This is a genomic window from Ruegeria sp. G5, assembly GCF_056533365.1.
Genome location: NZ_JBQFOK010000001.1, coordinates 1 through 56,884, shown reverse-complemented (window position 1 = coordinate 56,884; position 56,884 = coordinate 1). Strand labels below are relative to the sequence as shown.

Genomic DNA, 56,884 nt, shown 5'->3' with positions numbered 1-56,884 from the left:
CGACCAAAAGGGCGGGGGACAGAGCAATAAAACGTTGTGCGCTGGGGTTCAGACCGGTATCCGCCGTGTCCATCTGCGCGACAAGCCCGGACGCGGATAGCAAGGCCTGAGCTTCGGGGGACAGAAGGAAATCCAGAAACCCGGTTGCTGCTGTTTTGTTCTCGGCTTGCCGGGGGATCATCAGCGCGCGCGACAAAACCAGCGTATAGTCTTCGGGCAGGATAACTCCGACGCCGGGGGCATTGGCATTGGCCACGTAAGATCCCAACACATTATAGGCGATCAGAAACCGCCCTTCTGCGACGTCGCGGATAATTTCCGAAGAACAGCAGGTGGCGACGGCATCAATACGTGCGAAACCTTCGATAAGCGAGCCAAAGGTCGTCGCTTCGAGGCTGTCGCCATAGGCAAACAGATAGCCTAACCCCGACGCGGCAATATCATAAGTTGCCACGCGGCCTCTTAACAAATCGGGTTGGGTGCGCATTGCATCAAGCAATGCAAACCTGCTGCGCGGAACGTCCTGATCCTGCAGCAACGTTTTGTTATAAGCGATGACGGCAGGTTCCGTTGTAATACCCCACAATTCGTCCCTCCACCGGCGCGCATTTGGCAGCGTGTCGGTCAGGTCGGACTTGTACCGATAGCCACAGGCCGAATTGACCAGCCAGACCATCTGCTGGATGGCCGAGGAAAACACCACATCGGCCGGGTTGGCACCCGTTTTGCAGACCGTGCGACTATGCTGGAACAAAGCGTTCGAGCCCCATTGTTCATAGGTGATCGAAAGTCGCGGGTTCAGGTCGGCAAAACGCTCCATAACTGGGGCGATAATCGCGATATCGGTCGTGGACCGGATCAGCATGGGCTGGCTGCCGCTGCCGAAACTGGCTGTGGCTTCCTGCGCGCGCAAGGGGAAGGCGGTGACAATCAGACTGATCAGAAACAGGACCCGGATCATGGATATTCCTTTTCCGTTGCGGCGGGGAAACTCAATGCGGCGCGAAATCCGGTTTCGGTACGTGCCATGTTGACGTGACCGTCGAATGCCTCGGCCGTGGATTTCACGATCGACAAGCCCAGTCCCGTGCTGTCTTCGCCAGATGCCGAAGTACGGTTGAAGCGATCGCCAAGCTGGTCAGCGATTTGCGTCGCCGGACCGCAGCCTTGATCCTGCACCCACAAGATCGCGCGATCCCCTTCCAAACATGCGCCAATGCTGACAGGTGGTTTGCCGTGACGCAGCGCATTGCCCAGAAGGTTTTTGGCTGCTTCGCCGATTGAAAACGCGTCGGCGCTGACCAGTACGGGGTCTTCTCCGATCTCAAGCCGCGTTTCAACGCCGGGCGCAATGACCTCGTGATCACCGTGCTCCAGAACGTCCAGCGCAACTTCGCGCAGGTCGACCGGAAGACGGGGGGCGCTGTCAATGCGGTGAATAACCATTGCGCGCGACAAAAGCTGATCCAGCAGTGTACCCAAAGAGCGCGTGCGCCCCAGTAACCTGTCCACAGCACGTTTTCGCGCGGGTTCATTCGGGTCATCCTGCGCTATTTCGGCCTGTACCCGAATTGCTGCGACTGGGGTCCGCAGTTGATGCGCGGTGTCGGCGATCAGGTTACGCATCGTTTCAACCTGGCGATCCAATCGCCCCATGAAACGGTTCATGGCGTTCAGCATCACTTGCAATTCACGCGGAAGACCATCGCTTGCCATTGGCGTCAGATCATGCGGGTCCCGGCGGGTGAGGTCTTCGGACAACGCCTCAAGCGGGCGCAAGGCGGACCGGGTGACAAACCAAGACATAATCAGCAGCAAGGCGCCAGCAGCGGCCATTGGAAGCAACGCATCTCGCATCAGACCAGCGGTCATGGATTGACGCGCGCGCAGGGTTTGGCCGACCAGAACCTCGACCTCGCCCGAGAAATCCCGTTCGGCAAACAAACGTGCCACGCGCACAAAGCGCGCGGGCTCGCCGTTCAGGTCAGCCGCGAAATACAGCGGCGTGCCTGTCTGATCCGGGACATCGATAACCGTGTCGCGATCCAGCCCGGTGATAAAGGGCCCATCAGGGACCTGAACCGCATAGTAGATCCGATCATCCGGTGCCTGGGCCAGCAATTGAAAAGCAGAGACGGGCAAATCCACCACCGGTTCACCATCCTGAATGCGGACCGACTCTGCGATATCGCTGGCGGCACCCAGCAACAGCCGGTCATAGGCCTGCCGTGCTGCAAGGCGTCCGTTTGCCCAGATTGAAAGACCCACAAGAAAGCCGCCCAACAGTAAGATCAGCACAACCGCACTTAGGACGCGGGCAGTCAGGCTGTGGGGCAGGTGAAGTTTAGCCATTCAGACCGATCCGGTATCCGACACCGCGCTGTGTCGTGATACTGATGGGGCTGCCTGCAAATTTTTTGCGAAGCCGCGCGATGTAAAGCTCGATCGCGTTTTCGCCCACATCCGCGTCGTCGAACCCATAGAGCGAGTCATAAAGGCGCGCCTTGGACAGGTATTGCCCTTCATGCCGGATAAGCGCATCCAGCACGGCGGCCTCGCGCGCTGTGAGGTTCAGTCGTTTTCCATCCAGCGTCGCACTGCGATCCTTGGGTGCATAGACAAGCGGCCCGAGGTTGATTTGCTCGCTTTTTCGATCCGCGTCGCGACGGACCAAAGCGCGCAAGCGCGCCTCAAGTTCGCGCTGATCAAAGGGTTTGCCCAGATAGTCATCCGCGCCTTTATCCAACGCCGCCACGCGATCTTCGACCGAGGTGAGTGCTGTCAGCATCAGAACCGGCGTTCGATCACCTGATGCGCGCATCCGTCCAAGAAAGTTCAGGCCCGAGCCGTCGGGTAGGTTGATGTCCAACAGCATTGCGTCATAGCTTTGCACCGCGCGGAAATCCTGAGCGGATTCTACCGTGGCGGCCAGATCGCACACGACACCGGACCGGGCCAGATGGGCGACTACGCCTTCGGCCAGATCTTCGGCATCTTCAACCATCAAAACGCGCATGCCCTCTCCCCAAAGCGTGACGCAGAACCGCTATGCGCTCATTATTCGGGAAACAGGTTCAACCTGCAAGGACACGCAGCTGCGCATCAGGGCGACATGGGTCGGCACCGGGGTTTAAAGGGCGCCGTTTTGGCCAATTGTCCCAGTCAATTCCGTTTGCTAACGTCTGCGCACGCCGGGGGAGGGCGTGCGACGCCAATGCTAGACTATTCGCATAACGCCTGGTTGGTGGCGGCCTCATTGGCCGTGGCGCTGATGGCTGGTTTCACCGGTCTGTACCTGACGCATGGCGCGTCCAAGATGGATAACCAACGGCGCAAATTCACGGTTGCTTTGGCCGCTGTGGTCTTGGGTGGCGGTATCTGGTCGATGCATTTCGTCGCCATGCTGGGCCTTCAACTGCCGATCCTGTTTTACTACGACGCGCTGATTACCTTGATTTCGGCGCTTGTGGCGATCCTGATGGTGGGGCTGGCGTTGCTGCTTTTGCATTTCCGCCCCCGAACCGTGCCAACTATCGTTGGGGCAGGCGTCATCGTAGGTCTGGGTATCGTCGTCATGCACTATGTTGGCATGGCCGGGATGCAGTTGTGCCGCCCGGTCTACAGCGCCTTTGACGTGGTGCTTTCAACCCTCGCGTCGGTGGTACTATCCGTGCTTGCGATTTGGGTTGCGTATGACAGCCGTACCCACAGGAATATCCTGCTGGGGACTGCTTGTTTCGGCGTGGCTGTGTTTACCATGCATTTCGTGGCCACCGGGCTGACGGATTTTGTTGCGACCGACACGGCCGGTGCGGCGGGGCCTGCGCTGGACAATCAGGTCTTGGCCATGGGAGTGACGGTATCGGTATTTCTGATCTGTGGCGCGTTTCTTCTGACGGGTATCACCTTTATCGAACCCAAGCCCGAGGTCGCGGTTGCGCCTGAACCTGCCCCTCAGCCTGACCCGACCCCGACCTTGCGCGCCGGCGTGCCGTTTGAACGCGAAGGTCAGACCTTTTTCGCGGAGCCCACGCAAATTGCTGCCATCCGGGCCGAGGGGCATTATACCGTTCTCTATATGGATAAAGAGAAACTGTTTTGTCCCTGGTCCATTACCGAGGCCGAGACGCGGCTGAAACCAGACGGTTTCCTGCGTGCCCATCGCAGTTATCTGGTGAACCCCAAACACGTCTCAAGTTTTGAACGGCACAAGGACAACGGCACCTGCTATTTCGACGGCGTGGATGCGTTGATCAAAGTGCCGGTTAGCCGGTCGCGCCTTACTGACATTCGCGACGCGCTGGGCCTTTGATCGCAGTTCGTGCAGCCCATTCGCATTTCGTGAAACAAGCTGCGCGCCCCGTTTCCGGTAGCTGGAACCGCTGATCCTATCCCCCTTTTCTGGATGCAGGTCCCCCAAGGCATTGTGTCGGACCCAGGGAGGAAAAATATGATACCAGCCGGATTCGAGTATCACCGGCCGGGCGACATCGCCTCGGCCATTGGCATTTTGCAGGAACATGGAGATGAGGCGCGCGTGATCGCGGGCGGGCACAGCCTGATCCCGATGATGAAACTGCGCATGGCCGAGATGGGCCACTTGGTCGATCTTCAAGCCATCGATGAGCTTAAGGGCATCGACGTCGGGGCGGATACCGTCACTCTGGGCGCGATGGTCACGCAGCACGAGCTGATTACCCACGAAGGGCTGGCTACTGCCGTGCCGCTTATCCGCGAGGCGGCGCTTCAAATTGCTGATCCTCAGGTTCGGTATGTTGGCACCGTTGGCGGCAACGTGGCGAATGGAGATCCGGGCAATGATATGCCGGGGCTGATGCAGTGTCTGAACGCGACGTTCCATTTGTCCGGCCCTGATGGCAACCGCAGTGTCCCCGCGCGTGAGTTTTACGAGGCGGCCTATTTCACTGCTCGTGAAGACGAAGAGATCCTGACCCGGATTTCGATTCCTGTTCCGGATGCAGGCGTTGGTCAGGCCTACGAAAAGCAAAAGCGCAAGATCGGCGATTATGCCACTGCTGCTGCTGCGGTGATGGTGGGCAACGGAACGGCCTCGGTCGCGATGACCAATCTGGCCGACACGCCGATCTGGTCCGAAGGTGCAAGCGCTGCGTTGGCCGATGGCGACGTGAACGGCTGCGTTGCCGCGATGCTGGATGCGATCGAGCCTGTGGCCGACAACCGCGGCCCCGTCGAATTCAAGAAACATGTGGCGGGCGTCATGCTGCGCCGCGCCATCGACCGCGCACAAAGCCGCGCGGGTTGAGGGGAGGATACAATGTCAAAAATGCACGTCAAACTCACCGTGAACGGCAAAGAGGTCGAAGGTCTGGCCGAACCGCGCACGCTGCTGATCCACTTCCTGCGGGAAGATCTGAAAATCACCGGCCCCCATATCGGGTGCGAAACCAGCCATTGCGGGGCTTGCACCGTGGATATCGATGGCAAGTCCGTGAAATCCTGCACCACCTTTGTGGCGCAGGTGAACGGGGCGGATATCACCACTGTCGAAGGGCTGACCAACGACGATGGCAGCCTTGGCGTACTGCAGGAGATGTTCCGCGAACATCACGGGCTGCAATGCGGTTTCTGCACGCCGGGCATGATTACCCGCGCGCATCGCCTGCTACAGGAAAACCCGAACCCGACCGAGGAAGAGATTCGTTTCGGCATGGCCGGGAACCTCTGCCGTTGCACCGGCTACCAGAACATCGTCAAGGCGATCTCGGCCTCGGCTGACATGCTGAACGCTCAGAAGGAGGCCGCGGAATGAACGACCAGACACTGACCCCCGAAGAACGCGCCGCCAATCTCAAAGGTATGGGCAGCTCGCGCAAACGCGTCGAGGACGTGCGCTTTACCCAAGGCAAGGGCAACTATGTCGATGACATCAAGCTGGACGGGATGCTGTTCGGCGACTTTGTGCGCTCCCCCTACGCACATGCCCGCGTTGTCAGCGTGAACAAAGAGGCCGCGCTGGCGCTGCCCGGCGTGATCGCTGTTCTCACCGCCGAAGACCTGTCTCCGCTGGGCCTGCATTGGATGCCGACACTGGCAGGCGATAAACAGATGGTGCTGGCCGATGGCAAAGTGCTGTTCCAAGGTCAGGAGGTCGCTTTCGTTGTGGCCGAGGATCGCTATATCGCGGCGGATGCTGTGGAACTGGTCGAGGTTGAGTATGAAGAGCTACCGGTTCTGACCGATCCGTTCGAGGCGTTGAAATCCGATGTGGTCCTGCGCGAAGACCTTGAAGGTCAGACCGAAGGTGCGCATGGCCCTCGCAAGCATCACAACCACATCTTCACTTGGGAACAAGGCGACAAGGACGCGACCGAGGCCATCCTGGCTGAAGCCGATGTGGTTGCCGAAGAGATGGTCTATTACCACCGCACCCATCCTTGCCCGCTGGAAACCTGCGGTTCTGTGGCCAGCATGGACAAGGTGACCGGCAAGCTGACGCTCTACGGTACGTTTCAGGCGCCGCACGCGATCCGAACGGTTGTGTCGCTGATCTCTGGCATCGCCGAGCACAATATCCGCGTCATCAGCCCCGATATCGGTGGCGGTTTTGGCAACAAGGTTGGAGCCTATGCGGGCTATGTCTGCTCGGTTGTGGCCTCGATTGTCACCGGCAAGCCGGTGAAATGGGTCGAGGACCGGATGGAGAACCTGATGTCCACCGCCTTTGCCCGCGACTACTGGATGCAGGGCAAGATCGCGGCCACCAAGGATGGTAAGATTACCGGGCTGTGGTGTCACACAACGGCGGACCATGGCGGCTTTGACGCCTGTGCGGACCCGACCAAATTCCCGGCGGGGTTCATGAACATCTGCACCGGGTCCTATGACATCCCGACCGCTTATCTGGCCGTGGATGGGGTTTATACCAACAAGGCTCCGGGTGGGGTGGCCTATCGCTGTTCCTTCCGCGTGACTGAGGCCGCCTATTTCATCGAACGGATGATCGAGGTTCTGGCCATCAAGCTGAACATGGACGCGGCCGAGCTGCGCAGGATCAACTTCATCAAGGCCGATCAGTTCCCGTATCAGTCTGCGCTGGGCTGGGAGTATGACTCGGGCGACTACCACACTGCGTGGGATAAAGCTCTGAAGGCCGTGGACTACGAAGGTCTGCGCGCCGAACAGGCGCAGCGGGTTGAGGACTTCAAGGCTGGCAAAACCCGCAAACTGCTGGGCATTGGTCTGACGCATTTCACCGAGATCGTCGGCGCCGGGCCGGTTAAGAACTGTGATATCCTCGGGCTTGGGATGTTCGACAGCTGCGAAATCCGCATTCACCCGACCGGGTCCGCTATCGCGCGGCTGGGGACGATCTCGCAGGGTCAGGGCCATGCCACGACCTTTGCGCAGATCATCGCCAGTGAGATTGGCCTGCCAGCCGATGACATCACGCTGGAGGAAGGGGACACCGATACTGCGCCGTATGGTCTTGGGACCTATGGCTCTCGATCCACGCCCGTGGCCGGTGCGGCAACAGCAATGGCTGCGCGCAAAATCCGCGCCAAGGCCCAGATGATCGCGGCCTATCTGCTTGAGGTCCACGACGACGATGTCGAATGGGACGTGGATCGGTTCTCAGTCAAAGGTGCGCCCGAGCGGTTCAAGACCATGAAGGAAATCGCCTTTGCCGCCTATAATCAGGCAATTCCGGGACTGGAACCCGGTCTGGAGGCGGTCAGCTATTATGACCCGCCGAACATGACCTACCCGTTCGGGGCCTATATCTGCGTCATGGAGATCGACGTCGACACCGGCGAGTGGGATGTTCGGAAGTTCTATGCGCTGGATGATTGCGGCACCCGGATCAACCCGATGATCATCGACGGGCAGGTTCATGGCGGTGTGACCGAGGCGTTGGCCATCGCGATGGGGCAAGAGATTGCCTATGATGAGATGGGCAATGTTAAGACCGGCACGCTGATGGATTTTTTCCTGCCGACCGCTTGGGAGACGCCGAACTACATTACCGATTATACGGTGACGCCTTCGCCGCATCATCCCATTGGGGCCAAAGGTGTGGGTGAAAGTCCGAATGTGGGAGGCGTGCCTTGTTTCTCGAACGCAGTGCATGATGCGTTCCGGCCCTTCGGGTTGGTGCAGAGCCATATGCCGCATGATCATTGGCGGATCTGGAAGATCGCAAATGGGTTGGGGATGCATGGGTGATCGGGTTCGGACCGGCTGATGCCGGTCCGACAGAGGCAAGGGGGCATCGTCCATTGTTACTCGAACCAATGGCGTAACAATGAACGATCCCCTTGGACCCCCGGGATATTTTTAGCCAGATGAAGAATGGATCCTGTTTGTGAGCTTGAGTGACGTTCAAAATGGATTGGCCGCACAAGGCTATGTCGCAGATGATCGGTTAGCGATGGCGTTGCATCTGGCGCAGGCTTTGGGGCGGCCTTTGTTGCTGGAAGGCCCCGCTGGCGTTGGCAAGACCGAGGTTGCCAAAGCGATGGCGGCTTGGCGTGCGGCTCGGTTGATCCGGTTGCAATGTTACGAAGGGTTGGATGCCAGCCACGCGATTTATGAGTGGAATTACCAGCGTCAGTTGTTGGCGATCCGGGCATCTGAAGCGCAAGGCGGTTTAACAGAATCGAAGTTGTTTTCGGATGAATTTCTGCTCAAACGCCCATTATTAGAGGCTATAACTGAAGATACACCTCCGGTTCTGCTGATTGATGAGATCGATCGCGCAGATGAAGAGTTCGAGGCTTATTTGTTGGAGATCCTATCCGACTTTCAGATCACGATTCCAGAACTTGGGACCGTTGAAGCCAAGACCCGACCGATCGTGATCCTGACTGCTAATGGCACACGCGATTTGTCTGATGCCCTGCGACGGCGGTGCTTGTACAGCTTTCTGGACTATCCGTCGAAAGATACCGAGATGGCCATTTTGCGAGCGCGCATGCCTGCGATTGAGGGGCTATTGGCACGGCAGATTATCGGGGTCGTTCAGGCGCTGCGCAAGGAAGACCTCGAGAAAACTCCGGGTATTGCCGAGATGCTGGATTGGGCGGCTGCCCTGTCCGGTTTGGGGGTCAACGATCTGGCGCAGTCGAGGGAAGAAGTTCAGGCCACGCTGGTGTGTCTGCTGAAGACGGCCGCAGATTACGACGCTGCGCCGCCCGAGGTTATGGACCGCCTGATCGGGAAGGTTGCGTGATGCAGGTGACGCGTTTTCCATCGCGGGCTGCGGGCCTTGCCGACCGGATGTCTGGCTTTATGGCCCATCTGCGCATGAACGGGTTGCGTGTGGGCCCGAAGGAAACCGGAGAAGCGCTTGCTGCCTTGTCAGAGGTTGAGGCAACGGATGTTGATCAGGCCAGACAGGCGCTGTGCGCGCTACTGGCCGGAGACGCCGAGGAGTGGCGTCGGTTTGACGAGTTGTTCGATGCCTATTGGTTCAATACGGGCAAACAACGGTCAGGTCAGGCCCAAAGCGCACATGTGCGGGTGCAATCCGCAAAGCCAATGATCTGGCAAAGCCAGGGCAAAGCAGAGGAAGAACAATCAAAGAATTCAGATCAGGCAGCCACCACTCCTGATCCGGGCGACGGGGAGGCCGAGGGGATGGACGGGAAGCTGATCGCGACCCGCACGGCGAACCTGTCGCGCCGGGACCTTCGGGAGGTGATGGATGAACAGGCTCTAATACAGGCGGAAAAAGCGGCTTTGACGCTTGCCCGTGCGATCCGCGACCGTCGATCACGCCGTCGGAAACGCGCATCGCGAGGCCCCGCCCTGGATATGCGGCGGATTCAACGTGCCAGCCTTGCACGAGGCGGAGAGCCGATTGACCTGTTCCGTCGCGCGCGGCCACCGCGCCCCATGCGGATTGTTGCCTTGTGCGATGTCAGCGGGTCGATGACCGTGTACTCTCGTGTCTTTCTGGCATTTCTGAAAGGTCTTATCGGCAGCGGTACCCAAGCGGATGCCTACCTGTTCCACACGCGCCTGATGCGTGTCACCGACGCGCTGCGTGATCATGACTCGATCCGGGCTGCAGGCCGCTTATCCTTGATGGCCGAAGGGTTTGGCGGCGGTACTGATATCTCAGGCAGTCTTGAGAGCTTTCTGAACGGCTATGGCGCGCGTGCCCTGAATGGCCGTACTATCGTACTAATCCTGTCGGACGGCTATTGCAGTTCGGACCCGCAGGCGCTGGGCGCGGTTCTGGCACGTATTCGCCGAAAAGCGCGGCGGATTGTCTGGCTGAACCCCTTGAAAGGGTGGCAGAATTATCAGCCGATCGCAGCCGCAATGCAAGCGGCCGAACCTCATCTGGACGCGCATCTGCCAGCGAACACCCTTGACGCTTTGGCTGCGCTTGAACCGCAGTTCCGCAAGTTGTGAAAGGAGCCGAGAATGGTAAATTTCGATATCTTTGACACGATTGAGACCCTGCGTCAGACCGGTGATCCCTTTTGCGTCGCCACGGTACTGCGAACGGCAGATGCCACCTCGGCCAAGGCCGGGGGCAAGGCGGCGATCACGCGGGACGGGCGGATACTGGGTCATCTGGGTGGCGCGTGCGTTCAGCGTGCGGTGCGCAGTTCGGCGCAAGAGGCCCTGACCAGTGGCGAGCCACAAATGATCCGTGTCAAACCCTCGGATAAGGTGGTCAGCATGACGGACACGGACGGTTTTCAAACGTTCAAAAGCGGCTGCCCCTCGGGCGGTACGGTGGATCTGCTGGTCGAGCCCTATCAACACGCGCCGCGACTGGTCATTTTTGGGGATTCCCTGATCGCCAAAGCCTTGTCCGAGCATGCCACTCTGGCTGGTTTTCGCGTGCACGCAGGCGATCCGGCAACAGTGCACGAGCTGGGTATCGAGCCACGCGATTTCGTTGTCGTCGCATCGCAGGGCCAAGGCGATGGAATTGCGTTGGAGGCCGCGCTGAAAACACCCGCAGCGCGGGTTTCTATGGTGGCCAGCCGTCGCAAAGCCGACACTTTGACGGAAAAGCTGATCGCCAAGGGGCTCGACGCCGCCAGCGCGGCACGCCTCAAATCGCCGGCGGGCCTGAATATCCATGCAATAGACCCACATGAGATCGCGCTGTCCATATTGGCCGAGATCGTGATGTGGCGGAACACGGACAAATCAAAAGAGGTGCCTCAGGATGAAAAACTTGCTTAAACGGCTCAAATCCCTTTGGCCCAAGCGCCCCGAACAAACACCCCAAGAGGCGGCTGAGACCGCGCTGCGGGTCTTTCCCAAGTGTTGTTGAACAAAGGAAACACCAATGGAACTGAGTGACGAAATCCGCATCGCAGCACCGCGCGACGTGGTATACAAAGCACTGAACAACCCCGAGATTTTGCAGGAGTGCATTCCCGGCTGCGAAGAGTTGATACAAAACTCGCCCGAAGACTTGGAGGCAAAAGTTGTTCTCAAGATCGGCCCGGTCAAAGCCAAGTTTGCAGGGCAGGTCACATTGGACAACACAAACGCGCCAAATGGCTTCTCTCTGACGGGCGAGGGCAAAGGCGGTGCTGCCGGGTTCGCCAAGGGCGGCGCTGATGTCACCCTGACCGAAGACGGGGGGGAAACGGTTCTTACCTATACGGCAAAGGTGGATGTGGGCGGCAAGATCGCCCAGCTTGGCAGTCGTTTGATTGCGGGAACAGCCAAAAAACTGTCTGGCAAGTTCTTCACACGGTTCGGAGAGATCGTGGCGGAACAGGCTGTGTCCTGATCTTTAGGCTCGGGCCGGTTCTTGCGCTGGCCCGAGCGGTTGTTTTGTCGATTGAAGTCCCATTTTGAACATTAATTATTGCAGGCCGAATGCGGGTCGTTACATCATCATATTTCGGTGCATAGTTCTTTGTTCTGGTGGTGAAGATGATTGATGAAAATGGCTCGTCGGTACGGGATTCTCATGTCTGGATTTCGACTACGTGGAACAACAAGTCCGGTGTAACTCCCATGACGCGGAGGGAATATGAACGGCATTGGCTGTCTGCTCAACCTATTGATGTAAAAGAAAAGTACCGCGCATTGCTCGATGGTTCTTTCAAAAAAATTCGAAAAGGAGAGCGGTTGACCGACGCCGAGGTTGGCGACGTCTGGTACTATGGCTCACAGGACGGCAATCCGGCACCGAGTTTCATGAACGGGGGCGGTCTGCCGGTGCTGTCAGACTCGGCCAAAACGGTTTTGGAACAGTTCGATCTGGGTGAGATCTATTTCCATTCGATCAGATTGCAGACCCCGGCGGGTCATGCGAGCACGGACGAGCCCTATTACATCCTGAACGTGTGCAACAAACGGTCGATGGGGAATTACGAAGCCTTGGGGCCCGAGGGCGATTTTGCAGCGCCATTGAACAATCTTGCCGGCAAGATTTTCAGTCCAAGGTCGGGGTGGGAGCATAAACTGGTCGTTGTCCCCGAGGCACTAGGCGGCCCTGACCTCTGGATTGATCAAAAAACGCCCCGAATCCTATTCCTCTCCGAACGTCTTGTCTCAGCCATGAAAACTGCCGGAGTTGATGACGGTTGGGGTTTAGTCCGCTGCCCCGTTGGGGTTCTTTAATCCGCAGCCAAACCCGCCTCCGCCGCTGATCAAAGCCGGTCCGCATGGACGTGACACAGTCAAAACGCGACAGCAAACAGCCGCACGAACTGGCGGCTTAAGATATTATGATGTGGTCGGGTATTTGGTGCCCAGGAGAGGACACGGGCATCATTTAATATCAATGTCTTAATCGGAAAAGATAGTAATAAAATAGTAATCCAAAATGAAAACGCCCCGTCCGCGGCAACGGACAAGGGCGCTTGTCGAGACGAAACTACAAATACTCTCTGCGTTGAATCTACCACGCTCTACCCCATCCTGCAACGACATTGGGGAGAGTTGGTATGAGTGTTTCCCACCAAATCCCCGACCACATCAAACGCGTTGCCCGTTCAGTTGGATACGCTCTTTGGCTGGACAGCTCAGATAGCTGGTTTGGCCTTCCTGTGATCCTGCGTGCTCGTCTTGAGCCGCACCAACGTGCCGCTTTGGTGTTCATGGCAATCAAGTCTCTGGACACTGAAGACGCGATCATGACTGTCGAAAGCGCGATTGGCAAAGGGGCAGGAATGCCCCAAACGCCGTTTGAACTGGACTTTCTGGATCAGGCGGCGTTCTGGGCAGAGCGCGCCGATCCGAAAGAGATCGAGGCGTATTGCCTCGCATGCTTCAGCGCCATGCCACGCACCCGTCAGGCTGCTTTCCTCGAATTTGTGCAGGGGAGGCAGGTAGCGTGATGCGTGATTTTGCTGAAATGGCAGATCGACTGGGTTCCTATAAGGCAGAGCAGACAAAGCCGGGCATTCGTGCCGCGACCCCCTTTGCTTGGCGTGACCCTGCTAAAATACCACCTCGTCCATGGATCTACGGCCACCACCTGATCCGCAAACAGGTTTCGGTGACCGTGGCTCCTGGGGGCGTCGGCAAGTCGTCTCTCACTATCTGTGAGGGCTTAGCCATGGCGACCGGCCGCAAGCTACTGGGTGATTGGGTCGCGCCCGATCTCAAGGTTTGGATATTCAATCTGGAAGATCCGCGCGATGAATTGGATCGGCGCATCATCGCAGCGATGCAGCACTATCAGATCCCGCCTGACGAACTCTTCAAGGGAACGTCTGACTGGCCAGACTCTCCCAGACTATTTGTTGACACCGGGCGCGAACGCGAACTGTGTACGGCCATTCAAACGCGAGAGGGCGTTAAAATCCTAGAGCCTTGTCTCGAGGAACTGGCAGCGGAAATCCTTGCCCGTGGCATCGACGTTCTTATCGTCGATCCATTCGTGTCATCGCATCAGGTCACTGAAAATGACAACGGTGCCATTGATGTCGTTGCAAAGGAATGGGCCAGGCTGGCGGACTATTGCAATTGCGCAATCGAGTTGGTGCACCACACCCGCAAAACCAATGGTGAGGACGCCACCACAGAGAGCGGGCGTGGCGCAACCGCGCTGTTAGCTGCCGCCCCCTCCGGTCGTGTGCTCAATAAGATGGGTGAGGATCTGAAGGCGGAAGCCGGGGTGCAGGATGATCCCAGCACCTATTTCGCAATCAACCGTGACAAGGCCAATTTGGCCCCTGTTGGCAAGCGGGTATGGCGTCGTATGGCGTCTGTGCGGCTTGCCAATGGTGATGACGTTGGCGTGGTCGAGGTCTGGGAATGGCCCGATGCATTTGACGGCGTATCCACCGATGACCTGCTGTCTGTGCAGCGCGAGATAGACGGCAAGGCCCTACGGTACTCTGACAAGGCTGGGGATGATTGGGCGGGCATCGTGATTGCCGAAGTGCTGGGCTTGGATGCCACCTCAGACCGCAAGCGTATCAAGAAAATGATCGAGGTTTGGCTGAAGTCAGGCGCGCTCAACAAGGTCAAGATCAAGGATGAGAACAGGGTGGAACGCCCCTGTCTGGAGGTGGGTGAATGGGCCAACCAATGATCATTTGCACCAGTTCAAAAACAGCACTGATGCAGACTGATGCACCGATGCAAACAACGGGCTGCACCAGTGCATCGGTAGCTTGCCCCCCTATAGGGGGGCATACGCAATGGCTAACCGCACCGATGCACGGGTGCGGACGAGCCCGTTTCGACCGATTCGCTGCGGTTGTTGATCTGGTGCCAATGCCCGGCGTTTTGGGAGAACCGACCTACGCAGAGCGGGCTGTTTCTTTCTCTCTCCCAAAATTCTGGGGGAAAATCTGATGGCAGAACGGGCATCAAAAGAAGCAATGGCCGCTCTGCGGTTCCTGCCAACTCTGAAAATTGCTCAGGGTCGGTTGGCCGGGAAGCCGTTGCGCCTTGCGCAATTTCAGAAGCAGTTTGTGCGCGGTGCCTTTGCCAAAGAGATTGAGGTCGGGGTCCTGAGTATCGGCAGGGGCAACGCTAAGACCGCGCTTTCCTCTGGGCTGTCTCTGGGGCATCTGGTCGGCGAGATCGCTCCCCAGCCTGAACGCGAAATCATTTTCGCCGCCCGGAATCGGGATCAGGCTAAAATCGCATTCGGGTTTCTGTTGGGGTTCATCGAGGGTCTGCCAGACGAGAAACGGGAAGAATACGATTTCACCATTCGCCGGGGATCTCGGCTTGAGGTGGAAACTGGGTTTAACGGCGGCGGGCTGGCAAGAGTGATTGCAGCCGATGGAAAATCGATCCTTGGCGGTGCCCCGACGCTAGCCGTCATGGACGAGCGCGCGGCATGGGATGGCGAAAAGGGTGACGCGTTGGAAAACGCAATCCTGTCCGGCCTCGGTAAACGCGACGGTCTGGCGCTGATTATCTCAACCTCGGCACCCGACGACACGAACACATTCAGTCGGTGGATGGACGAGCCGCCGCCGGGAACCTACGTGCAGGAACATCGCCCTGAACCGGGCCTGCCGCCCGATGATCTGGATAGCCTGCTGGTAGCAAACCCCGGATCGAAAGAGGGGATCGGCAACACACCGAAATGGCTGGTCGCCCAGGCACGGCGCGCGATGGCGCGGGGTGGTTCGGCACTGTCCAGTTTTCGGAACCTCAACCGCAATGAACGCGTGGCCGCAGATGACCGCTCGGTGCTTGTCACAGTGGATGAATGGCTTGCCGCTGAAGTATCACCGGACAAGCTGCCACCGCGTGAAGGGCCGGTCGTGCTGGGCGTGGATTTAGGCGGCAGCCGCAGTATGTCGGCCTCGGCGCTGTACTGGCCGGAAACCGGGCGCTTGGAAACCACGGGCGCATTCCCCAGCAAACCCAGCCTTGCAGACCGTGGCGCGGCTGACGGGGTGCGGACTCGCTATGTCGACATGTCAGAACGTGGCGAACTGGCAACCATGGGGCAAACAACAGTGCCCGTTGGTCCATGGCTGGCCTCGGTCGTGACGCAGTTGGACGGCCAACCACCAGCCGCAATCGTTGGAGATCGCTTTCGCCATGCTGAATTTGTCGAAGCCCTGAACAAGGCGGGACTCGAGCGCGTGCCGTTTCTCTGGCGCGGGTTCGGTTGGAAAGACGGCGCTGAGGACATCGAGCGCTTCCGACGGGCTCTGTTTGAAGGGCGGGTCAAAACGGTTCCGTCCATGTTGCTGCGCAGCGCCTTCGCAGACGCAATCACGCTGGTTGATCCGGCGGGCAATCACAAATTGGCAAAAGGCAGGAGCCTCGGGCGGATCGACGCCGCGGCGGCAACGGTGCTGGCCGTCGCACAGGGTGCGCGCATGGTCAGTAGTCCGGCCAAACAAGCGAGGGCTCCGGTATGGGTGTGAAACGATACGGCACATGGGTTTACCGCGATGCGCGCTGGCCAGTTCTGAGGCTGGAAGCGAAGCGGCGTGACGGCTGGAAGTGCGTGCAATGCGGATCTCGGCACCGGCTTGAGGTCGACCACATCGAACCTGTCAGGAATGCACCGGAACGCGCTTTCGATCTTGAGAATTTACAGACGCTCTGTGGCCCCTGCCATGGACGCAAGACCCGGCTGGAATGTGGCCACAAGCCCCTTCCGCCGGAGCGCCAGCAATGGCGGAACCTGCTGCAAGACATGCAGCGCAACCTATCGAGCAAAGGAGAAACACATGCTTGATTCAGTGAGAATCCAGCGCCGTCAGTCGGAGATCCGGCAGGAGCTGGCAGAGTTGGTAGGGAAAGAAACCCCGACCGAAGATGAAACCCGGTCCATGGAAACCTTGGACGGGGAATATCGCAACAACGAAACCCGCTATCGCGCGGCGTTGATTGCCGAAGATGAAGAACGCCGGGAGGCCGGTGAGGAACTGGAAACCCGTTCCGACAAAGAATGGAGCGAGCTGGTTGACGCCTTCGAAGTGCGGCAAGTTGCGATGGCCCTGGATACTGGCCACCAGATTGACGGGCGCACTGCCGAAGTGATCGAGGAGTTGAGGGGCCAGAATGGCTATCAGGGCCTTCCAGTTCCGTGGGAAGCTCTTGAAGTGCGGAATACGGTATCCAGCGGGACGCCCGATCCAATCCAGACGCGCCCGATCATCGACCGTCTGTTTCCCGGCTCCGTAGCCGCACAGATGGGTGCGCAGATGATCAGTATCGATCACGGGGATATTGAATGGCCGGTCGCAACAGCGGGTGCAACGGTCGGGTGGCAGTCCGCAGAAGGCAGCGACGTAGCCGCAGCGACACCATTCCAGACCACTGATCGGGCGATGGCCCCAGATAATACGCTGGGCGTTCGTATGACAATCACACGCAAAGCCCTGAAGAAGTCTGGCGCAGCGCTGGAACAGGCCGTGCGCCGCGACATGAACTCGGCAATGGGCGTTGAGATGGATCGTGTCGTATTCCTTGGCTCTGGTTCGTCTGGTGAACCACTGGGCGTTATCGCCGGGGCCAGCACCTACGGCATTACCGAAACCCCGATCGACGCCACAGCGTCTTGGGCAGCGTATCGGGCGGCGGTGACTCGTTTCATCACGCGCAACACTGCAACCGGACCTGGCTCGGTCAACGGTCTAATCCGGCCAGAACTGTGGGATTTCCTTGACGGGGCAATCTGGGATGCAGGCAGCGGGATCACAGAATGGGATCGCTTGGCGGCGCGCATGGGTAGCCTGCCAATGTCGCACAATGCCCTGGCAGCTCCCTCTGGTTCGCCGTCTGCTGTGACGTCTCTGTTGACCACAAGCGCCGGCGGCGTGGCTCCGATCTTTGTCGGCAAGTGGGGCGCAGTGGACATGATCCGTGACCCGTATACCGACGCCGCATCCGGTGGTCTGCGCCTGACTGCTCTTGCGACGATGGACATTGTTGCCGCGCGGCCAGCGCAGTTGGAAGTTCTGACGGGATTGCAACTGGCATGATGTTAACCAGCTTCGCAGAAGGCAGCCTTGAGCTGCGGAAACGAGCTTCTGGTGCGTTGGCGCTGCGAGGCAAGTTTCCATACAACAGCCGCGCCGTCCTGAGTGACGGCGGGCGCACCGGGCGTCCACGCAAAGAACAGTTTGCGCCCGGCGCTTTCCGCTATTCGGTCGAAAACCAGCAAGAGGTTCACCTGCTGATCGGCCATAGCTTTGATCGGCCCCTTGCATCGCGTGGGGCCGGTTCACTGGTGCTGGAAGACAGGGATGACGCACTGAGCTTTGAAGCGACAATCGCGCCCGAAATGCAGGACGTCAGTTGGGTTCAGGACTTCTTTGCAGCCTTCAATGCCGGGCTGATTATCGGCCTCAGCCCAGGCTTTCGCATCCCGCCCCAGCGCACAGTCCCAAATGCTGAGGAAGTGACAGAGGAAGACCCTGCCGAGGGCAACGCCCTAATCCGCACGATCTTCCAAGCGATCCTGTTTGAGTTGTCGCTTGTGACTCGCCCTGCGTACTCGGAAACCGAAGTTGAGGCGCGCAACTGGGATCCGGTCCAAAGGCTTCCGCATGACTACGCCAAGGTCGCACAGCATCCGAACCTGCCGAATTTTTACAACCGTTGGAGGCTCTGATGGCGGAAACGCGAAGTCAAACAGAAGGCGTCCCAATAGCCTATCCGCAGCTATCGGGAGAAGCCAAGAGACACCTGGTCTTGTCCTTAACTGCGCTTGATGAAGCGTGGGTTTGGCAACGAATTGACGGTCATGTTGCCCATCGATGGTCGGATCGAGCCGTGACGTGGGTGGTCGAGGGACCGGGTGAGTGGAGGCCACCGCTGACGCCGGTTACCAGCTCAAGCGCTGAATGCTGGGATGGTAGTGCATGGCAGCCAGTAACGGTCGGCCCGTCGCCGTTCGGCGGCTTCGACCTGCCGGGTGATGGCCCATATAGATTTTCTTGCCAGGTGGGCGCGGAGCCTTTGCCTGAGGTTGTCGCCATGGCATTCGTCCGCCTATCGAACTACTGCCTTCAGACTCTTGTCTCTGAAAGTTCAAGCGGGCAGCCGACAATCGTACCCGGATACATGCGCTCGTTCAGTCGCCAAGATGCAGTTCGAACAACAACTTTCGAGCGCAACGAAAACTGGATGGCGCTTGCACTGCACAACAGCGGCGCGGCCGATCTCCTGCGGCCATATAGGAGGGCGTGATATGGGTGTTTTTGAATGGTTCCGCCGGAAGGAACCCAACGAGACGCGGTCGGCAATGAGTGGTTTCACAGCCGAATTGATGGCTGCGCGGGAAAGCTACATCTCTGGGCGGCGTGGCATCGCTGAATTGACCGGAACCGTGCAAAGCTGCGTGAGCCTCTGGGAAAACGGGCTTAGGGTTGCAGACGTAGAGGGAACGGGTTTTCTGACCAGGCACGTCTTAGGCATGGTTGCGCGCGCTCTGGCGCTGCGGGGCGAAGCCGTGTTCCTCATCCGAGAAACCGGACTTGTCCCGTGCAGTGATTGGGATTTGCGCACTGTGGATGGCGAGCCCCGCGCCTATCGGCTGTCGATCAGCGAAGCGGGCGGCGGCAAAACGCTGACAGCTTTGGCAGGCGAGGTTCTACACGTCAGGATCGGCGTAGACTCCGTGGTGCCGTGGGCAGGTTCTGCACCTCTCAAGCGCGCCCAACTGACCGCAGGCACGTTGCAGGCCATCGAAACGGCTTTGAGTGAGGTGTACGAAAACGCGCCGCTGGGCAGCCAGATTGTGCCATTTCCCGAGTCTCCAGACACGGACATGAATGCCATTGGCCGGGAATTCAAAGGTGCTCGAGGCAAGTTGCTACTGCGGGAATCCACCAATGTCACAGCGGCGGGCGGACCTGCACCACAGACCGACTGGAAGCCACAAGACGTAACGCCTGATCTTTCCAAGGCAATGACCCGAGAAAGTCTCGACGCAATGCGCGCATCGATACTGATGGTGTTCGGTGTTCTGCCCGGAATGGTAAGTCCGGCAACCACGGGCCCCCTGATCAGGGAAGCGCAAAGGCATCTGGCGCAATGGATGCTCCAGCCGATTGCTGAGGCCATCGCCGAGGAATGCACCGTCAAGCTTGGGGAGCCGATCAAACTAGACGTCATGCGGCCCCTGCAGGCGTACGACGCTGGTGGGCGAGCACGCGCCGCCGCGGGCGTTATTCAGGCGCTGGCACAGGCGAAAGAGGCCGGAGTCGATCCTGAAACGGCGCTGAAGTTTGTGAATTTGAACGACGAGTAACCCGCTCAGCGTCCAGGCGGACGAAAATCGTTCAAACCGTGCTGCTTCGCTCGTCTCCTGTCCCGAAGCAGCGCAGCACCGGCACGCCACTCGTGGGGCGGGGCCGGTGCAGCACCGCCCTGTTTTGTTAGTGTAGCAGGGCGGTGCGACTTTCTGGTTCAGGCGCGGCGCGGATATTCAAAGTTACTTTGGCATCTCGCTCACATGCAAAGTGACAACAAAAGGGTTTTCTTCCATGAAGCCGTCTGGCAGATGCCAGGTCCTATCCTGAACGACGTAGGGGCCATTCGTCTTCCACCAAAACGTATCGCCAATAGAAGGTACGGTTTCAGCTTCTATATCGCCTATGAACTTTTCACCATCTAGGACGCGCATAATTGCCATTGTTCTCTCCAAAACAAATTCGAAGCGTTAGCGTGTCTCAAGCGGAGTTAAAGAGCAATAGGCCCCAATGGGGCATTGCGCCGTTGTTCGTTTTTGGGCAATGTGTTCGCGAGTGTCAGAACTCGGACTGTGAAATCGACCACTTTGTCTATTTGCCCAACCGTTGGCGCGGTTTGGCTCGTGGTCTCTGCGGATGTGCTTGGCGGCAATCCGTCCACCGGCAGATTATGCCGGGGTGCGGATGCTATACAAGACCTCGCAACGGGGAAAAACATCCGGCCTGTCTCACAGCAGGTTCTGAACACCCCGGTGCCAGCCCGTCGCTGGTTATGGCTGTCAGAGGCCAAAACTGTGAGAAAACCAATGAACAAAACCAAGACAAGAAATGACCTGCAGCCACACGCTGTAGCGATCGAGAAGCTAATTTCGGCAGCTATGGCGGTGCTACCCCAAACTGATGATTGCAGTGAGACATGGACGATCCTTGAGATCGCGCAGGACCACGCTCAGACCCTGAACACCGCGTTGGACAGCGTCAATCTGGAGTTGGTCAAATGAAGAAATCTCACCGCCACTATAAATTCGGCACCTTTGAGGAACGTCTGGAACACTTCTGCCTGTTGTTCGAGCTGAACCCGCCTGCGATAGAGTATGAGGACGGCGATATTGCCTTGAACTCACCTCTTATGCACTGGCTTGAAGAGAATACGGCAAACATGGACTGGCTGTTCATGGGCTGTCCAAGCGCAATGCTGCAACGTTGGGTCGATAAAGAGCGCAGTGTTCGTGACTTTAACCGAATAAACAAGCAACTCGAACCAGAGGTCCAGGAAGGCATGCGAGCCATGTTGACTGCCGTTGTAAATCACGACCTTCCACTCGAACCAGCTATCGAGATATTTCAAGGGGTGGTGGAAAAGTGGCGGGCTGATAAGGTCGTAGAAGCGTAAGTGTATTGACCGTATAGGGGCGCTTCTATATATAAGTAGCAACCCTATACGGAGATAACCATGTCGTTTGAAGAATACACCATAACACCGGGCGAACTCGCCTCACTTACGGAACCGACGCCCGACTTGCAGCGCAACTATCGTCAGCGCGGCATGATCGACGGATATGGGCAGGTTCAGGAGAATGGCCGCTACAAGTTCAATGTCATTGACCTTGTCGGCTTCTGGATTTGCGACCGCCTTTCACTGAGTGGCCAAGGCATGGACCGCAGAGATGGCTTTGATATTGGAAAACGCATCGCTGCGGGCGTTATTACTTCTGTGCTGAAGAACAACCAAGGTGCTGCGCACCGTCCTTCATACTATTTCTATCTGACTGACGGCTTTTCCAATGAGGGAAAATCCAAAGGGTCAACGATCGGCGTTTTGTCGGAACTAGATGCTGTTACCAACCTTGACTTTGACCGTATCGAAATCATCAACGTTTACCGGTTGAGCCGCACCATGCCGGAAAAAATCAGGGACGTTGTTCTTGCAACGGGCTTGGAGATTGCCCGCAAACACAACGATGACCAAGATTCGTAATGAATCAGGTTGTCGTCATATCCCCTGACGACCTTGAGGCGTTGATTGAGCGTGCAGTTTGCAAGGCTCTTTACGCCACAAAAGGCCCAGAAGCGTGGCTACCTGTGGCAACAGTCTCTGCCCGCCTTGGAAAAACCGAAAAGACAATCCGCAACTGGATCAGGGAAGGGCGCTTTACCCGCGTCTCCGGTGGTGATGGCTCGCCCTACTTGATCTCATCTTTGGAAGTAGATGAGCTGAGCCGTTCGGCCAGTTCTTCGCCTGACGCTTCGTAATACGTCAGCAACTCGTTTAGGTTCTTATGACCCGTGACCCTTGCCAAATCGAGTATCTCAAAGCGTCTAGCAAGACGGGTGATGCCCTCATGTCGGCTGTCCCTGAATTGCAGATCCGTGATCTTGCACGCCTTCACTGCGGCTCTAAACCGGGTGTCTCGGCTATCGGCATCTATCTGGAAGGGACGGTCAGCGGGTTCATCTCTGTCACCCCTTACCTTGTTCAGAATCTCGAGGGCACGCGGTGTCATAGGCACGTCGCGGGCGTGGTCATTCTTTGTTTCGGGAAGGTGGACGACGCTGTCATGAACATGACGGTTCGTGATGCCCAATATCTCACCCGAGCGCATGGCTGTCTCGATCGCAAACAGGAACGCAGCGCCGGTGATCTGCTTTTCGCTTTCCCATGGCTCTTGCTTCAGCTCCAAAGCGGCTGTCAGCTTCTCAATCTCATCGTCGTAAACGCGGCGTTTCCTGCGTTTACTGCTGGGTGGTCGTTTGACGGTGGCCATTGGATTCACGCGGATGAGCTGCCACTCATCGGTGGCTGTGACGAACACGTGCTTAAGCAGGTTCATCTCGCGCTTCACGCTGGCTGGCTTCACCTCTCTCAGACGCATATCGCGCCACGCGACCAGATCGGCTGTTGTGACTTCGCCAATCTGATAGTCACCCAGGCGTTTGCCTTTGACCATTTCACCAGCAAACTTGTTGAGTCGGATAACTTCCCAGCGCTCACCTTTCTTGCCCTTGGAGCGCTCACGGGCGTAGCGCTTGAACACGCTTTGGAGAGTGTCCGCGCTGTCGGTCCCGCTGCTAATTTCGACCTCGAACTCACGCGCCCAGACCTGCGCATCCCGTTTGGCCTTGAAGGTTTTCGCCTTGCGAACGGTCTTTCCGTTCACGCGCCGCGCAACTTGCGCCTGCCAACCGTGGGTCGTTTTCAGAATCGTCGCCATGCTCAGAATAGTAATCACGTAGTAGCTGAGTCGGCAAAGAATGGGTCACGGACTTCCCGTGATCTTCCCAATCGAGCACAAAAGGAGGCCAAAGGGAAAACAATGACCGAACACGTGACAATCATAGGAAGGGATGGTGCCCAGGAGAGGACTCGAACCTCCACGTCCATACGGACACTAGCACCTGAAGCTAGCGCGTCTACCAATTCCGCCACCTGGGCAGGTGTCGTGGAGGGGCGTTTAAGCCCACCGACGAGGAGCGTCAACCGGATTCGGAACGTTTTTTGAAAGTTTTTTGACCCGACTCGGATTACACCTCGAAATGTCCCGCGTTTTCATAAACACGCGGCGTTATTGCGCCTTGTTTGGAGCGGCTTTGGGCGCTAGATCGGATCAGGACCCAAAAGCAGGAGCCCTCTGATGTCCAAAATGGTCACGATTTATGGCGGATCGGGATTTGTCGGTCGATATATCGCGCGACGCATGGCGAATGAGGGGTGGCGCGTTCGGGTGGCCGTCAGGCGTCCGAATGAAGCGATGTTCGTAAAGCCGTACGGCGTCGTGGGTCAGGTAGAGCCCATTCTGTGCAATATTCGGGACGACGCGTCGGTTGCACAGGCCATGCAGGGTGCGGATGCGGTGGTCAATTGCGTGGGTGTCCTGAACGAAATTGGTAAGAATGAATTTGATGCCGTTCAGGCAGATGGCGCTGAGCGGGTCGCTCGTATTGCTGCCGAACAGGGCATAGCCCGGATGGTGCATATCTCGGCCATTGGTGCAGATGCGGACTCGGACAGCGCGTACTCTCGTAGCAAGGCCGAAGGGGAGGCCGGAGTGCGGGCCCATATGCCGGATGCAGTCATCCTGCGCCCGTCTGTCATTTTCGGGACCGAAGACCAGTTCTTTAACCGCTTTGCCGGTATGACCAGAATGGGCCCATTCCTGCCGCTTGTCGGGGCCGAAACTCAGTTCCAGCCGGTCTATGTCGATGATGTGGCCAAGGCAGCGGTTCAGGGTGTCTTGGGGAACGCGGACGCAGGCACCTATGAGCTGGGCGGCCCCGAGGTTAAGACGTTCCGCGCCTTGATGCAGCAGATGCTGGGCGTCATAAACCGTCGCCGCGTTATCATAGGGATGCCCTTTTGGGTGGCCCGGATCATGGCAGGCGTTTTGGACATTGTGAAATTTGTAAGCTTTCAGCTGTTTCCAAACAGCATCCTGACCCGGGATCAGTTGAAAAACCTGCGCCGGGATAATGTTGTGTCCGAAGGAGCCAATGGCTTTGCTGATCTGGGTATCGAACCCGCGACGCTGGAATCTGTCCTGCCAGATTATCTGTGGAAGTTCCGCCCGTCTGGTCAGTATGACGACATTCAGAATTCGGCCAGCAACCTGCGAACCTGATCATTCAGCTGTAGGCGATAACCAGCAGGATCGCGCCAAGGATAACGCGGTAAATCACGTAGGGCGTGAAGCTGACACTGCGCAACAGGCGCATCATTAAAGTCAGGGCCAACAGGGCCGCGAAAAAGGCGAACAGAGCCGCGATCGCGCCCTCATAGGCAAGCTGGGCATCTGCTTCGCGGATTACATCGACAGATAGAAGGGCACCCGATGCAAGTATCGTGGGGATCGACATCAGCATTGCGATCCTGGCACCGTCTTCTCGGGTGTAGCCCAATCGCCGCGCGCCCGTAATTGTGATACCTGACCGAGACGTGCCGGGTATCAGGGCAAGCATTTGCCAAAATCCCAGAATAACTGCATCTTTCAGGTTCCAGTCTCTGGCCTTTTTGGTCTGCGGGCTGTGCTGATCTAACCAATACAAAAGCAATCCAAACACCAGCATTGTCCAACCGATCACCGCCATGGACCGCAAGGATTGCGTCAGGCCTGTCTCATACAGGATTGTGCCCATGATGACGGTCGGTATTGTTGCCAGAATTAGTCCCAGCGCCAGCCGGGCCTCGCGCGTGTCCGAGCGGCCTTTGAGCGCCTGCGGAAGGCCAGCGACTGCGAGTTTTACGTCGGACCAGAAATAAACAACCACCGCACCCAGAGTTCCAACATGAACTGCAACGTCGATTGCAAGCCCTTGGTCATCCAGCCCCGTCAGATTCGGAAGAAGAATCAGGTGCCCGGACGAAGATATGGGCAGAAATTCAGTGATACCCTGAATAATTGCCGCAAGAATCAATTGAAAAAGGTTCATTAAACTGCCCGTGCTGCCGCCACGTGTTGTTTTCGGTCAATGGGTATAAGTGTGCTGGCTAAAAGGAAAGAGAGCAATTAGTTCCGAATCGGACCTAAAAATTGCGTTAATTTGCTCGCTTCCCGTCTGAATTCCCGAATTTTTTGAAAGTAGGTCAGTAAAATTGACTTTTCATCTCTACTATCATCTTTTAAAGAGGCCCGACCAAGCCAATTCATGGAGTCCGACCCGTGGCCAAGCAACCGATGCTGAAATTTGTGCAGATCGACCGTGTCATGCCCGAAAAGCGTGCCGCCGATGACCGTAGGGATGACTTCGATGAAATCTACGCCGAGTATGCTTCGGCCAAGGCGGAAGAGCAGGCAAGCCGGTGCAGCCAGTGCGGTGTGCCATATTGTCAGTCCCATTGCCCGTTGCACAATAATATCCCTGATTGGTTGCGTCTGACGGCAACGGGTCGGCTTGAAGAAGCCTATCAAACCAGCCAGGCTACGAATACATTTCCCGAAATCTGTGGACGCATCTGTCCGCAAGACCGCCTGTGCGAGGGAAATTGCGTGATCGAGCAGTCGGGTCATGGAACCGTTACCATTGGGACAATCGAGAAATACATCACGGACACTGCCTGGGACAAAGGCTGGGTAAAACCTGTTGAGCCCAGCGCTGAACGCGGTGAAAGCGTCGGTATCATTGGTGCTGGGCCCGGTGGTCTGGCCGCAGCGGACATGCTACGCCGCGCTGGTATTCAGGTTACGGTCTATGATCGGTATGATCGCGCGGGTGGTTTGCTGATGTACGGTATCCCCGGTTTCAAACTGGAAAAAGACATCGTGCAGCGCCGGAATGACCTGTTGGCCGATGGCGGTGTCGAGTTCGTACTCAACTGCGACGTAGATGATGCGAAATTTGCGGAAATCCGTGAAAAACACGATGCGGTTATTATCGCGACCGGTGTTTACAAGTCACGTGACCTATCCATGCCCGGCAGTGGTCTGAACGGTATTGAGAAGGCCATCGATTTCCTGACAGCGTCAAATCGCAAAAGCTTTGGTGACGCGGTCGAGGATTTTGACAACGGTCGTCTGAATGCCCATGGCAAAAAAGTCGTTGTCATTGGTGGCGGCGACACGGCCATGGATTGTGTGCGTACCTCGATCCGGCAGGGCGCGACTTCGGTCAAGTGCCTCTATCGCCGCGACCGGGCGAACATGCCGGGCTCGCAACGCGAAACCCAGAATGCCGAAGAAGAAGGTGTTGTGTTCGAGTGGCTCAGCGCGCCCAAAGGGTTTACCGGCGAGGATGCTGTAAAAGGCGTCATGGTTCAGAAGATGCGATTGGGTCAGCCCGACGCAACAGGCCGCCAAGCACCAGAAGTTATCGAGGGCGCGGATTACGTGGAAGAAGCCGATCTGGTTATCAAGGCGCTTGGTTTTGAGCCCGAAGATCTGCCCACGTTGTTTGGCCAGCCCGACCTTCCGGTTACCCGCTGGGGTACCATCAAAGCGGCGTTCCAGACCGGCGCGACCGAGATGGACGGTGTTTATGCCATCGGTGATATCGTTCGCGGAGCCTCTCTGGTCGTTTGGGCAATTCGGGATGGACGGGACTGTGCCGACGCCATCATCGAACGGTTCAGCGCGAAATCTGCCGTCGCCGCGGAATAACCCAAGCCCAGCTTCAGGAGGCACCAGATGCCCGAATTGCAAGGCCAATGCATGTGCGGAGCTGTCACGGTAACAGCTACTCCGGCGCGGGATGCGCTGGGTGCGTGCCATTGCGACCAGTGCCGCCGCTGGACCAGTTCGATGCTGGTGACCTTTCCGGCCGAGCCGGGATATGCGGCGCTGGGACCGGTGAAGACATTTACGTCCTCTGATTGGGCAGAGCGTGCATTCTGCGCTGATTGCGGCTCGGCTCTGTGGTATCGGATTACACTGGCCGGCGAGATGCACGGCCAAACGCAGATGGCGGCAGGTCTGTTTGAAAACGGTGCCGACAGCGCCCTCAAGTTAGAACTTTACATCGACAAAAAGCCCGACGGGTACGCGTTCGCAGGAGAACGCCGGCAAATGACCAAATCAGAGGTCGAAGCCATGTACGCCCAACCGGAACAAGGAGACAGCCAATGACCAAATATGATGCCGATTGGGTGCGCGCCGAAGAAGCCAAACGCAAGTGGATGGCTGAAAATGGTCTTTATTCCGAGGAGGAAGAGCATTCTTCCTGTGGTGTCGGTCTTGTGGTTTCCATTGACGGCAAGCCTTCGCGCAAGGTCGTCGACGCAGGTATTGATGCGCTCAAGGCGATCTGGCACCGCGGTGCTGTCGATGCCGATGGCAAAACCGGTGACGGGGCAGGCATTCATGTCCAGATCCCGGTTCCGTTTTTCTACGATCAAATTCGTCGCACAGGTCATGAGCCCAAGCTGGATGAGCTTATCGCGGTTGGTCAGGTTTTTTTGCCGCGCACAGACTTCGGCGCGCAGGAACAATGCCGGACCATCGTAGAAACCGAAGTTCTGCGTATGGGGTACTATATCTACGGCTGGCGTCACGTGCCGGTCGATGTGACGTGTCTGGGTGAAAAGGCAAATGCGACCCGCCCCGAGATTGAGCAGATCCTGATCTCAAACTCCAAGGGCGTGGACGAAGAAACCTTTGAGCGTGAGCTTTACGTTATCCGTCGCCGGATTGAAAAGGCGGCGATGGCATCGGGTATCTCAGATTTGTATCTGGCATCGTTGTCCTGCCGGTCGATTATCTACAAGGGCATGATGCTGGCTGAACAGGTCGCTGTCTTCTACCCCGATCTGATGGATGAACGATTCGAATCTGCATTCGCCATCTACCACCAGCGCTATTCGACCAATACCTTCCCGCAATGGTGGCTGGCACAACCGTTCCGCATGTTGGCTCATAACGGCGAGATCAACACGCTGAAGGGCAACATCAATTGGATGAAAAGCCACGAAATCCGGATGGCGTCGGCTACTTTTGGGGATCATGCCGAGGATATCAAACCGATTATCGCCGGTGGTTCATCGGATTCGGCTGCATTAGACTCGGTTTTTGAGGTTCTGGTGCGCGCGGGCCGTTCGGCTCCGATGGCCAAAACAATGCTAGTCCCGGAAAGCTGGTCTAAGCAAGCGATCGAACTGCCGCAGGCCTGGCGCGACATGTATTCCTACTGCAACTCGGTGATGGAGCCTTGGGATGGCCCGGCCGCCTTGGCGATGACCGATGGTCGCTGGGTGTGCGCAGGACTGGACCGTAACGGTCTGCGCCCCATGCGGTATGTGGTAACCGGCGATGGCTTGGTTATTGCAGGGTCCGAGGCCGGGATGGTGCCGATTGACGAAGCCAGCGTAACAGAGAAGGGCGCGCTGGGTCCGGGTCAGATGTTGGCCGTGGACATGAAGAAAGGCAAGCTCTACCGAGACAAGCAGATCAAAGACAAACTGGCCCGCGCATTGCCATTTGGGGAATGGGTTAAAAAGATCAACGATCTGGATGATGCGCTTGCCGGTGTGACGGAAACTCCGAAATTCACGGGCGAGGAATTGCGGAAACGCCAGATCGCTGCCGGGTATTCGGTTGAGGAACTGGAGCAGATTCTGGCCCCGATGGCTGAAGATGGCAAAGAGTCGATCGCCTCGATGGGCGACGACACTCCGTCTGCTGTTTTGTCCAAACAGTACCGTCCTCTTAGCCATTTCTTCCGCCAAAGCTTTAGTCAGGTTACCAATCCACCGATCGACAGCCTGCGTGAATACCGGGTGATGTCACTGAAAACGCGTTTCGGTAACCTGAAGAACGTGTTGGACGAAGACAGCAGCCAGACTGAGATTGTTGTGCTTGGCAGCCCCTTTGTGGGTAACGCGCAGTGGGACAAGCTGGTTGAGACTTTTGGCTCACCACTTGCGGAAATCGATTGTAGCTTTGAGCCGGGGCGCGGTGCTTTGAATGCTGCTTTGGCCCGTATTAGAGCCGAAGCGGAAGAGGCCGTGCGCTCGGGCGCGGGGCATCTGGTGCTGTCCGACATGAATTCCGGTGAGGGTCGGGTGGCAATGCCGATGATCCTGGCGACCAGCGCTGTACACTCTCATCTGACGCGTCAGGGGCTGCGGACGTTCTGTTCGCTGAATGTGCGGTCAGCTGAATGCGTCGACCCGCATTACTTTGCCGTACTGATCGGCTGTGGCGCGACCGTTGTGAACGCCTATCTGGCCGAGGATTCGCTGGCCGACCGTATCGATCGTGGGCTGCTGGATGGTTCGCTCACCGAAAACGTCGCGCGCTATCGCGAAGCGATTGACCAGGGTCTACTCAAGATCATGGCCAAGATGGGGATTTCGGTGATTTCCTCCTACCGCGGTGGCCTGAACTTTGAGGCCGTGGGCCTCAGCCGTGCCATGGTGGCCGAGTATTTCCCAGGCATGACCAGCCGGATTTCCGGCATCGGTGTCACGGGTATTCAGGCCAAGGCCGAGGAAATCCACGCCAAAGGTTGGGACTGCGGTCTGGACGTGCTGCCTATCGGCGGTTTCTACAAGGCGCGCCAATCGGGTGAGACTCATGCGTGGGAAGCGACCTCGATGCATATGATGCAAATGGCCTGTAACCGCGCATCCTATGAGCTGTGGAAGCAGTATTCTGCCAAGATGCAGTCGAACCCGCCGATCCACCTGCGCGACCTGATGGATTTCAAACCGCTGGGTAAACCGGTGCCGATTGAAGAGGTCGAATCGATCACCTCGATCCGCAAACGCTTTGTCACGCCGGGCATGTCGCTGGGCGCGCTGTCGCCCGAGGCGCACAAGACGCTGAACGTGGCGATGAACCGGATCGGTGCGAAATCCGACAGTGGCGAAGGCGGCGAAGACCCTGCGCATTTCGTGCCGGAGCCCAATGGCGACAACCCGTCTGCCAAGATCAAACAAGTGGCTTCGGGTCGGTTCGGTGTGACTGCCGAATACCTGAACCAGTGCGAAGAGCTTGAGATCAAGGTTGCTCAAGGTGCGAAACCGGGTGAAGGCGGTCAGTTGCCGGGCATGAAGGTGACTGACCTCATCGCGCGTCTGCGTCACTCGACCAAAGGCGTGACGCTGATTTCGCCGCCGCCGCACCACGACATCTACTCGATCGAGGATCTGGCGCAGCTGATCTACGACCTCAAGCAGATCAACCCGCGTTGTAAGGTCACGGTCAAGCTTGTGGCGTCCTCGGGCGTGGGCACGATTGCTGCCGGTGTAGCCAAGGCAAAAGCCGATATTATCCTTATTTCGGGTCACAATGGCGGTACAGGCGCGTCGCCCGCGACATCCATCAAATATGCCGGTCTGCCGTGGGAGATGGGCCTGACCGAGGCGCACCAGGTTCTGGCGATGAACAACCTGCGCGACCGCGTGACCCTGCGGACCGATGGTGGCCTGCGGACCGGTCGCGACATCGTAATGGCCGCAATGATGGGGGCCGAGGAATACGGTATCGGCACCGCCGCCCTGATCGCGATGGGCTGTATCATGGTGCGTCAGTGCCAGTCGAACACCTGCCCGGTCGGTGTATGTACGCAGGATGAATCCTTGCGTGCCAAATTCACCGGCAATGCCGACAAGGTCGTCAACCTGATCACCTTCTACGCGCAGGAAGTGCGTGAGCTGCTGGCCAGCCTTGGCGCGCGCTCGATTGATGAGATCATCGGGCGGGCCGATCTGCTGGCGCAGGTCAGCCGGGGCTCGGCGCATCTGGACGATCTGGACCTGAACCCGCTGCTGATCACCGTCGATGGCGCGCATGACATCGTGTATAACCGCGACAAGGATCGCAATGCAGTGCCTGATACGCTGGACGCCGAGATTGTGCGCGATGCCGCGCGGTTCCTGAAAGACGGCGAAAAGATGCAGTTGTCTTACGCCATCCAGAACACGCACCGGACCGTGGGTACGCGGGTGTCCAGCCATATCGTACGGAACTTTGGAATGCGGAACACGTTCCAGGACGACCACCTGCATGTGAAACTGCAGGGCTCAGCAGGTCAGTCGCTGGGGGCCTTTGCGGCCCCGGGACTGAAGCTCGAGGTTTCGGGCGATGCGAATGACTATGTCGGTAAAGGTCTTTCTGGCGGTATGATCGTCGTGCGACCGCCTCAGGTCAGCCCGCTGAAGGCCGATGACAATACCATCATTGGCAACACGGTCCTCTATGGCGCAACCGATGGCCACTTGTTCGCAGCAGGTCGCGCTGGTGAACGGTTCGCAGTGCGCAACTCGGGTGCCAAGGTCGTGGTCGAGGGCTGTGGGTCGAACGGGTGTGAATACATGACGGGCGGCGTTGCGGTCATCCTTGGAAGTATCGGCGCCAACTTCGGTGCGGGAATGACAGGCGGAATGGCTTATCTCTATGATCCCGAAGGCAAAGCTAAGGCGTTGATGAACATGGAGACCCTCGTCACCTGCCCGGTGACAGTGGATCATTGGGAGGATCAGCTTAAATCGCTTATCGAGACGCATCAGGCCGAAACCTACAGCCGTAAGGCGGCAGATATCCTACAGCATTGGGACGTTGAAAAAGGCAACTTCCTGCAGGTCTGCCCCAAAGAGATGCTAAACAATCTCACCCATCCCTTGACGTCCGAACCAACAGCTGTTCCGGCGGAATAACGGGTCTGCAAATTACAATCCAAAACCCGCGTGTCACTTGAAACACGCGGGTTTTTTCTATTTTGGCATGCATTTCAGGGAATTCTTGAATTATTTCCCGCTTCGCGCCTAGCTAACGCAACAGTTTCATTGGGAAGTGCCTTTGGCATCCATCCCAAAAACGCGAACCGTAGGGAGCAGGCGCATGCCGACAACCTTCACAGACCAGTTCTTTGTGCTCGACCCGGCCAATCCCGGTGCGAATGGGACAGCGCCGGGATCAACTCTGACCGTTCAGAAATTCGATATCGTCGATGAGAATGATGACAACCTGATCAACCGCCTGGATGACGACTCTGTCGACGGATCAGATATCACATCGTCTTTTTTCGACGATATGGTGACCATCGAATTGTCCGATGGAACGCAGGTTACATATACGGGCGTCACATTTTATCTGGCCGATGGGCGCGAGGTGTTTACGCCAACCGACGGGCAGGTGCTGCAGGACGGTACCTTCGTAAGCTCCTCGGTGACGGATTTCAGTGACTTTGGTGGGTCCTTTGGTTCGGTGGACATTGCCAATGGTGATCTGGGGCCGCCGTGCTTTACGCCGGGCACTTTGATCGAAACACCCGAGGGCCCACGCCGCGTGGAAGACCTTAGGCCGGGCGATATGGTGACCACATCCGATAATGGCCCACAGCCTTTGCTTTGGGTTGGAAGCACGGTTGTGGAAGCGAAGGGAAAGCTGGCACCGATCCGTTTTGAGGCGGGTGTTCTGGGGCTGACGGACGCCCTGACAGTTTCCCCGCAGCACCGAATGTTGATCGAGGATTGGCGCGCGCAATACTTGTTTGGCGATTCTGAGGTGTTGATTGCCGCGCATTGTCTTGTGAACGGAACAACGGTCACGCGGGTCGAAGGTGGTGAGGTCGCGTATTTCCATCTGTTGTTCGCGCAACATGAGATCGTGATTGCCAATGGCGCGAAAAGCGAAAGCTACTACCCGGGTCACGCGGTTTCGATGGCTGACCGTGAAACGCAGGCCGAAGTGCTGACCCTGTTTCCTGAGTTAAGTCACGAAAACCCGGTTATGCCGGAAACCGTGCGCCCCGTGGTGCGTCCGCGCGAGGCTCGGGCTCTGGCGATTTAACCCGTTCCAAACCTGTTCCACGCGTCGTATAGCAACAGCATGGCAAAAAAAGCAGCGCGCAAATCGAGCGGCAAAAAACGCAAAAGGTCTAAGGCAAAAAAACCAATTTTCCAGCGAATCCGTCGGTGGACGGGACGTCTGGTATTGGGGGCAGTTGTCGTCGTGGTGGCGCTGATCGCGCTATATTCTGTCGTCAATCCACCCGTGACCCATACGATCTGGTCCGAATGGCGCAGGTTGGGCAAGGTTGAGCGGGACTGGGTCCCGATCGAGCAGATCTCTCCGGTCATGGCGCGTTCGGTCGTTGCGGCAGAGGACGCTAATTTCTGTCTGCACTGGGGGTTTGACGTCGAAGCAATCCGCGATGCACTGGAAGACGGTGGAACACGGGGGGCGTCGACCATCACGCAGCAAGTGGTGAAGAACGTATTCCTGTGGCAAGGACGCAGTTGGGTACGAAAGGCGCTTGAGACATCGATGACCCCGGTTGTCGAGATATTCTGGAGCAAACAACGCATTCTCGAGGTCTATCTGAACGTGGCCGAAACGGGTGAAGGTATTTTCGGGGTCGAAGCTGCCGCACAGCGAAACTTCAATGTTCCGGCTGCGAAATTGTCTGCGGTGCAGGCAGCACGGATCGCCGCGATTTTACCCTCACCGCGCAACAGGTCGGTGACGGACCCCTCTGTCCGGACCCGCCGCCGCGCGGCTTCGGTACTGGACGGAGCGGCCACCATCCGCGCAGATGGACGTGCGGATTGTTTCGAGGATTGAAAACAAAGCCCTCTCAAGGCTAAAGCTGGTTGGTAGTCACTGGTTCGATTGGAAGCTCATGGCGCGTCTGTTTCACGTTCCCCTCTCACCTTATTGTCGTAAGGTCCGTCTGTCGCTGGCGGAAAAAAAGATCGAAGTCGAACTGGTCGAAGAGAAATACTGGGAAAAAGATCCGGATTTCATGCGGCGTAACCCGGCCGGAAAGGTCCCGGTTCTGCGGTTGGACGGCAAGGTGATGTCTGAAAGCGCGGCTATTTGTGAGTATATCGAGGAGACGCGTCCCGAACCCGCGTTGATGCCCAAAACGCCGGAAGCCAGGTTTGAAGTACGTCGGCTGGTGGCGTGGTTTGACGACAAGTTCCACCACGAGGTCACGTCAAAGCTTTTGTATGAACGTGTGAATAAGAAAGTGACTGGCGAAGGGTATCCTGACAGCAAGAATGTCAAAGAGGGCGCGCGGGCGATCAAATATCATTTGGATTATATGAGCTGGCTGCTGGATCACCGACGGTGGTTGGCAGGGGATCAGATGACCCTGGCGGATTTTGCAGCTGCCGCACATTTGTCGGCGTTGGATTATATCTCGGACGTGGATTGGAACCGATCGCAGGCGGTCAAGGATTGGTATGCCAAGATCAAGTCCCGCCCGGCGTTCCGGTCCATATTGGCAGATCAGGTTCCCGGTTTTCGGCCACCGCCCCATTACGCAGATTTGGATTTCTGATAGGCTGAGGACGGGGGGCTGTCTGCCCCCCCATCGCGCCGGGGCGCGATCCCCCCGAGGATATTTTTGGCCAGATGAAGAGCGGATCGGATTTAAAGGAAAGGCTGGTTGCACAGGCGCTGAGCGAAGGCTTTGTGTCTTGCCGGATATGCCGCCCTTGGGACGTTCCTAACGTACCGGCGCAACTGGCGGCGTTTTTGAAGGCCGGATATCATGGACAGATGGGGTGGATGGCGGAACGAACCCATTGGCGTGGAAATCCTTCGGAACTTTGGCCTGAGGCGCGATCTGTGATCATGTTGGCAGAGAGCTATACTCCGGACCATGATCCGACCGCTATTCTGGACCATCCGGAAAAAGGTGGCATTTCGGTTTATGCGCAGAACAAGGACTACCATGACCTTGTCAAAAAGCGGCTAAAACGATTGGCGCGCTGGTTGATCGCCGAAGGTGGTGGAGAAGTTAAGGTCTTTGTTGATACAGCGCCCGTGCCTGAAAAGGCGCTGGGTCAGGCTGCGGGCCTGGGATGGCAGGGCAAGCACACGAATCTTGTCAGCCGCGATTGGGGAAATTGGGCCTTTTTAGGCTCTGTTTTTACGACACTCGATCTTCTATCCGATATTGCGGAAGTGGATCACTGTGGGTCGTGTCGGGCATGTCTGGATGCGTGTCCGACCGATGCTTTTCCAGCGCCTTACCAACTGGATGCGCGACGGTGCATTTCTTATCTGACCATTGAACACAAAGGCCCAGTGGACGAAGAATTACGCGGTCGGTTGGGCAATCGGATTTACGGCTGTGATGACTGTCTGGCAGCTTGCCCCTGGAACAAGTTTGCGGTGACGGCCAGCGATTTGCGCTATGCGGCGCGGGAAGATCTGGTCGCGCCGCCCTTGGCCGAACTTGCTGAGTTGGATGATCCGTCCTTTCGCGCCAAGTTTTCCGGCTCACCCATCAAAAGGATCGGGCGTGACCGGTTCGTGCGTAATGTTCTGTATGCAATTGGGAATTCCGGATCTGCAGAGTTGCGGTCCGTTGCGCAGAAGTTGACGCAGGATTCCGATCCAACGGTTGCAGATGCAGCGCGCTGGGCGGTTAATCGGCTTGCATAATTGACGCAAACAGGCTGGACGTGTCGGTCCAAACCGCTACACCCAATCGCAGCGAACAGGAAGGAGACCCAGATGGCGCTGGCTTTGGGTGTGGATACAGGCGGAACCTACACGGATGCGGTTCTGGTGCGGGATGAAGCCGAGGTGATCGCCTCGGCAAAGTCTTTGACCACGCGGGCTGATCTTGCGATTGGGGTAGGCAAGGCGATATCGGCCGTGTTGCAGCAGGCGCAGGTATCGCCTGAGCAGATCGCTATGGCCTCGTTGTCGACCACATTGGCCACAAATGCGCTTGTCGAGGGGCAAGGTGGTCGCGTCGCGCTGGTTTATATCGGCTTTCAGAACAGCGATTTGGACAAACACGGATTGAAAGACGCGCTGAAAGGCGATCCGGCGTTGGTCATGGCTGGAGGACATACTCATGCCGGTAGCGAGGCTGCCCCTTTGGATACTCAAGCATTGGACATCTTTTTAGAGTTTCACAAAGGGGTTTCTGGTTTCGCGGTGGCGTCTAAATTTGCCACGCGAAACCCAGCGCATGAATTGGAAGCAGCCCGGATAATTACCGAGAAAACCGGCGCACCGGTGACGTGTTCACATCACTTGTCTGCCAAGCTGAACGGGCCTAAGCGGGCTGTGACGGCTGTCTTGAACGCACGGTTGATCGGAATGATTGACCGTCTAATCGGCAGGGCACAAGACCAGTTGATCGAGCTGGGCATCACTGCGCCGATGATGGTTGTGCGTGGGGATGGCGCGTTGATGAGTGCGGAACAAGCGCGGGAACGGCCGATTGAGACCATCCTAAGTGGTCCGGCTGCATCCATTGTTGGCGCAAGTTGGATGACCGGCGCGAAAAATGCTCTGGTTTCAGATATTGGCGGCACGACAACCGATATTGCGCTGATCCGGGATGGCAAGCCAGCGATCGACCCCGACGGCGCGCGGGTCGGGGGATTTCGGACTATGGTCGAGGCCGTGGCGATGCGTACGCATGGTCTGGGAGGTGACAGTCAAGTCCATGTTGTATCTGAGGGTTTGGGCGGCGGGGTGTTTCTTGGCCCACGGCGTGTTCTACCTGTTTCGCTGATTGCGACAGAAGATCCGGAGGTCGTGCATAAGGTTCTGGATGCCCAATTGCGCGCGACAACGGTGGGCGAGCATGACACACGTTTTGCCCGTCGTGTGCCGGGCATTCATGCCGAAGGTCTGGGTCCTCGGGAGGAGGGGTTGTTAGAGCGGCTTGGCGACAAGGTGACGCCGGTCAGCGACCTGCTGCGGACACGCATGGAAAGTGGGTCTTTGTCCCGGCTGGTGGATCGAGGGATTGTTCAGGTTTCTGGCGTAACCCCGTCGGACGCAAGCCATGTTTTAGGCCGTTTGGATGCGTGGGACCGGGAAGCTGCCCGCAAAGCACTGGAGCTTGTATCACGCAAGCGCGTCGGGTCAGGAGATGTTCTGGCACCCAATGCGGAAAAACTGGCTGAGATCATCGTTGATCAGCTGACAGAGCAGACGGCATTGACCTTGTTAGAGACTGCTTTTGCCGAAGAAGAGGACAATTTTGGCGTACCGGTCGCTGATCTTGCGCGGCATGTCCTCACACAAAGGGGGCTGCGCAGGCATCGGGGATTGTTGGCTTTGGACGCCGCGTTGAATGTGGACGTAATTGGTTTGGGCGCATCCGCGCCAAGTTATTACCCGGCAGTTGGCGATAGGTTGCATTGTCGCATGGTATTGCCCGAACACACAGGTGTTGCGAATGCCATTGGGGCAGTCGTGGGGCGTGTGACACTGCGTCGGTCAGGAACGGTGACATCGCCGTCAGAAGGAAGATACCGGGTTCACCTTGAGAATGGACCAGAGGACTTTAGCGAAGCAGACAAAGCGTTGGCCGTTCTCGAGGCCGCATTGCGGGACGAAGTCGAAACTGCGGTTCGGGATGCCGGAGCTGCGGATATTCGTGTGATCGTTGACCGCGACGTTCGGACAGCCCGGATTGAAGCCCAGGAGGTTTTTGTCGAGGGCCTGATCACTGTCGAAGCCAGCGGTCGCCCGCGGGTTGCGGTGGGATAGCCCCTTTGCAGGGGCTTCCCCGTTATTCGGCCGCGTCGCGCTTGGGTAGGACCCAGTCTGCACGTGGGAAATGGCAGGTATACCCGTTTGGGATACGCTCAAGATAGTCTTGATGCTCGGGCTCGGCGGTCCAGAAATCGCCGACAGGCTCTACCTCTGTCACGACCTTACCGGGCCAAAGACCGCTGGCGTTCACATCCGCGATCGTGTCCAGCGCAACTTGTTTCTGCGTCTCGTCCGCATAGTAGATCGCCGAACGATAGCTCATCCCGCGATCATTGCCTTGGCGGTTGATCGTTGTGGGGTCGTGAATCTGAAAGAAGAACTCCAGCAGTTCGCGATACGTGATCTGAGTGGGATCGAAATAGATCTCGATACCTTCGGCGTGGGTGCCATGGTTGCGATAGGTCGCGTTGGGCACGTCGCCGCCTGTGTACCCGACGCTTGTACGGGAAACACCGGGCAGTTTACGGATCAGGTCCTGCATGCCCCAAAAGCAGCCACCGGCCAATACAGCACGTTGTTCGGTCATTGCATGTCCTCCACATGTATCAGGTAATCACCATAGCCTTCGGCGTCCATGTCATCGCGATGGATAAACCTCAGCGCGGCGGAATTAATGCAATATCGTAGCCCACCATGTTCGCGCGGACCATCAGGAAACACATGACCCAAATGACTATCGCCGTGTTTTGACCGGACCTCGGTCCGGATCATACCCAGTGTTCGGTCGGTGAATTCCTCGACGTGCTCATGTACGATGGGCTTGGTAAAGCTGGGCCAGCCGCAACCGGACTCGTATTTGTGGGTCGAGGCAAATAGCGGTTCGCCTGACACGATATCCACGTAAATCCCCGGTTCCTTGTTGTTCAATAGCTTGCCTGTGCCCGGACGCTCGGTCCCGCTGTTTTGCGTAACGTGGTATTCCTCGGGCGATAGGGCGGCGATGGCTTCGGGGGATTTGGTGTATTGGGTCATGGCTCCTCCGGTCGGTTATTTGACGCTGTCCCATTATTTGGGCGCTGACACCGGGAAATCAAAGCATGTTTTGCTGTTCTCGCGGCCTCGTGCTTTGATCCAGTGACGCAATTCGGGCGTATACTAGGGCAAAGGAGGCCCGGTTATGCTTCGTGCGGTGATATTGGCAGTTTTAATTCTGGTTGGTCGGATTGCTCTGGCTGCCCCGTTAACAGGACAGTTTGCGTCGATTGATGGCGGTACGATTTCGATCGAGGACTGGCGCGGTCAACCGGTTCTGGTGGTCAACACAGCCTCGCATTGCGGGTTCACGGATCAATATTCAGCCCTTCAGCAAGTCCATGACGCCTATTCCGCACGTGGTTTGGTCGTGCTGGCCGTGCCGTCAGATTCGTTCAACCAAGAGCTTGGCTCGGCAGAAGAGGTTAAAGAATTCTGTGAATTCAACTATGGCCTGACGCTGCCGATGACGGATATCACCCCTGTCAAAGGGGGCGATGCGCATCCTTTCTATCGCGACGTTGCAGAGCAGACCGGTTTCGTGCCTAGTTGGAACTTCAACAAAATTCTGCTGGATCCGCAAGGAACGGTTGTCGCGACTTTCGGCGCTGGCACCGAACCGGATTCGCGTAAAATTCTGTCTCAGGTCGAGGCCTTGCTGCCCTGAACAGGCTGGCGCGACAGCTGGACGGCGAGGATCCCGGCGGTTGTAATCAAAACCCCGACAGCGTCCAGCGGCCCAAGTTTTTCACCCAGCAACAGTGCGGCGATTGTCACACCGAAGACCGGGTTGAGAAAATGGAAGGTCGCGGCCCGGGTTGGTCCGATCCGGTCCAGCAGGTGAAACCAGATCAGGGTGGCCAGAAGGCCGGGGAAAAGCGTGGTGTAGGTGAACGCCAGTGCCAGCGGTACGGTCAGATGGATGTGGATCGTTTCAAATAGCGGTGCGGCACAAAACAAAATAAATGATCCCACCAACATCTGCAGCCCGACTACCATCATGAAGTTTCCACCGGACGTGGCACCGCGAACCGCCAGGGTCGCGAATGTCAGTGCCAAAGCTCCGATACCACAAAGCATGACACCGAAGAGATCAATGCCGGCACCGATCCTGCTGCTCATGATCAAAGCGACCCCGGCAAATCCGGCAAAGAGCCCCAGTATCCCCAAGGGTCGCAGCTTATCCCCCAGAAACAGCCAGCTGGCCAAGGCCACCAACAGCGGCATGGTCGAGGCGATGATGGCGGCGACAGACGCCTCAATCGTTTGCATGGCGTAGAAATTCAGACCCAAATAAAGGGCGTTTTGGCAAATTCCGAACAAGATGGTTGCGTATAACTGCGACCGCGACAACCGCCAGCTTTGACCCATCGCGCGGGCAATAGCCACGCCAATAAGCCCGGAGATGAGAAATCGCAGCGCCAATGAGAATAGAGGGGATGCGTCCGCAACGATGATCCGCGCCGAAGTGAAGGCCGACGACCAGATCAGTGCAAATGTCAGCCCCATGGCCATGGCGCGCAGATCCATCGCCACTCCCCCTCCCGCAATTACGGGCACTGTTTCTCAATTCCGGCAAAGTCGCAAGAACCCGCCGCTCATACCTGCACAAGAAACGGCGATCCATACGGCAAACATTGAATTGGCGGAAGCCGCTCGCGCCCTAGTTAGTATGAAAAGCGATCAGGGCCCGCAGAGACATGTTGGAAGAAAAACGCAAAGATCTGGATTCGGAGAAACAGAAGAAGCTTTTGTTGCGCCTTGTCGGTGAGCTGAGCCAATCCTCGCCGGATCTGTATTATCAGTCCACGACCGAGATCGCCGCTTGTCTGGAAAACTACATCCGCCGTCAGGCGAAGTTAACGGCTGATGACCGATCTCTGTTGGCGATGTTAAGTCGGCGGGACATCGAAGTTATGTTGAGCCTGCACTAACGCAAAGAAAAAGGGCCCCCAAACGGCGGCCCTTGATCGTATCGCAGTGACGGCTTGGGGTTAGCCGTTCACGCTGTCCTTGAGGGCTTTCGCGATGGTCATTTTGACCACCTTGTCGGCCTCTTTCTTGAACTGCTCACCGGTGGCGGGGTTGCGCACCATGCGCTCGGGGCGCTCACGGCAGTAGATTTTGCCAACGCCGGGCAGGGTAACGGCACCGCCGGCGGACACTTCGCGGGTGATCAGGCCAGTCATAGCCTCCAGCGCAGCGTTCGCGGCTTTCTTGTCGGTCCCCATTTCCTCAGCGAGAGCAGCAACCAGCTGAGTTTTAGTCATAGGCTTTGCCATTTCTTGGTCTCCTTAACGTGCCCGATAGTTTGGGCCTCACCGCGTAACTGTAACGGGATATTGTGGTCGAACACAACGAATAGTAGCGCGGAAAACCCTAAAAATATGGGCGAATCGTTGCTTTTTTGCTTCAGAGAAAGGCCGTTTCGTCGAAAGAACGCAATTTCCGGCTGTGTAAACGCTCTAGCGGCATCCCACGCAAGTGTTCCATCGCGCGTATCCCAATCGCCAGATGTCGGCTGACCTGGGTGGTGTAAAACGCCGAAGCCATGCCAGGCAGCTTTAATTCACCATGCAGCGGCTTGTCCGAGACGCACAGAAGTGTCCCGTAGGGAACACGAAACCGATAGCCATTTGCAGCGATCGTTGCGCTTTCCATATCCAGCGCAATGGCGCGTGACTGGCTGAGACGTTGTACCGGGCCTGATTGATCGCGCAGCTCCCAGTTTCGGTTGTCGACCGAGGCGACGGTGCCGGTGCGCATGATCCGCTTCAGCTCATACCCTTCCAATTCGGTGACTTCGGCGACGGCCCGCTCCAACGCGACCTGTATCTCGGCCAGTGGCGGGATTGGCACCCACACAGGCAGGTCGTCGTCCAGCACCTTGTCTTCGCGCAGATAGGCGTGGGCCAGCACGAAATCTCCCAGCGCCTGTGTGTTGCGCAGGCCGGCGCAGTGGCCGACCATCAACCAGGCATGTGGGCGTAGAACTGCGATATGGTCGGTGGCGGTTTTGGCGTTGGACGGTCCGACCCCGATATTGACCAGCGTTATACCAGACCCGTCGGCGCGCTTGAGGTGATAGGTCGGCATCTGCGGCAGCTTTAGCGGTTGTTCCAAAACGCCGTCCGCCGTCGTAATCTCGATATTCCCGGTCGAAACGAAGCTGGTGTAGCCACTATTTGCGTCCGCCAATTGTTCGCGCGCGTAGTTTTCGAATTCTGACACGTAGAACTGGTAGTTGGTGAACAGAACGTGGTTCTGAAAATGGCCCGGATCGGTTGCGGTGTAATGAGACAACCTTGCCAGTGAATAATCCACACGCTGAGCGGTGAACAATGACAGAGGGCCGTCTTCGGCTTCGTGATCGTGCACACCGTTGACGATGTCGTCGTTTGTCGTTGTCAGGTCCGGTACGTCGAATACATCGCGCAATGTAAAGCCAGCGGCCCCCTGATGCGGAACAACCAGATCCGGGTTGTTGGCAACTGCAAAATGAACCGGGATTGGCGTGTCAGAGGCACCAATTGTCACGGGCTGGTCGTGGTTCTTGATCAACAACGCAATCTGCTGCTGCAGATACGCGCGAAACAGATCGGGGCGCGTCACGGTTGTCGCATGCGTGCCCGGTTCCGACACATGACCAAAACTCAGACGACTGTCGACTTGTGCGTAAGAGGTCGTTTTGATGCGAATCTCTGGGTAATAGGCTCTGAATCGCTCAGTCGGTGTGCCGACTTCCATCGCTTTGCCGAAATTTTCACAAAGGAAGGCTGTTGCCTTTTCGTACAGCTCTTCAAGCCGAGCGACTGCAGCCACCGGATCGGTGAATTTTTCGGGGTTCGGGACGTCAGGTGTTCTTATTATTGTCATGCCAAAGGTTCCAGCAGGTCGATTTTTTCAAAAGTTCGCACATCGACCAGCCCCAGATCGGAAATGCGTAATTCCGGTATCACCACAAGGGCCAGCAGCGAGTGCTGCATATATGCGTTGTTCAAGTTGCAACCACATGCCTGCATGGCCTCGACCATCCTGTCAGCCTTGGCGGCCACGTCTGCGGCCGGGCTGTCTGACATCAGTCCTGCGATGGGCAGCTCTACCAGTGCCAACTCTTCTCCATCGCGGAAAATAGTGATGCCGCCACCCACTTCGGCCAGCCGGTTTGCGGCCAGTGCCATCTGCGCGCGGTCTGTGCCGACTACGATCATGTGGTGGCTGTCATGTGCAACGGTTGAGGCCATCGCCATACGGCCCTGATACCCGAAACCTGAGACAAAGGCGTTTGTGACACCTCCGGTTGCGCGATGCCGTTCGACCAGCGCGATCTGACAGACGTCGCCTTCACCCTCGACCAGTCCGCCGATGATCGGCAGTTCTGACTTCAGCGCTTTGGTCGGCGCCTGGTTTTCAACAACGCCAATGACATTGGCCTGCACGCGATTTGCGCCGGGCGGTGCCTTGATCTGAAAATCGGTGTCTGTCAGCGCATGCCCCAAATGCACCGTTTTGCGCGCTGTCAACGGCCAGTCGAGATGGGGGCAATCTACCTTGATGTGGCCATCCTCTGCCACAACCTGACCTCGGGCGATGACCAATTCGATGGGTAGCTCTGTCAGGTCAGAACTGAGGATGATATCCGCCCGCCGCCCCGGTGTGATCGAGCCGATCTCGCGTTCCAGCCCAAAATGGGTCGCCGTATTGATCGTAGCCATTTGCAAAGCAATCAATGGGTCACATCCGCAGGCTATCGCATGGCGTACAACGCGGTTCATGTGGCCGTCATTGACCAGTGTGCCGGAATGGCAATCGTCCGTACACAAGATGAAGTTGCGTGGATCCAACCCTTTTTCGGTCACGGCGGTGATCTGGCTTTCCACATCAAACCAGGCAGATCCCAACCGCATCATCGAGCGCATCCCCTGACGCACACGCGCGATTGCGTCGGCCTCGCATGTGCCTTCATGGTCGTCAGCGGGGCCGCCCGCGACATAGGCCGCGAAATTGGGCCCCAAATTCGGCGAGGCGTAATGACCGCCAACCGTTTTGCCAGCCCGCTGCGTGGCTGCGATCTCGGCCAGCATTTTGGGGTCGCCATGGATGACACCGGGAAAGTTCATCATTTCGCCCAAGCCAATAATACCCGGCCATGACATCGCCTCGGCCACGTCATCTGGCGTAATCTCATACCCTGTCGTCTCAAGCCCCGGTGCCGAAGGTGCGCAGGACGGCATTTGGGTAAAAATGTTGACCGGCTGCATCATGGCCTCGTCATGCATCATGCGCACCCCGTCGAGGCCCAGCACATTGGCGATTTCATGCGGGTCTGTGAACATGCTGGTGGTGCCATGGGGAATAACGGCGCGCGCAAACTCTGCCGGGGTCAGCATCCCGGATTCGATATGCATATGCGCATCGCACAATCCGGGCAGCATGTAGCGCCCTTTGGCTTCGATGAGTTGCGTGTCCGGTCCGATGCAGTGTGACGCATCCGGTCCGACGAAAGCGATGCGCCCCGCTGCAATGGCCACGTCGTGATCGGGCAAAACCTCGCGGCTGTGCACGTTCACCCAAACACCGCTGCGGATAACGGTATCCGCAGCCTCTCTGCCAGCGGCGACTGCAATCAAACGAGGGGCGGTTTCGGGCCAGCTAGGGAAGGGCGTAAACTCCATGGCTCAACTTTTCTGAATGTTTGAAAAGGTTCAACCCCTGCCGAACATCTATCATGAAACCGTCACGCAGCGCGTCAGCGCTGCCGGGCCCAACCAAAGGCATTGCCTTTGGGCGGGAGTATCTTGGTCACGCGCCGATGTCTTTTCCAATCTCGCGCCGCACCCAGTCAGCGAACAACAACGCGCCCGGCGTTTCCTCGGCCTGAGGGGATAGCAATAGATAGTATGCCTCTGGCATCTGGGCGCGGTGTTGGAAGGGGGCAATCAAACGTCCTTGTTTGATCAGTCCCTGCGCGATCGTATCATGTGCCAGGCAAAGCCCACCGCCCGCCATCGCGACCGACAGGCTGACCAGATAGGTAGTGGAATACGTGATGGGCGGTTTTTCCCATATTAGAGACTGTTCTTCGACCCAGTTTTGCCAATTTGACAGTAGGTTCGAACAATCGAACAAGGGTTGCTGTTGCAGGTCATCCATTGTCACCTGATACCCCGGCGCACAGACCGGGTAGTATTGATCGGTCCGCAAAAGCTCGGTTCGGACGGTGTCCGACGGCCTTAGCGAGTACCGTATTTCAACGGCCGCACCTTCGGCCATTTCGCGCGGCTCCCACAATTCGGTGAAAAGGTTGAGCTGAATGTCAGGATGCTCGAGGCGAAAGGCCGGTAGTCGCGGCGCCAGCCAGTTGACCGCAAAGGTGATGTTACACTGTACTTGCACCGCATTTTGCTGCGCACCCGTCACGGCCTGGGTTCCACGCACCAGCGTGCGGAACGCCTCGCGCAACACTGGCAAATAGGTGATGCCCGCCTCGGTCAGTTCCAACGCGCGTGGGCGGCGCAGGAACAGCGGCTGGCCCAGATAACCTTCCAGCGACTTGATCTGTTGGCTGACCGCACTTTGGGTCATGTTCAAATCCCGGGCCGCGCCGGTAAAGGACAGGTGGCGCGCGGCGGCCTCGAATGTGCGCAGCCACCCCAGTGGCGGAAGCTGTTTCTGCATGTGCATAACCCTGTCATTAGCTCAGCTTATGAATTACTCACGTTTTTTTCGTTGGTCAAACGATCGCGACGCGGGCACGATTTTTTGCAAGTATCCATCCACTCAGACAGGAGCTTGGAATGAGCGTTGCCAATCTGCGCCCCAACATCGATCACTGGAATGAACGTGTTGATCTGGCTGCCACCTTTCGTTGGACCGAGCGGCTGAACATGCACGAAGGTGTCGCCAACCACTTTAGCCTTGCTGTGAATGAAAATGGGACGCAGTTCCTGATGAACGCAAACCAGATGCATTTCGCGCGTATCAAAGCGTCGAACCTGCTGTTGCTGGATGCCAACGACCCCGACGTGATGAACCAGCCAGGGGCGCCTGATCCAACCGCCTGGGGACTGCACGGATCAATTCACCGGCACTGCCCGCATGCACGATGTGTGATGCACGTCCATTCGATCTTTGCCACGGTGCTTGCGTCATTAGCGGATAGCACACTGCCCCCGATCGACCAGAACACCGCCACATTCTTCAACCGCTACGTGGTTGATCAAGAGTTTGGCGGGTTGGCGTTCGAGTCGGAAGGAGAGCGCTGTGCCGAGATGCTGTCGGACCCAAAGAAAAAGGTCATGATCATGGGCAATCACGGTGTGCTGGTCATTGGTCGTGATCCTGCCGATGCCTTTAATAGACTCTACTATTTCGAGCGGGCGGCAGAAACTTATATTCGCGCTTTGCAGACCGGTCAGCCGTTGCGTGTATTGTCGGACGAGATTGCAGAAAAGACCGCGCAAGAGTTGGATGATTACCCGGATCAGGCCGACGCGCATCTGCGTGAAATCAAAGCTTTGCTGGATGCCGACGGCGCGGATTACGCGACCTGACCTCTGCCAATAAACAGGAGTGAAAACTGTGACGGACAAATCTCCGATGCAGGACATGAGCCGCGAGTGGAACTATCATCCGGATCTTCCGCTTTATAACCCTTCGATCTTCCAATGGCCGCCCAATCCCGCCTTTCTGCTGGGTTGGCTTGCCCGGAATTGGCTGACGCTGAGCGAACGTGTGCTGATGGTCGGCCTTGCGATTGCGCTATGGGCGCTGTTCTACCCGTCACTTGAGACCGCCAAGACCTTTGCCTTTGGGTGGGTTTTTCAGGTTTGGCTTGTGAATTTTGTCATGATCTTCGCCGTGGCAGGTGGATTGCACTGGTATTTCTACATGCACAAGGCGCAAGGTAAGCGGTTGAAATTCGAACGGCGCGATCAGGGCAAGAACAACAAGCTGTGGGATTTCAGTGACCAGGTTCTGGACAACATGTTCTGGTCATTGGGCTCAGGTGTCCTGCAATTGACCGGGTTTCAGGTGGTAACCATGTGGCTGATGGCCAACGGCTATGCGCCTGTCATCACTTTCGCCGAAAACCCGGTCTGGTTTGTGCTGTGGCTCATCCTGCTTCCGATGTGGTCAGCCTTTCACTTTTACTGGGTACATCGTCTGCTCCATCAGCCGTTTCTGTATAAAAAAGTGCACAGTCTGCACCACAGAAACGTCAATATCGGCCCATGGTCGGGGTTCTCGATGCACCCGGTCGAACATTTCCTGTATCTGACCACGCTGTGCATCCATTGGATTGTGCCGTCCCACCCCATTCACCTGTATTTTCATATCGTGTTTCAGGGTCCGGGTGCAGCGATGACACATACCGGCTACGAAGAGCTGCTGATCCGTGACAAGCGGCGATTGGCCCTTGGAACTTTTTACCACCAGCTCCACCACCGGTATTACGAGTGCAATTACGGCAATCAGGAAATGCCGTGGGACCGCTGGTTTGGCACCTTTCATGATGGATCGGACGCCGCCACTGCGGAAACGCGGGCCCGAAAAAAACGCATGTTTGGCTAGTTTAGGGTCGATCGTAGAGCGCGCGGTGTTGTCCCAAACTCGGCGCGAAAGGCGCGGGTCAGTGCGCTTGGGTTTTCATAACCGGTGCGCAGGGCAATTTCGCTAACGGTCAAATCTGTCTCGGCGACCAGCTTGCGAGCCAGGTTCAGACGCAATCGGCGGTAAACCTGTGCAGGTCCGGCGCCAAGCTCGGCCTGCATCCGCAATGCCAACGCCTTTTGCGACCGACCCACACGGCGCGCGATCTGAGAAATCGGTAAGGGGGCCTCCAACGTCTCCTGCATAATGGCCAGCGCTTTGTTGACGTACCCGCTGGTTGCACCCGCGCCGCCAGAATGCGAGCGGGCGGAATCGCGGGTCATGAAAAGCTGCGCGACTTCTAGCGCCAGCGCCTGACCATGATCTCGTCCGATCAGGTGCAACACAAGGTCAAAGGCGGCCATTGCCCCGGAACAGGTGATGCGGTCACGATCAATCACATACCGCTCGCGCTCTGCTTTGATTTCAGGGAAACGCTCGGTAAATCCGGTCAGCTCTTCCCAGTGAATAGTTGCGCGATAGCCGTCCAGCAATCCGGCCAGCCCCAGCAGCCAGCTGCCTGTGTCCAGCCCGGCAAGAATGGGAAACCGGGCCGTGGCAGACCTTAGACCTGCCAGTGTTTGCCAACCGCCATGGGACCGGAATCCGTATGAGGGCATGACCATCAACGTGTTACCACTTGCAGATTGCAGCTTGCCATGTGGCGCGACCTGCAATCCCGAAGACGACGTGATGGGTCCATCCTCTAACGACAGAAACTCCCATCTATATAGGGACTTACCTGCAAGGGTATTTGCGGCCCGCAATGGCTCAACCGTGTTCGCCAGGCAGTGATTAGAAAACCCGTCAAACAGCAGTATCCCAAATTGCTGTGTGGCGGAGGGTGATTTAGTCCATTTAGGCATGATGAACGTCTATTTTGGCATGATAAATTAATCAAGCCGCGTCAGAATTGAACGAATTCAGGATGCGGAGACCCCAGATGCAATATGGCTTGTCCGACGAACAGGAAATGATCGCTGCCACGGTCCGCAGCTTTGTCGAAAACGAAATCTACCCTCATGAAGAGTTGGTCGAGCGCACCGGCGAGGTTCCACATGAGATCGCGGAAAACATCAAGCGCAAGACGATCGAGCTGGGGTTTTACGCCTGCAACTTTCCCGAAAGCGTCGGTTGCGCTGGTTTGAACCACCTCGAATTCGCTTTGGTCGAACGGGAGTTGGGGCGTGGGTCGATGGCATTGAACCACTTTTTTGGTCGGCCGCAGAACATTTTGATGGCGTGCCAAGGCGATCAGGTTGAACGCTACCTTATGCCCGCGGTGCGGGGCGAAAAGATGGATGCGTTGGCCATGACGGAACCGGGTGCGGGCTCGGACGTGAGAGGGATGAAATGCGCGGCTGTGCGCGATGGTGGTGATTGGGTGGTCAATGGCACCAAACATTTCATCTCAGGTGCAGAACATGCCGATTTCATCATAGTGTTTATTGCAACGGGCGAGGATCAAACTCCGAAAGGCCCAAAAAAGCGGATAACCGCGTTTCTGGTGGATCGCGGCACGCCCGGTTTCACCATTCGGGATGGGTATAAATCGGTCAGCCATCGCGGTTACAAGAACATGGTTCTGGATTTCGACGACTGTCGTTTGCCCGACGCGCAGGTTTTGGGCGAGGTCGATGGCGGGTTTGAGGTGATGAACACTTGGCTCTATGCCACGCGTATAACGGTTGCCGCCATGTCGGTTGGCCGGGCGCGCCGGGCGTTTGATTATGCGTTGGATTACGCGGCCACCCGGGAACAGTTCGGTCAGAAAATCGGTAAATTCCAGGGTGTCTCGTTCCAGATCGCCGACATGATCACTGAGATTGATGCCGCTGATCTGTTGACGCTGGCAGCGGCGGATCGGTTGGACAAGGGCTTGCCTGCAAACCGAGAAATCGCGTCGGCGAAACTATACGCATCTGAGATGCTGGCGCGGGTGACGGACGCGGCAATTCAGGTGCATGGCGGCATGGGTCTGATGGACGATTACCCGCTGGAGCGTTTTTGGCGCGACGCGCGTGTTGAGCGTATATGGGACGGTACAAGCGAAATTCAGCGCCATATTATCAGTCGCGATCTGCTTAGGGCGCTGGGCGCATGACAACAGGGCTGGCCCGCGCGCTGAACCCAAAGTCTATCGCCGTAATTGGTGGCGGTGCTTGGTGTGCGGCCGTCATCCAGCAAGCGCGAAAGTTTGGCTTCGAAGGCGAGATCTGGCCGGTTCACCCAAAAGCCGCCGAGGTTGCTGGCGTGCGCACTTTTCCAAGTTTGGAGGCGTTGCCTTCTGCGCCGGATGTGGCATTTGTGGGGATTAACCGCCAAGCCACGGTTCAAGCCGTTTCAGTTCTGTCGGCGATGGGGGCCGGCGGGGCCGTGTGTTTCGCATCCGGTTTTACCGAGGCAAAGGCCGAAGACGATCTGGGTGCCGACCTGCAAGATCAATTGATTGCCGCAGCGGGCCCCATGCCGATTCTTGGGCCAAACTGCTATGGCTTTATCAACGGCCTGGAACGCGTGGCTGTCTGGCCGGATCAGCATGGGATGTCACGGGTAGACCAGGGCGTTGCGATCCTGACGCAAAGCTCGAACATTGCGATCAACATGACGATGCAGCAGCGCGCCCTGCCGTTAGCGTTTATGCTGACATGCGGAAATCAGGCTCAGACCCATCAGGCCGAGATCGCCTCAGCTCTACTGGATGACGACAGAATTACCGCGATTGGTGTGCACATCGAAGGGTTTGGCGACCTTCGAAAATGGGAGGCACTGGCAGAAAAAGCCCGGCAGCGCAATATTCCGATCGTGGCGCTAAAGATAGGGCGATCCACCCATGCCCAAGCAGCGGCGATCTCACATACAGCCTCGTTGGCGGGTGGAGATGCAGGTGCGCAAGCCTTTCTGGACCGTCTTGGCATTGCACGTCTGGATGATGTGCCAAGTTTTCTGGAATGCCTGAAGCTGTTGCATGTAGCGGGGCGTCTGGATGGCAACGGAATTGGAACGATCAGCTGCTCTGGCGGTGAAGCCAGCCTTGCCGCCGATATGGCCGAAGGGATGTCCCTGCATTTTCCACCGTTGAATGAGACGCAGCAGGTTGAATTACGTGCGGCACTGGGCCCGATGGTCGCATTGGCAAATCCGCTGGATTACCACACCTATATCTGGCGCGACACTCAGGCGATGACCCGCGCGTGGGCGGCGATGATCTGTTCTGAACAGGCCCTAACGCTCGCGATTGTGGACTATCCGCATACGGATGCGACCGATTGGGATTGCGCCACGCAAGCGGCCTTGAATTGCGTCGCGCAAACAGGACGTGCGTTTGCCGTTGCAGCCACTTTGCCGGAACTTATGCCGCAGCATGTTGCGCAGCGTCTGATGGACGGGGGCGTGGTTCCTTTTGCAGGTCTACGAGAGGCCTTGGTCGCCGTCGAGGCCGCCGCGCGCCCAAATCCACGTGCATCTGAACCCGTTCTGTTGCCCTCGACAACAGAAGCGGACACAACCTTGACCGAGGCTGAGGCAAAACAAGACTTGGCCACCTTTGGCGTGCGGGTTCCGCGCAGCCTTGAAACTCTGGCTTCAGTTCTTCCCGAGGACCTAGCAGGCCTGGAGGGCCCGTTCGCAGTCAAGGGCGTTGGGCTGGCGCATAAATCTGAACACGGGGCGGTGCGACTGGACGCTAAGAAAGAGGATGTCCGGCAAGTTGCAGCAGATATCGGCACACAGAGCGTTCTGATCGAGGAAATGGCCCCATCAGGTGTGGCCGAGTTGTTGATCGGCGTGACGCGCGATCCTGCGCATGGCTATGTTCTGACAATAGGTGCGGGCGGTGTTCTGACTGAGATTATGCGCGACACGAAGTCGTTGCTGATCCCGTCGACCAGAACAGCCATCCGCGACGCTTTGGGCAAGCTAGACTGTGCACCGCTGCTGACAGGCTATCGCGGGAAACCAGCCGCGAACCTTGATGCTGTGCTGGACACGATCGAGGCCGTGCAGGCCTATGTCATTGCCAACGCAGCCCATGTCAGCGAAGTTGAAATCAATCCGCTTATCTGCGCGCCGGATGGTGCGGTGGCAGTGGATGCCCTGATCCGAAAGGCACGTTCATGAATCCGGTCAAAACCAAGCGCGAGGGCGCAATACTCGAGGTCACTTTGGATCGTCCTAAGGCCAACGCTATTGATCTCGCCACCAGTCGGGTGATGGGTGACGTGTTTCGCGCGTTTCGCGATGACCCCGATCTGCGTGTGGCCATCGTCACGGGCGGTGGCGAAAAGTTCTTTTGCCCCGGCTGGGATTTGAAAGCCGCAGCCGACGGTGACGCAGTTGACGGTGACTACGGCGTCGGTGGCTTCGGCGGTTTGCAGGAACTGCGGGATATGAACAAGCCTGTCATTGCGGCTGTAAACGGAATTGCCTGTGGTGGTGGGCTGGAACTGGCCCTGAGCGCCGATATGATTATCGCTGCGGATCATGCCAGCTTTGCCCTGCCGGAAATCAGATCCGGAACTGTCGCCGATGCGGCAAGCGTCAAGCTGCCCAAGCGCATCCCATATCATATCGCGATGGAACTGCTGCTCACCGGGCGCTGGTTTGATCCGGAAGAGGCTAAGAACTGGGGTCTGATCAACGAGATTGTTCCCGGTGACCAGTTGATGGATCGTGCATGGGAGCTGGCTCGTCTGTTGGCCAGCGGGCCGCCATTGGTTTACGCGGCCATCAAGGAAATCGTGCGCGAAGCCGAGGATTCCAAGTTTCAGGACGTCATGAACCGGATCACGCGTCGGCAATTGCCGACCGTAGATACCCTCTACGGGTCCGAAGACAATCTGGAGGGCGCGCGCGCCTTTGCCGAGAAACGCGATCCCGTCTGGAAAGGCCGCTAAACCCGTTCGAACAAGGCAATAAGCGCCGTGTCGTCCTTGTTGGGTCCGATGGCGAGGTCTCCGTATATCCGGACCTCGGGCAGGGCGAGGTTCTGAATCTGACCCTGAGCCAGCTTGTGCAGGGCCTCTGCAAAACCCAGTTTTTCATAGTGCTGCGCGTTGATGGAAAGGGCGAATTGCGCGCCCGGACGCGCGACACGCAATAATGGCATCAACGCCTCGGGCCCCAAGTGGCCATGTGTGAATGTGCCTGATGACACAATACCCGAATAGCTTTCGCGTGGAACCGGGATCCCATCGTTCAGGTCTGCCTCGATCGCGTCGCGGTAGATATCCTTTCGCATGGCCTGTTCCAGCATCTCGGCGCTGATGTCGGTGGCGTCGATGGGTCCGACACCCAGACCGGCCAGAACGGCACCGCAAAGTCCGGTGCCGGCGCCAACATCCAACACAGGTCCTTGCCCCCCAGCGCCAACAAAGGCGCGGGCTGCATGAATGTGAAGTTGGTAGTCTTCTCGCGCGGCAAAGCCTTCGTCGTAATCTCCGGCCCATTCGGCATAAAGCCGTTTATGGTCATCTGGGGTGTTCAGCGCGTAGGCTGCGTGCAGATCGGGTGTTTTGTCACTCATGCCCAAAAGAAAGGCGCAACCGGGGATTCGAATCAAGTATCACGGACCAGGCGCTTGCATCTGCGCTGATTGCCGATCATCAATGGCGGCATGACAGGTACTCTTTTCTCGTTCGGCCATGGCTATTCGGCACAGGAATTGTCGCGGTCGCTGGCACCCAAGGATTGGCGGATCATCGGAACGACGCGCGACCCGGCGCAATCAGCAAGCTTGCGTGCTTCGGGGGCCGAGCCGGTAATCTGGCCGGGGCAGAAAATCGATCTGGACGGGGTAACGCATCTGCTGATCTCAACCGCACCGAAAGCAGATGGTGATCCGGTTCTGGCCGCGCTGAAAGACGAGATTTCAGAACGCGCCACGCAGTTCAAATGGGTAGGCTACCTTTCGACGACAGCTGTGTATGGCGACCATCAGGGCGATTGGGTTGATGAGAACACACCGCCCACGCCGACAGCGCAGCGAGGCAAGTGGCGCGTACAGGCTGAACAGCAATGGTTGGGCGTTCCCGGGTTGCCGACACACATATTCCGCCTCGCCGGTATTTACGGCCCGGGACGCGGTCCTTTTTCGAAACTCAAACGCGTGGGAATGCGTCGGATTATCAAACCGGGTCAGGTCTTTTCTCGCATTCACGTGACGGACATTGCGCAGGTGTTGGCGGCGTCCATGTCAAATCCCAATCCGGGTACCGTATACAATGTCTGTGACGATGAACCGGTGCCTCCTCAGGATGTGATATCCTATGCGGCGGAATTGCAGGGCTTGCCGTTGCCCCCTGCCGTGCCATTTGACGAAGCCGATCTGACACCGATGGCACGTAGTTTTTACAATGAAAACAAACGGGTCAGGAATGACAGGATCAAGGATGAGCTGGGTGTAACCCTGCAATACCCCAACTATCGCGTCGGGCTCAGATCCCTGATGCAGGACAGCTAATTTCAAACCCATAGCTTTTAGTTATCAAAACCATCCATAAACAAAACTTTTTCGCATGGCTTGGCTCTGCTAGAAACAGTCGTGACAAGGCCCATGAGTCGCTGTTGCCCATTCGGACTGCGCGAAATTTCGCCATGCGTTTAGAATGGATAAAAGTGTCATCTATATGTGTTCTTGATCGACCGAGTTTTTTTAGCGGTGCGTTTGCACCGGAATATTGCCAGGAATGGAGATCGTCATGGACGGAAGTGATAACCCCAACGCAGGTGGATGCCCTGTGATGCACGGCGCAGGAACCCGGTCTAACCGGGATTGGTGGCCGAACCAGCTGAACCTTTCGATCTTGCATCAGCACGGACCGGCTTCAAACCCGATGGGTGCCGATTTCAACTATGCCGAAGAGTTCAAGAAACTGGACATGAAGGCGCTGAAAGATGACCTTTATGCGCTGATGACGGACTCTCAGGACTGGTGGCCTGCGGATTACGGTCATTATGGCGGTTTGTTCATCCGTATGGCATGGCACAGCGCGGGTACGTACCGGACGGCGGATGGCCGTGGTGGTGCCTCGACCGGGAACCAGCGGTTTGCACCGCTGAACAGCTGGCCGGACAATGGAAACCTTGACAAAGCGCGCCGTCTGCTTTGGCCGATCAAGCAGAAATACGGCAACCAGATTTCCTGGGCCGACCTGATGATCCTGGCCGGCAACTGCGCCATCGAGTCGATGGGTGGCAAAACCTTTGGCTTCGCCGGTGGCCGCGAGGACATCTGGGCCCCTGAGGAAGATATCTATTGGGGTACCGAAACCGAATGGCTTGCCCCAACCGAAAATCCTCACAGCCGCTATTCCGGCGAACGTGATCTGGAAAATCCGCTGGCCGCTGTTCAGATGGGTCTGATCTATGTGAACCCCGAGGGTCCGGATGGTGAGCCGAACGTTCTGGCATCAGGCCGCGATATCCGCGATACCTTTGGTCGGATGGCGATGAACGACGAAGAAACCGTCGCTCTGGTCGCAGGTGGTCACACGTTCGGTAAGGCGCATGGTGCAGGCGATCCGGATCTGGTTGGCCCCGAACCCGAAGCTGCCCCGATCGAAGAAATGGGCTTTGGCTGGATTAACAAGTTCGGTTCCGGCAAGGGCGACGACACCACTACTTCGGGCATCGAAGGTGCGTGGACCGCAAACCCGATCAAATGGGACAACGGCTATTTCGACCTGTTGTTCGGATACGAATGGAACCTGACCAAAAGCCCCTCGGGCGCCTATATCTGGGAGCCGATCGGCGTCAAAGACGAAGACATGGCCCCGGCGGCGCATGATCCGTCGAAAAAGGTCAAGACCATGATGACCACCGCCGACATGGCGATGCGCATGGACCCGATCTATGGCCCGATCTCGAAACGCTTCCACGAGAACCCGGACGAGTTCGCAGATGCCTTCGCACGCGCCTGGTTCAAGCTGACCCACCGCGATATGGGCCCGCGTTCCAACTACATCGGTGAAGAAGCCCCGACCGAAGAGTTGATCTGGCAAGATAACGTCCCTGCCGTGGATCATGACCTGATTGATGATGCGGATGTGGCCGACCTGAAAGCCAAGATCGCGGCTACCGGTCTGTCGGTGTCTGATCTGGTCTCGACCGCATGGGCCTCGGCCTCGACCTTCCGCGGGTCGGACAAGCGCGGTGGTGCCAACGGCGCGCGTATCCGCCTTGCGCCGCAGAAAGACTGGGAAGTGAACGAGCCGATGAAACTGTCCAAAACGCTGGATGCGTTGGAAGGCGTTCAGAAGGCGTTCAATGATGCGCAGTCCGGCGGTAAGAAAGTGTCTCTGGCTGATGTGATCGTGCTTGCAGGTGCCGCAGGCGTCGAACAAGCGGCCAAAGCCGCGGGTCATGACGTTGAAGTTCCGTTCACCCCTGGTCGAACAGATGCCTCGCAAGAGCAGACCGATGTGGACAGCTTTGCCGTGATGGAGCCCATCGCAGACGGCTTCCGCAATTACCAGAAGGGCGACTATACGGTATCGCCAGAAGAGCTGTTGGTCGACAAAGCGCAGTTGCTGGCTTTGTCCGCGCCCGAGATGACAGCGCTGGTTGGTGGTCTGCGTGTCCTTGGTGCCAATTTCGGTGATACCAAGCATGGTGTCTTCACTGACCGTGTCGGCACACTCAGTACCGATTTCTTCACCAACCTTCTGGATATGGGTACCGAATGGAAACCTTCCGGCAAAGGTGTCTATGAAGGTCGCGACCGCGCGAGCGGAGCGGTCAAATGGACCGGTACACGTGTTGATCTCGTCTTCGGCTCGAACTCGCAACTGAGGGCGCTGGCAGAAGTCTACGGTCAGGCCGATGCAGACGGGAAATTCATCAGCGACTTTGTGTCCGCCTGGAACAAAGTGATGAACGCAGATCGTTTCGATCTGAAATAAAAAGACCACCACTCACAAAACTGCGCCGCCTGGGGAGACCTCGGCGGCGTTTTTCTTGGCCACTCGCGAAGATACTGGAAGAGCGTTGGGCGCGATTCCGTCAGAATGCACCTTTGCTTTGTGCTGTCACGACCGAATAGGCGGAAATTCCACGCTATTCTTAAATCTAACATGTTGTTTTCATTAAGGTATGCGAGATTTTGCCGAGAAATGTGAAGTTTTTTCAAAATGGGGGTTGCAGGTCCCAGACCTAATCCGTAAATACCCCTTCACCGGCGCTGTTGAGGTGCTGGGACGCGGCGGAAGCGGCGGAGACGCATCGGAGAGACGGTGGGCATCTAGGGTTATTGATTAG

Annotated in this window: 52 protein-coding genes, 1 tRNA gene and 1 pseudogene (1 of these 54 cut by a window edge); 38 read left to right on the top strand and 16 right to left on the bottom strand. The window is 57.3% G+C overall.

The window, feature by feature from the left end:
• The 3 genes in view from ACR0BD_RS00270 to ACR0BD_RS00260 are tightly spaced (each overlapping or abutting the next) and all read right to left on the bottom strand, a layout consistent with a single transcriptional unit that may run on beyond the window.
• Nucleotides 1-961: the 5' portion of an ABC transporter substrate-binding protein gene (locus ACR0BD_RS00270; protein WP_480828291.1), read on the bottom strand. The gene continues 74 nt to the left of window position 1, outside the view; only the first 961 of its 1,035 coding nucleotides appear in the window; its start codon is at nucleotides 959-961; the stop codon falls past the left edge of the window.
• Complete coding sequence (locus ACR0BD_RS00265; RefSeq protein ID WP_480828290.1) at nucleotides 958-2,352, bottom strand: sensor histidine kinase; 1,395 nt, start codon at nucleotides 2,350-2,352, stop codon at nucleotides 958-960. The genes ACR0BD_RS00270 and ACR0BD_RS00265 overlap by 4 nt, the downstream gene beginning before the upstream one ends.
• On the bottom strand, nucleotides 2,345-3,016 hold the full coding sequence (locus ACR0BD_RS00260; RefSeq protein WP_480699473.1) for a response regulator transcription factor: 672 nt from the start codon (nucleotides 3,014-3,016) through the stop codon (nucleotides 2,345-2,347). Before ACR0BD_RS00260 ends, ACR0BD_RS00265 begins: the two co-directional genes overlap by 8 nt.
• Nucleotides 3,017-3,214: 198 nt before the next feature.
• Here ACR0BD_RS00260 and ACR0BD_RS00255 point away from each other — a divergent pair, with 198 nt between their 5' ends.
• The 17 genes and pseudogenes from ACR0BD_RS00255 to ACR0BD_RS00175 all read left to right on the top strand — a co-directional run bounded on the left by ACR0BD_RS00255 (nucleotide 3,215) and on the right by ACR0BD_RS00175 (nucleotide 20,155).
• Complete coding sequence (locus ACR0BD_RS00255; RefSeq protein ID WP_480828289.1) at nucleotides 3,215-4,312, top strand: MHYT domain-containing protein; 1,098 nt, start codon at nucleotides 3,215-3,217, stop codon at nucleotides 4,310-4,312.
• Between the two features lie 138 nt (nucleotides 4,313-4,450).
• Nucleotides 4,451-5,284 carry an FAD binding domain-containing protein gene (locus tag ACR0BD_RS00250; protein ID WP_480828288.1) on the top strand — a complete coding sequence of 278 codons (834 nt, stop codon included), beginning with the start codon at nucleotides 4,451-4,453 and terminating at the stop codon, nucleotides 5,282-5,284.
• A 12-nt stretch (nucleotides 5,285-5,296) separates the two neighbouring features.
• Entirely contained in the window at nucleotides 5,297-5,791 is a 495-nt protein-coding gene (locus tag ACR0BD_RS00245; RefSeq protein ID WP_170355562.1) for a (2Fe-2S)-binding protein, read from the top strand.
• The gene (locus ACR0BD_RS00240; protein WP_480828287.1) at nucleotides 5,788-8,205 is read left to right on the top strand and encodes an aerobic carbon-monoxide dehydrogenase large subunit; all 2,418 of its coding nucleotides are present in this window, start codon (nucleotides 5,788-5,790) and stop codon (nucleotides 8,203-8,205) included. The genes ACR0BD_RS00245 and ACR0BD_RS00240 overlap by 4 nt, the downstream gene beginning before the upstream one ends.
• 139 nt (nucleotides 8,206-8,344) lie before the next feature.
• Nucleotides 8,345-9,211, top strand: a complete 867-nt coding sequence (locus tag ACR0BD_RS00235) for an AAA family ATPase (protein WP_480828286.1) — start codon at nucleotides 8,345-8,347, stop codon at nucleotides 9,209-9,211.
• Nucleotides 9,211-10,401 (top strand): vWA domain-containing protein, encoded by a 1,191-nt coding sequence (locus tag ACR0BD_RS00230; RefSeq protein ID WP_480828285.1) that lies wholly within the window; start codon nucleotides 9,211-9,213, stop codon nucleotides 10,399-10,401. The genes ACR0BD_RS00235 and ACR0BD_RS00230 overlap by 1 nt, the downstream gene beginning before the upstream one ends.
• 12 nt (nucleotides 10,402-10,413) lie before the next feature.
• Nucleotides 10,414-11,190, top strand: coding sequence for an XdhC family protein (locus tag ACR0BD_RS00225; protein ID WP_480828284.1), 777 nt, complete (start codon nucleotides 10,414-10,416; stop codon nucleotides 11,188-11,190).
• Between the two features lie 106 nt (nucleotides 11,191-11,296).
• Nucleotides 11,297-11,749, top strand: a complete 453-nt coding sequence (locus ACR0BD_RS00220; RefSeq protein WP_480828283.1) for an SRPBCC family protein — start codon at nucleotides 11,297-11,299, stop codon at nucleotides 11,747-11,749.
• Nucleotides 11,750-11,895: 146 nt separating this feature from the next.
• Entirely contained in the window at nucleotides 11,896-12,588 is a 693-nt protein-coding gene (locus ACR0BD_RS00215) for an imm11 family protein (protein ID WP_480828282.1), read from the top strand.
• Between the two features lie 326 nt (nucleotides 12,589-12,914).
• The gene (locus ACR0BD_RS00210) at nucleotides 12,915-13,307 is read left to right on the top strand and encodes a hypothetical protein (RefSeq protein ID WP_480828281.1); all 393 of its coding nucleotides are present in this window, start codon (nucleotides 12,915-12,917) and stop codon (nucleotides 13,305-13,307) included.
• A pseudogene (locus tag ACR0BD_RS00205) lies at nucleotides 13,235-13,966 on the top strand (AAA family ATPase); the annotation flags it as partial. The gene ACR0BD_RS00210 and the pseudogene ACR0BD_RS00205, both read left to right, overlap by 73 nt.
• 808 nt (nucleotides 13,967-14,774) lie before the next feature.
• Nucleotides 14,775-16,316, top strand: coding sequence for a terminase large subunit domain-containing protein (locus tag ACR0BD_RS00200; protein ID WP_480828280.1), 1,542 nt, complete (start codon nucleotides 14,775-14,777; stop codon nucleotides 16,314-16,316).
• Nucleotides 16,307-16,633 (top strand): HNH endonuclease, encoded by a 327-nt coding sequence (locus ACR0BD_RS00195; protein WP_480828279.1) that lies wholly within the window; start codon nucleotides 16,307-16,309, stop codon nucleotides 16,631-16,633. Before ACR0BD_RS00200 ends, ACR0BD_RS00195 begins: the two co-directional genes overlap by 10 nt.
• A complete protein-coding gene (locus ACR0BD_RS00190; RefSeq protein ID WP_480828278.1) occupies nucleotides 16,626-17,882 on the top strand; it encodes a phage major capsid protein in 1,257 nt (418 codons plus the stop codon). Before ACR0BD_RS00195 ends, ACR0BD_RS00190 begins: the two co-directional genes overlap by 8 nt.
• A complete protein-coding gene (locus ACR0BD_RS00185) occupies nucleotides 17,879-18,514 on the top strand; it encodes an HK97 family phage prohead protease (RefSeq protein WP_480828277.1) in 636 nt (211 codons plus the stop codon). Before ACR0BD_RS00190 ends, ACR0BD_RS00185 begins: the two co-directional genes overlap by 4 nt.
• Entirely contained in the window at nucleotides 18,514-19,092 is a 579-nt protein-coding gene (locus ACR0BD_RS00180) for a hypothetical protein (RefSeq protein ID WP_480828276.1), read from the top strand. Before ACR0BD_RS00185 ends, ACR0BD_RS00180 begins: the two co-directional genes overlap by 1 nt.
• A gap of 1 nt (nucleotide 19,093) precedes the next feature.
• Nucleotides 19,094-20,155: a phage portal protein gene (locus tag ACR0BD_RS00175; RefSeq protein WP_480828275.1), complete on the top strand. Its 1,062-nt coding sequence runs from the start codon at nucleotides 19,094-19,096 to the stop codon at nucleotides 20,153-20,155.
• Between the two features lie 183 nt (nucleotides 20,156-20,338).
• On the opposite strand, the gene ACR0BD_RS00170 is transcribed toward ACR0BD_RS00175, so the two are convergent.
• Nucleotides 20,339-20,539: a hypothetical protein gene (locus ACR0BD_RS00170; RefSeq protein ID WP_480828274.1), complete on the bottom strand. Its 201-nt coding sequence runs from the start codon at nucleotides 20,537-20,539 to the stop codon at nucleotides 20,339-20,341.
• Nucleotides 20,540-20,902: 363 nt separating this feature from the next.
• Here ACR0BD_RS00170 and ACR0BD_RS00165 point away from each other — a divergent pair, with 363 nt between their 5' ends.
• The 3 genes from ACR0BD_RS00165 to ACR0BD_RS00155 are packed head-to-tail and all read left to right on the top strand — an operon-like array spanning nucleotide 20,903 to nucleotide 22,074.
• Nucleotides 20,903-21,097 (top strand): hypothetical protein, encoded by a 195-nt coding sequence (locus ACR0BD_RS00165; RefSeq protein ID WP_480828273.1) that lies wholly within the window; start codon nucleotides 20,903-20,905, stop codon nucleotides 21,095-21,097.
• Nucleotides 21,094-21,489 carry a hypothetical protein gene (locus ACR0BD_RS00160; protein WP_480828272.1) on the top strand — a complete coding sequence of 132 codons (396 nt, stop codon included), beginning with the start codon at nucleotides 21,094-21,096 and terminating at the stop codon, nucleotides 21,487-21,489. The genes ACR0BD_RS00165 and ACR0BD_RS00160 overlap by 4 nt, the downstream gene beginning before the upstream one ends.
• A 60-nt stretch (nucleotides 21,490-21,549) precedes the next feature.
• A complete protein-coding gene (locus ACR0BD_RS00155) occupies nucleotides 21,550-22,074 on the top strand; it encodes a hypothetical protein (protein WP_480828271.1) in 525 nt (174 codons plus the stop codon).
• 205 nt (nucleotides 22,075-22,279) lie between these two features.
• On the opposite strand, the gene ACR0BD_RS00150 is transcribed toward ACR0BD_RS00155, so the two are convergent.
• Together ACR0BD_RS00150 and ACR0BD_RS00145 are read right to left on the bottom strand one after the other, a co-directional pair.
• Nucleotides 22,280-23,308 carry a tyrosine-type recombinase/integrase gene (locus ACR0BD_RS00150; protein ID WP_480828270.1) on the bottom strand — a complete coding sequence of 343 codons (1,029 nt, stop codon included), beginning with the start codon at nucleotides 23,306-23,308 and terminating at the stop codon, nucleotides 22,280-22,282.
• Between the two features lie 134 nt (nucleotides 23,309-23,442).
• A tRNA-Leu gene (locus ACR0BD_RS00145) sits at nucleotides 23,443-23,529 on the bottom strand.
• Between the two features lie 199 nt (nucleotides 23,530-23,728).
• Between ACR0BD_RS00145 and ACR0BD_RS00140 the strand changes: the two genes are divergently transcribed.
• Nucleotides 23,729-24,712: a complex I NDUFA9 subunit family protein gene (locus ACR0BD_RS00140; RefSeq protein ID WP_480828269.1), complete on the top strand. Its 984-nt coding sequence runs from the start codon at nucleotides 23,729-23,731 to the stop codon at nucleotides 24,710-24,712.
• 4 nt (nucleotides 24,713-24,716) lie between these two features.
• Here ACR0BD_RS00140 and ACR0BD_RS00135 read toward each other — a convergent pair whose 3' ends face one another.
• Nucleotides 24,717-25,520, bottom strand: coding sequence for an undecaprenyl-diphosphate phosphatase (locus ACR0BD_RS00135; protein ID WP_480828268.1), 804 nt, complete (start codon nucleotides 25,518-25,520; stop codon nucleotides 24,717-24,719).
• A gap of 230 nt (nucleotides 25,521-25,750) precedes the next feature.
• Between ACR0BD_RS00135 and ACR0BD_RS00130 the strand changes: the two genes are divergently transcribed.
• The 8 genes from ACR0BD_RS00130 (at nucleotide 25,751) to ACR0BD_RS00095 (ending at nucleotide 37,999) form a co-directional block, all read left to right on the top strand.
• The gene (locus ACR0BD_RS00130) at nucleotides 25,751-27,184 is read left to right on the top strand and encodes an NAD(P)-dependent oxidoreductase (protein WP_480828267.1); all 1,434 of its coding nucleotides are present in this window, start codon (nucleotides 25,751-25,753) and stop codon (nucleotides 27,182-27,184) included.
• A 27-nt stretch (nucleotides 27,185-27,211) separates the two neighbouring features.
• On the top strand, nucleotides 27,212-27,649 hold the full coding sequence (locus ACR0BD_RS00125) for a GFA family protein (protein ID WP_480700350.1): 438 nt from the start codon (nucleotides 27,212-27,214) through the stop codon (nucleotides 27,647-27,649).
• Entirely contained in the window at nucleotides 27,646-32,178 is a 4,533-nt protein-coding gene (gene gltB / locus ACR0BD_RS00120) for a glutamate synthase large subunit (protein WP_480828266.1), read from the top strand. Before ACR0BD_RS00125 ends, gltB begins: the two co-directional genes overlap by 4 nt.
• A 184-nt stretch (nucleotides 32,179-32,362) precedes the next feature.
• Nucleotides 32,363-33,313: a Hint domain-containing protein gene (locus ACR0BD_RS00115; protein ID WP_480828265.1), complete on the top strand. Its 951-nt coding sequence runs from the start codon at nucleotides 32,363-32,365 to the stop codon at nucleotides 33,311-33,313.
• A gap of 39 nt (nucleotides 33,314-33,352) precedes the next feature.
• Nucleotides 33,353-34,087: a monofunctional biosynthetic peptidoglycan transglycosylase gene (gene mtgA, locus ACR0BD_RS00110; protein ID WP_480828264.1), complete on the top strand. Its 735-nt coding sequence runs from the start codon at nucleotides 33,353-33,355 to the stop codon at nucleotides 34,085-34,087.
• Between the two features lie 58 nt (nucleotides 34,088-34,145).
• Nucleotides 34,146-34,811, top strand: a complete 666-nt coding sequence (gene fzlA / locus ACR0BD_RS00105; RefSeq protein ID WP_480700354.1) for an FtsZ-binding protein FzlA — start codon at nucleotides 34,146-34,148, stop codon at nucleotides 34,809-34,811.
• 74 nt (nucleotides 34,812-34,885) lie between these two features.
• Nucleotides 34,886-35,923: a tRNA epoxyqueuosine(34) reductase QueG gene (gene queG, locus ACR0BD_RS00100; RefSeq protein ID WP_480828263.1), complete on the top strand. Its 1,038-nt coding sequence runs from the start codon at nucleotides 34,886-34,888 to the stop codon at nucleotides 35,921-35,923.
• 72 nt (nucleotides 35,924-35,995) lie between these two features.
• Nucleotides 35,996-37,999, top strand: coding sequence for a hydantoinase/oxoprolinase family protein (locus tag ACR0BD_RS00095; protein ID WP_480828262.1), 2,004 nt, complete (start codon nucleotides 35,996-35,998; stop codon nucleotides 37,997-37,999).
• Nucleotides 38,000-38,021: 22 nt separating this feature from the next.
• Here the strand turns inward: ACR0BD_RS00095 and msrA are convergent, their stop codons facing one another.
• A complete protein-coding gene (msrA, locus tag ACR0BD_RS00090; RefSeq protein WP_480828261.1) occupies nucleotides 38,022-38,531 on the bottom strand; it encodes a peptide-methionine (S)-S-oxide reductase MsrA in 510 nt (169 codons plus the stop codon).
• Nucleotides 38,528-38,977 carry a peptide-methionine (R)-S-oxide reductase MsrB gene (msrB, locus tag ACR0BD_RS00085; protein ID WP_480828260.1) on the bottom strand — a complete coding sequence of 150 codons (450 nt, stop codon included), beginning with the start codon at nucleotides 38,975-38,977 and terminating at the stop codon, nucleotides 38,528-38,530. Before msrB ends, msrA begins: the two co-directional genes overlap by 4 nt.
• A gap of 145 nt (nucleotides 38,978-39,122) precedes the next feature.
• Between msrB and ACR0BD_RS00080 the strand changes: the two genes are divergently transcribed.
• Nucleotides 39,123-39,644, top strand: coding sequence for a glutathione peroxidase (locus ACR0BD_RS00080; RefSeq protein WP_480700359.1), 522 nt, complete (start codon nucleotides 39,123-39,125; stop codon nucleotides 39,642-39,644).
• Here ACR0BD_RS00080 and ACR0BD_RS00075 read toward each other — a convergent pair.
• Complete coding sequence (locus ACR0BD_RS00075; protein WP_480828805.1) at nucleotides 39,620-40,507, bottom strand: DMT family transporter; 888 nt, start codon at nucleotides 40,505-40,507, stop codon at nucleotides 39,620-39,622. The genes ACR0BD_RS00080 and ACR0BD_RS00075 overlap by 25 nt on opposite strands.
• Nucleotides 40,508-40,677: 170 nt before the next feature.
• Here ACR0BD_RS00075 and ACR0BD_RS00070 point away from each other — a divergent pair, with 170 nt between their 5' ends.
• Nucleotides 40,678-40,911: a hypothetical protein gene (locus tag ACR0BD_RS00070; RefSeq protein WP_480828259.1), complete on the top strand. Its 234-nt coding sequence runs from the start codon at nucleotides 40,678-40,680 to the stop codon at nucleotides 40,909-40,911.
• A gap of 60 nt (nucleotides 40,912-40,971) precedes the next feature.
• On the opposite strand, the gene ACR0BD_RS00065 is transcribed toward ACR0BD_RS00070, so the two are convergent.
• From ACR0BD_RS00065 to ACR0BD_RS00050, 4 genes are all read right to left on the bottom strand, one after another.
• On the bottom strand, nucleotides 40,972-41,259 hold the full coding sequence (locus tag ACR0BD_RS00065; protein ID WP_039533371.1) for an HU family DNA-binding protein: 288 nt from the start codon (nucleotides 41,257-41,259) through the stop codon (nucleotides 40,972-40,974).
• Between the two features lie 130 nt (nucleotides 41,260-41,389).
• A complete protein-coding gene (locus tag ACR0BD_RS00060; RefSeq protein WP_480828258.1) occupies nucleotides 41,390-42,853 on the bottom strand; it encodes an AMP nucleosidase in 1,464 nt (487 codons plus the stop codon).
• A complete protein-coding gene (gene ade / locus ACR0BD_RS00055; protein ID WP_480828257.1) occupies nucleotides 42,850-44,652 on the bottom strand; it encodes an adenine deaminase in 1,803 nt (600 codons plus the stop codon). The genes ACR0BD_RS00060 and ade overlap by 4 nt, the downstream gene beginning before the upstream one ends.
• Nucleotides 44,653-44,779: 127 nt before the next feature.
• Nucleotides 44,780-45,655, bottom strand: coding sequence for a LysR family transcriptional regulator (locus ACR0BD_RS00050; protein WP_480828256.1), 876 nt, complete (start codon nucleotides 45,653-45,655; stop codon nucleotides 44,780-44,782).
• Nucleotides 45,656-45,774: 119 nt separating this feature from the next.
• On the opposite strand from ACR0BD_RS00050, the gene ACR0BD_RS00045 reads away from it, so the two are divergent.
• Together ACR0BD_RS00045 and ACR0BD_RS00040 are read left to right on the top strand one after the other, a co-directional pair.
• On the top strand, nucleotides 45,775-46,530 hold the full coding sequence (locus tag ACR0BD_RS00045; RefSeq protein WP_480828255.1) for a class II aldolase and adducin N-terminal domain-containing protein: 756 nt from the start codon (nucleotides 45,775-45,777) through the stop codon (nucleotides 46,528-46,530).
• 28 nt (nucleotides 46,531-46,558) lie between these two features.
• A complete protein-coding gene (locus ACR0BD_RS00040) occupies nucleotides 46,559-47,551 on the top strand; it encodes a sterol desaturase family protein (protein ID WP_480828254.1) in 993 nt (330 codons plus the stop codon).
• Here the strand turns inward: ACR0BD_RS00040 and ACR0BD_RS00035 are convergent.
• Nucleotides 47,548-48,495, bottom strand: a complete 948-nt coding sequence (locus ACR0BD_RS00035; RefSeq protein WP_480828253.1) for a GlxA family transcriptional regulator — start codon at nucleotides 48,493-48,495, stop codon at nucleotides 47,548-47,550. The two genes, ACR0BD_RS00040 and ACR0BD_RS00035, sit on opposite strands and share 4 nt — an antisense overlap.
• Before the next feature lie 77 nt (nucleotides 48,496-48,572).
• Between ACR0BD_RS00035 and ACR0BD_RS00030 the strand changes: the two genes are divergently transcribed.
• The 3 genes from ACR0BD_RS00030 to ACR0BD_RS00020 are packed head-to-tail and all read left to right on the top strand — an operon-like array spanning nucleotide 48,573 to nucleotide 52,524.
• Nucleotides 48,573-49,733 (top strand): acyl-CoA dehydrogenase family protein, encoded by a 1,161-nt coding sequence (locus ACR0BD_RS00030; RefSeq protein ID WP_480828804.1) that lies wholly within the window; start codon nucleotides 48,573-48,575, stop codon nucleotides 49,731-49,733.
• Nucleotides 49,730-51,748 (top strand): acetate--CoA ligase family protein, encoded by a 2,019-nt coding sequence (locus ACR0BD_RS00025; protein WP_480828252.1) that lies wholly within the window; start codon nucleotides 49,730-49,732, stop codon nucleotides 51,746-51,748. Before ACR0BD_RS00030 ends, ACR0BD_RS00025 begins: the two co-directional genes overlap by 4 nt.
• Nucleotides 51,745-52,524 (top strand): carnitinyl-CoA dehydratase, encoded by a 780-nt coding sequence (locus ACR0BD_RS00020; protein ID WP_480828251.1) that lies wholly within the window; start codon nucleotides 51,745-51,747, stop codon nucleotides 52,522-52,524. The genes ACR0BD_RS00025 and ACR0BD_RS00020 overlap by 4 nt, the downstream gene beginning before the upstream one ends.
• Here the strand turns inward: ACR0BD_RS00020 and ACR0BD_RS00015 are convergent.
• On the bottom strand, nucleotides 52,521-53,153 hold the full coding sequence (locus ACR0BD_RS00015; protein ID WP_480700369.1) for a class I SAM-dependent DNA methyltransferase: 633 nt from the start codon (nucleotides 53,151-53,153) through the stop codon (nucleotides 52,521-52,523). The genes ACR0BD_RS00020 and ACR0BD_RS00015 overlap by 4 nt on opposite strands.
• A 90-nt stretch (nucleotides 53,154-53,243) precedes the next feature.
• Between ACR0BD_RS00015 and ACR0BD_RS00010 the strand changes: the two genes are divergently transcribed.
• Entirely contained in the window at nucleotides 53,244-54,089 is an 846-nt protein-coding gene (locus ACR0BD_RS00010) for an SDR family oxidoreductase (RefSeq protein ID WP_480828250.1), read from the top strand.
• A 238-nt stretch (nucleotides 54,090-54,327) separates the two neighbouring features.
• Nucleotides 54,328-56,529, top strand: a complete 2,202-nt coding sequence (gene katG, locus ACR0BD_RS00005; RefSeq protein WP_480828249.1) for a catalase/peroxidase HPI — start codon at nucleotides 54,328-54,330, stop codon at nucleotides 56,527-56,529.
• Nucleotides 56,530-56,884 lie beyond the last annotated feature (355 nt).

Coding starts and splice junctions, on each gene's coding strand:
- ACR0BD_RS00265 (WP_480828290.1), bottom strand. CDS start 2,352: ATGGCTAAACTTCACCTGCCCCACAGCCTGACTGCCCGCGTCCTAAGT.
- ACR0BD_RS00260 (WP_480699473.1), bottom strand. CDS start 3,016: ATGCGCGTTTTGATGGTTGAAGATGCCGAAGATCTGGCCGAAGGCGTA.
- ACR0BD_RS00255 (WP_480828289.1), top strand. CDS start 3,215: ATGCTAGACTATTCGCATAACGCCTGGTTGGTGGCGGCCTCATTGGCC.
- ACR0BD_RS00250 (WP_480828288.1), top strand. CDS start 4,451: ATGATACCAGCCGGATTCGAGTATCACCGGCCGGGCGACATCGCCTCG.
- ACR0BD_RS00245 (WP_170355562.1), top strand. CDS start 5,297: ATGTCAAAAATGCACGTCAAACTCACCGTGAACGGCAAAGAGGTCGAA.
- ACR0BD_RS00240 (WP_480828287.1), top strand. CDS start 5,788: ATGAACGACCAGACACTGACCCCCGAAGAACGCGCCGCCAATCTCAAA.
- ACR0BD_RS00230 (WP_480828285.1), top strand. CDS start 9,211: ATGCAGGTGACGCGTTTTCCATCGCGGGCTGCGGGCCTTGCCGACCGG.
- ACR0BD_RS00225 (WP_480828284.1), top strand. CDS start 10,414: ATGGTAAATTTCGATATCTTTGACACGATTGAGACCCTGCGTCAGACC.
- ACR0BD_RS00220 (WP_480828283.1), top strand. CDS start 11,297: ATGGAACTGAGTGACGAAATCCGCATCGCAGCACCGCGCGACGTGGTA.
- ACR0BD_RS00215 (WP_480828282.1), top strand. CDS start 11,896: ATGATTGATGAAAATGGCTCGTCGGTACGGGATTCTCATGTCTGGATT.
- ACR0BD_RS00210 (WP_480828281.1), top strand. CDS start 12,915: ATGAGTGTTTCCCACCAAATCCCCGACCACATCAAACGCGTTGCCCGT.
- ACR0BD_RS00200 (WP_480828280.1), top strand. CDS start 14,775: ATGGCAGAACGGGCATCAAAAGAAGCAATGGCCGCTCTGCGGTTCCTG.
- ACR0BD_RS00195 (WP_480828279.1), top strand. CDS start 16,307: ATGGGTGTGAAACGATACGGCACATGGGTTTACCGCGATGCGCGCTGG.
- ACR0BD_RS00190 (WP_480828278.1), top strand. CDS start 16,626: ATGCTTGATTCAGTGAGAATCCAGCGCCGTCAGTCGGAGATCCGGCAG.
- ACR0BD_RS00185 (WP_480828277.1), top strand. CDS start 17,879: ATGATGTTAACCAGCTTCGCAGAAGGCAGCCTTGAGCTGCGGAAACGA.
- ACR0BD_RS00180 (WP_480828276.1), top strand. CDS start 18,514: ATGGCGGAAACGCGAAGTCAAACAGAAGGCGTCCCAATAGCCTATCCG.
- ACR0BD_RS00175 (WP_480828275.1), top strand. CDS start 19,094: ATGGGTGTTTTTGAATGGTTCCGCCGGAAGGAACCCAACGAGACGCGG.
- ACR0BD_RS00170 (WP_480828274.1), bottom strand. CDS start 20,539: ATGGCAATTATGCGCGTCCTAGATGGTGAAAAGTTCATAGGCGATATA.
- ACR0BD_RS00165 (WP_480828273.1), top strand. CDS start 20,903: ATGAACAAAACCAAGACAAGAAATGACCTGCAGCCACACGCTGTAGCG.
- ACR0BD_RS00160 (WP_480828272.1), top strand. CDS start 21,094: ATGAAGAAATCTCACCGCCACTATAAATTCGGCACCTTTGAGGAACGT.
- ACR0BD_RS00155 (WP_480828271.1), top strand. CDS start 21,550: ATGTCGTTTGAAGAATACACCATAACACCGGGCGAACTCGCCTCACTT.
- ACR0BD_RS00150 (WP_480828270.1), bottom strand. CDS start 23,308: ATGGCGACGATTCTGAAAACGACCCACGGTTGGCAGGCGCAAGTTGCG.
- ACR0BD_RS00140 (WP_480828269.1), top strand. CDS start 23,729: ATGTCCAAAATGGTCACGATTTATGGCGGATCGGGATTTGTCGGTCGA.
- ACR0BD_RS00135 (WP_480828268.1), bottom strand. CDS start 25,520: ATGAACCTTTTTCAATTGATTCTTGCGGCAATTATTCAGGGTATCACT.
- ACR0BD_RS00125 (WP_480700350.1), top strand. CDS start 27,212: ATGCCCGAATTGCAAGGCCAATGCATGTGCGGAGCTGTCACGGTAACA.
- gltB (WP_480828266.1), top strand. CDS start 27,646: ATGACCAAATATGATGCCGATTGGGTGCGCGCCGAAGAAGCCAAACGC.
- ACR0BD_RS00115 (WP_480828265.1), top strand. CDS start 32,363: ATGCCGACAACCTTCACAGACCAGTTCTTTGTGCTCGACCCGGCCAAT.
- mtgA (WP_480828264.1), top strand. CDS start 33,353: ATGGCAAAAAAAGCAGCGCGCAAATCGAGCGGCAAAAAACGCAAAAGG.
- fzlA (WP_480700354.1), top strand. CDS start 34,146: ATGGCGCGTCTGTTTCACGTTCCCCTCTCACCTTATTGTCGTAAGGTC.
- queG (WP_480828263.1), top strand. CDS start 34,886: ATGAAGAGCGGATCGGATTTAAAGGAAAGGCTGGTTGCACAGGCGCTG.
- ACR0BD_RS00095 (WP_480828262.1), top strand. CDS start 35,996: ATGGCGCTGGCTTTGGGTGTGGATACAGGCGGAACCTACACGGATGCG.
- msrA (WP_480828261.1), bottom strand. CDS start 38,531: ATGACCGAACAACGTGCTGTATTGGCCGGTGGCTGCTTTTGGGGCATG.
- msrB (WP_480828260.1), bottom strand. CDS start 38,977: ATGACCCAATACACCAAATCCCCCGAAGCCATCGCCGCCCTATCGCCC.
- ACR0BD_RS00080 (WP_480700359.1), top strand. CDS start 39,123: ATGCTTCGTGCGGTGATATTGGCAGTTTTAATTCTGGTTGGTCGGATT.
- ACR0BD_RS00075 (WP_480828805.1), bottom strand. CDS start 40,507: ATGGATCTGCGCGCCATGGCCATGGGGCTGACATTTGCACTGATCTGG.
- ACR0BD_RS00070 (WP_480828259.1), top strand. CDS start 40,678: ATGTTGGAAGAAAAACGCAAAGATCTGGATTCGGAGAAACAGAAGAAG.
- ACR0BD_RS00065 (WP_039533371.1), bottom strand. CDS start 41,259: ATGGCAAAGCCTATGACTAAAACTCAGCTGGTTGCTGCTCTCGCTGAG.
- ACR0BD_RS00060 (WP_480828258.1), bottom strand. CDS start 42,853: ATGACAATAATAAGAACACCTGACGTCCCGAACCCCGAAAAATTCACC.
- ade (WP_480828257.1), bottom strand. CDS start 44,652: ATGGAGTTTACGCCCTTCCCTAGCTGGCCCGAAACCGCCCCTCGTTTG.
- ACR0BD_RS00050 (WP_480828256.1), bottom strand. CDS start 45,655: ATGCAGAAACAGCTTCCGCCACTGGGGTGGCTGCGCACATTCGAGGCC.
- ACR0BD_RS00045 (WP_480828255.1), top strand. CDS start 45,775: ATGAGCGTTGCCAATCTGCGCCCCAACATCGATCACTGGAATGAACGT.
- ACR0BD_RS00035 (WP_480828253.1), bottom strand. CDS start 48,495: ATGCCTAAATGGACTAAATCACCCTCCGCCACACAGCAATTTGGGATA.
- ACR0BD_RS00030 (WP_480828804.1), top strand. CDS start 48,573: ATGCAATATGGCTTGTCCGACGAACAGGAAATGATCGCTGCCACGGTC.
- ACR0BD_RS00025 (WP_480828252.1), top strand. CDS start 49,730: ATGACAACAGGGCTGGCCCGCGCGCTGAACCCAAAGTCTATCGCCGTA.
- ACR0BD_RS00020 (WP_480828251.1), top strand. CDS start 51,745: ATGAATCCGGTCAAAACCAAGCGCGAGGGCGCAATACTCGAGGTCACT.
- ACR0BD_RS00015 (WP_480700369.1), bottom strand. CDS start 53,153: ATGAGTGACAAAACACCCGATCTGCACGCAGCCTACGCGCTGAACACC.
- ACR0BD_RS00010 (WP_480828250.1), top strand. CDS start 53,244: ATGACAGGTACTCTTTTCTCGTTCGGCCATGGCTATTCGGCACAGGAA.
- katG (WP_480828249.1), top strand. CDS start 54,328: ATGGACGGAAGTGATAACCCCAACGCAGGTGGATGCCCTGTGATGCAC.